The sequence below is a fragment of the Microbulbifer sp. MLAF003 genome, from assembly GCF_030012965.1.
GTDB lineage: Bacteria > Pseudomonadota > Gammaproteobacteria > Pseudomonadales > Cellvibrionaceae > Microbulbifer > Microbulbifer variabilis.
This window is the reverse complement of the sequence record NZ_CP120232.1, coordinates 4435343-4493013: the sequence shown is the minus strand read 5'-3', so window position 1 is coordinate 4493013 and position 57671 is coordinate 4435343. Positions and strand designations below refer to the sequence as shown.

Genomic DNA, 57671 nt, shown 5'->3' with positions numbered 1-57671 from the left:
GTGCTACGGTGCTGCGCAGCAGCCGCTCTTGGGTTGCCGCACTGCTCGCATTAACGGCAATCTCGGCTGTGGGCATATTGCTCACCTCCTACTTCAGCGGTGGTCTCCTGCAGGGATTCCTTCAGGTACTGGAGACAGCTGCGGAACAACCAAACACTGTTCCGCTCGATGAGCTGAAGAAGGTATTTCCAGGCGATTTACAATTCGCCGGTTACTGGAGCTGGGTGCTGGTAATTAGTGCCACGCTGGCCCTGGTACTGGGGCGCTACTGGCAGGCGCTGTTGTACAACCCCGGTGGTTTCCGCCAGGAGTTTCACCAGCTGCGCTTGCCGCTATGGTTGGCGGCAGTAAGTATGCTGTTGTGGGTGCTCTGCCTGGTAACACCGGGCTATGCCTTCTGGGGAGCAGTTATTGCCTTCCCGTTAGAGGTGGCGGGCATCGCGCTGATTCACTGGCTGGTCGCTAGCCGCAATTGGGGGATAGCTCCCCTGGTAGCGATGTATGTGATGCTGGTGATTGGTGGGCTGCCCCTGGCTGGATTCCTGTGTGGATTGGCCCTGGTAGATAGCTGGATAGATATTCGCGGACGCTCCTCAAAGTAGGCGCGCACCGCACAATACAGAAATTGAGGAAACCGAGATGGAAGTTATTCTGCTCGATAAAGTAGGCAAACTGGGCAACGTGGGTGACCGCGTTGATGTTAAAGCCGGTTTTGGCCGCAATTTCCTGCTGCCGACTGGTAAAGCAATTCCGGCTACTGCAGCTAACGTTGCTGAGTTCGAAGCTAAGCGCGCTGAACTGGAAGCCGCTGCTGCCGCTAAGCTGGCTGAAGCTGAGAGCCGTGCTACCAAACTGGCCGACCTGGTTGTTACCATCGCAGCTAACGCTGGCGACGAAGGTAAGCTGTTCGGTTCTATCGGCACCCGCGATATCGCTGAAGCGATCACCGCTGGTGGCGTTGAAGTAGCTAAAGCTGAAGTGAAGCTGCCGGAAGGCGCTCTGCGCGAAGTGGGTGAGTACGATGTAGACGTACAGCTGCACTCTGACGTAATTGCTGCAGTTAAAGTCGTTATCGAAGCCGAGTAAGGTTTTGCTGACGAGTGGTTGGTGCCTTGAGCGCCGGCCGCGCTACAATCGGGCGCTGCTCCCTGTCGGGTCAGCGCCTGTTTTGTTTCTGGAATACAGTAAAGTCCAATGATCGACGAATACGCCAATCCTGAAGAAGAGATCCACAGTGAGGAGAGTTCACCGCTACCGCATTCGGTAGAGGCGGAACAGTCAGTGCTGGGTGGTCTGATGCTGGACCCGGGCCGTATCGATGCCGTTGCCGAACAGCTGAGTGAAGAGGACTTTTTCAGTGCCAGCCACCGCAAGATTTTTGCGGTCATGCGCGAGCTGAGTGATGGCGAGCAGCCCCTGGATATCGTCACTCTCGCTGAAGGCCTCACCAGCCGCGATCTGCTCGGTGAAGTAGGTGGCCCTGTCTACCTGGCGGAATTGGCCGAGAATACTCCCTCCGCAGCAAACATCGTCGCCTACGCCAAGATAGTGCGAGAGCGCTCCATGCTGCGCCAGCTGATCGCCGCTGCCGGTGAGATCAGCCGCACCAGTTTTAACCCCGGTGGCCTCGCCTCTGCCGATCTGTTGCAGATGGCCGAGCGCCGGGTAGCGGAAATTGCCGAGGGGCGTGCCAAAGAGGGCGGCTTCGTCGGTGTGGATACCCTGCTGAAGAAGACTGTCGAGCGTATCGACGAGCTATTCAAGACCGAGGGCGATATCACCGGCCTCAGCACAGGTCTCACCGAACTGGACCAGCGCACCTCCGGCTGGCAACCGGGAGAACTGGTTATTCTCGCGGCGCGTCCTTCCATGGGCAAGACCGCGTTGGCGTTGAATTTTATTGAGAGCGCCATGTTACTGCAGGAGCGCCCGACGCTGATTTTCAGTATGGAGATGCCCTCGGATAGCCTGGTGATGCGGATGTTGTCCTCCATTGGCCGTATCGACCAAGGGAGAATCAGGAACGGCAAGCTGCAGGAAGAGGATTGGCCCAAGCTCTCCAGCGCTGTGCAGAAGATGAAGGGCAAGGCGCTGTATATTGACGATACCCCGGCGCTCAGTCCCAGTGAGGTACGCGCGCGCACCAAGCGCACCGTGCGCGATCACATCAATAAATTAATGCGTGAGAATCCCAAGCTGAGCCGTGAGGATGCAGAGGCCAAGAGTATGCCCGCCATGATTATGGTGGACTACCTGCAGCTGATGCAGGTGAAGGGCACTACCGAGGGGCGTACCCAGGAGATCTCTGAGATTTCCCGCTCTCTAAAGGCATTGGCAAAGGAATATGAATGCCCCGTGATTGCTCTGTCGCAGCTCAATCGGGGGGTGGAACAGCGCCCCAACAAGCGACCGATGAACTCAGACCTACGGGAATCTGGGGCGATTGAGCAGGACGCAGACGTAATCCTGTTTATCTACCGAGACGAGTACTACAACGAGGACAGCCCGGACAAAGGCATGGCTGAGCTGATTATCGGCAAGCAGCGTAACGGTGAGATTGGTACCTGCCGCGCGGCCTTTGTCGGTAAATATACTCGCTTCGATAACTTGGCGGCGGAATACTACCAGGGCGAGTAATCCCTTCCGCTAAGTTTGGGGCTGCCGAGCATCGGGATCCAAGGGGGTCATATATTGTTATCCGAGCAAAAGATTCGCGCCTTGGTGCTGCAGAAACAGTTTATCCACAGCCCCTGGAATGAGGGACTTTCACGGCTATTGCAACACCTGGGCGCTTTACAGCTTGATGCTATCCAGCGAATTACCAGGGCCCACCATCACCAGCTTTACATTCGCTTGCCCCGTTACCGCGAATCACACCTGGCTGAAGCGGAGCAGCGTCGCGAAATTTTCGAATACTGGTCCCACGCCGCCGCCTATCTGCCAATGGCCCACTACCCCTATGCGCGGGTGCGTATGGATCGTATTCGCGCGGGCCAGCGCCACTGGTTTGAGAAAAACGCCAAGTTATGTCGCTATGTGCTGGATCGAGTGCGTGATGAAGGCGCTTTGCGGGCCAGTGATTTTGTGCGCACCAAAAGCGGGTGGTGGGAGTGGTCCGATGAAAAGAAAGCCCTTGAGCAGCTGTTTCACGAAGGTGAATTGATGGTCAGCCACCGTGAGGGCTTTCAAAAAGTCTTCGATCTTTCGGAGCGGATACTGCCGGCAAATACACTGACCCAAGCCGCTTCGAAGCTGGAATATGGCAGCCATCTGGTGCGCACTTTTCTTGGCTGCCAAGGTATTGGCCGCATCGAGGAAATTGCCTACCTGCGCCGGGAAGATAAACCTCTTATTCAGCTGGCAGCAGATAGCATGTTGGCGACTGGAGAGCTGACCCCCCATGGTAAAGAGCTGGTACTGACCGAACAGTTGGAGCAGAGCCTGGGGCGACCATCGCGCAAGGTGCGGCTTTTATCGCCTTTTGACCCTTTGATATTGCAGCGCAAGCGCTTGCGCCGCCTGTTTGGTTTTGAATACCAGCTGGAGTGCTATGTACCGGCGGCTAAGCGTCGTTACGGCTATTTCTGCCTGCCGATTTTATACGGAGACAGATTTGTGGGGCTCGTTGATCTGAAGGCTGACCGGGACGCGGGGTTGTTGCGGGTAGAGAGTCAGCACTGGAAAGAAAAGCCCGGCGGGTCTCTCGAGGCGAGTTACCACCGGGCTCTGGGGCAGTTTGCCCGCTTTCACGGGCTGGAAAGCGAAACAGCGCTTACAGCTTGACCACTACGTAGACTTCGCGACCATCGCGCTGGGTAGGCATAAAATAGTTACCGCCATAGCGGTAGTACTGAATGCCATTGATGATCTCAGCTGCATAACCTGTAGGTAGAGTTTCCACTACCTGGCCAGGCTGAAAACCGTCGGGGCCTGGATTTGGGGTGGCGGGAACTGTGGCCGGAGCGGGAGCCGGAGCCACTGTTGGGACGGCTACTACTGGCGCTGGAACCGGTACTACAGCGACGGGAGCCGGTGGTGCTACCACCACATAAGTACGGCTGGCAGGAACCCACTGGTAATAGGCATCAGCATATCGGTAGTAGGTCGCCCCCCCACTTGAACCTGCACGGCTCTACTTGGCAGTGTTACAACTGAAGCACCCAGAGGCGCATTAACGACGACATAACCCCTTGGGCCATGGCGATAGAAGTGTCCACCGTGGTAGTAATAAGGGTGCCCGCCTACGGCAACGCGAACATGGCCCCTGGGCAATATGGGAGCGATAAACCCAACGGAAACACGGGGGCCGCGATAGTAGCCACCACCTCGGTGATGGTGGTGATCGCCCCCGCGCTCATAGCCGCGTGCATCTGCAGAGGGGCTAAATGCAAAAGCCGCCAGCGCAATGAAGGCACTGGCGCCAAGAACTAAATTCAACTTGTTCACAGTCTCTCCAGCGAAGTGATTACTCACATCGACATACTAACCCTTATTCTGACAGCAAAGACAGGATAATTGGTTAAGAATTGTCAAAGCGCCGGAGTGGAGCCTTGGTCAGCGGTTGCGCTGGATGATACCCATCAGTTTGTACATTAGCTGTGCAGCGGCGAAGTCGTAGGCATGAAAGCCCTCGATCGGCGCGAATTCAAGCAGATCGAAGCCAATTATCTCTCTTTGCTGTGCCACAGACTCGAACAAGTTGAGGGTTTGATACCAGCCGAGGCCGCCGGGGACCGGAGTGCCGGTGGATGGGAAGACCGATGGATCCATACCATCTACATCCAGAGTAAAGAAGACTTTTTTGGGGAAATTGTCCGGTAACTGGAATTCCTGTATGTTGCTGGGTACCAGCTGGTGAGCGTCCAGGTACCCCACATTGTAGTCCTTGCGCGCCTGCATCTCCTCTTCGCAATAGGCGCGAATTCCCAGCTGGAACAGGGGCACACCGGCCTCTACCACCAGGCGCATAACACTGGCATGGCTATGTTTATGGCCCTCATAGCGATCGCGCAAGTCGGCGTGGGCATCAATTTGCACTACGCCAAAGTCAGTTTCTCCGGCATCCAGCAGACCTTTGATAATGCCCCAGGTCACTGAATGCTCGCCGCCGATGCCTACCGGCATTTTTCCCAGTGCCAGCACCTCCTTGGTTACTGTGGCGATATTATCCATCACCTGCTCTGCAGGACCGGAAACCGATACGGGTGGGCGGGTGTAGATGCCCAGATCACATGGATTGGAGAAGTTATCGAAAGTCTCCAGCTGCCAGGAGGCCTCGAGGATGGAGGCTGGGCCCTTACCGGTACCACCGCCGTAAGAGACGGTTTCTTCATAGGGTATAGGGATGATATGAAAGAGCGCATCTTCCGGTTTCGGCTGCTCAATTTCGGAGCCGAGAAAAATGGGATAATTTTTTTCTGACATTAAATTTCGTTCCTCAGTGGGTCGGGTCTCTGTGAGACCCACCGCATCTTAATCTCGATCGGCAGACGCTTAAGAGAGCCGTCCCTTGAAATCGTCGTAGTCAAAGCTTTTGATCATTTTCAGCTCGTCGGTTTCCGAGTTCCACAGGGCTATGGCAGGTAGGGGAATACCATTGAATGTGTTGGTTTTCACCATGGTGTAGTAAGCCATTTCCTCGAACACCAGGCGCTCTCCGACCCGGAGTGGATCGTGAAAACTGTACTCACCGATACTGTCTCCGGCCAGGCAGCTCTGTCCACCCAGGCGATAGGTGTGGGGCAGCTCACCGGGGCGCGCAGCACCGGTAATTTCAGGGCGGTATGGCATTTCCAGGACATCCGGCATATGGCAGGTTGCGGAGGCATCAAGAATGGCCAGATTCTGGCCATTCCAGGCGGTATCCACCACTTCTGCTACCAGAATGCCGGCAAATAGTGAGATGGCCTCACCCGGCTCAAGGTAAACCTGCACATCGTACTTGTTGGAAAAGCTGCGCACGGCTTCAACCAACTCATCCACCTGATAATCGCGGCGGGTGATATGGTGGCCGCCGCCGAAATTAATCCACTCCATCTGTGGAAGCAGATCGCCAAACCTTTCCTCCACCGCGGCGATGGTGCGCTCCAGTGGTTTGAAATCCTGCTCGCATAAGGTGTGGAAGTGCAGACCGCTGATACCTTCCAGGGATTCGTCTTCGAACAGGGAGCGCACTATGCCCAGGCGTGAGCAGGGAGCACAGGGGTCGTAGAGATCGGTGTGGCCCTCCGAGTGCTCAGGGTTGATACGCAAACCGAAGCGCAATTCAGGGCGCTGCTTTTGCATTTCCAGGCACAGCTCCCGATAGCGCTTCCACTGGGAGAAGGAATTGAAGATTACATGGTGGGCAAACTGCAGTATTTCATGCAGCTCTTCATCTTTGTAGCCGGCACTGAATACATGTACTTCTTTGCCCTGGTCACGACCACCGTATTCTTCAAAGCCGAGCCTGGCCTCATACAAACCACTGGCGCAGGTGCCAGACAGGTACTCAGCCACGATCGGCCCTGTGCTGAACATGGAAAAGGCCTTGAGAGCGGCGAGTACCTTGGCTCCGCTGCGCTCCTGTACATCGGCGAGTACTGCCAGATTATCGCGCAAGGCAGTTTCATCGACGACAAAACAGGGGGAGGGTACGCGGTGGGGATCAAAGTGACCGAAATAATCTACGCGGGGAGTGAGGTCCATGGGTGGCGTTATATCCTGATGCGACGGGATGGGCACTGGCGCCCATCCCTAGGAGTATGCGGAAAAGTGCACAATTACTGGAAGGGTTTATCCAACCAGGTTTCCTGCCAGGGTAGGCCGTACTTATTCAAGTCGTCCATAAAGGGGTCTGGGTCCAACTGCTCCATATTCCATACACCCGGCTTCATCCACTTGCCCTCCATCATCATTTTGGCACCGATCATAGCGGGTACGCCGGTGGTGTAGGATATCGCCTGGGACTGCACTTCTTTGTAGCAATCCTGATGGTCGCAGGTGTTGTAGACGTAGTAGATCTTTTCTTTGCCGTCTTTGGTGCCCCGGATAATGTTGCCGATGCAGGTCTTGCCTTTGGTCAGCGGTCCCAGGCTGGCGGGATCAGGCAGCATGGCTTTGAGGAACTGGATAGGCACAATTTCCTGGCCCTGGAATTGCACAGGCTCGATGCTGGTCATGCCGACGTTTTGCAGTACTTCCAGGTGCTTCAGGTAGCTTTCCCCAAAGGTCATCCAGAAGCGCGCGCGCTCGATTTCGGGGAAGTGCTTGGACAGGGACTCAAGCTCTTCGTGATACAGCAGGTAGATGTCTTTGTCACCGATACCTTCTGGGAAGTTGAAGATACGTTTCTCTTCCATTGGTTTGGTGGTAACCCACTGGCCGTTCTCCCAGTAGCGACCGTTGGCGGTAATCTCGCGGATATTGATTTCCGGATTGAAATTAGTAGCGAACGGCAGGCCATGGTCGCCGGCATTACAGTCGAGAATATCCAGGGTTTGGATACGATCGAAATGGTGCTTCTTGGCGTAGGCGGTAAATACACTGGTTACACCGGGATCGAAACCGCTGCCCAGCAGTGCCATCAGGCCGGCCTTCTCGAACTTCTCCTGATAGGCCCACTGCCATTTGTATTCAAACTTGGCCTCTTCCGGCGGCTCGTAGTTGGCGGTGTCCAGGTAGTGCACGCCGGTTTCCAGGCAGGCATCCATGATGTGCAGATCCTGGTAAGGCAGGGCCACATTGATCACCATGTCCGGCTTCACTTTCTCGATCAATTTGACCAGCTCAGGTACGTTGTCTGCATCTACTTCGGCAGTATCGATTTTGCGCGGCAGCATGGCTGCAATCTTGTCACACTTGCTCTTGGTGCGACTGGCCAGGGTGATATTCTCAAATACATCCGCAACCTGGGCGCATTTGTGCGCAACAACCTGGCCGACGCCGCCGGCGCCGATGATCAGTACGTTGGCCATAAAGGTCTCCTCAATCTGCAGCTTTTCTTGCCGCTATCTTCTCAAAGGCGCAGGGCCTTATTTTTCAAAATAGGTGTAACCGCTCATGCTAGCGGTATAGGTCTGTAGGATCTGCTTGCGCTGCGCGGCGGTAATCAACCCCTGTTTTACCGCACGCTCCGCCAGGCGACGGAAGCGCTCGAACAGCACTTTGGGCTGGTATTCTACGTAACTCAGTACGTCTGAAATACTATCGCCGTGAATCTCGTGGCTGAAGTCGATACTGCCATCGTCCTGGATTCGCACGCTCACTACGTTAGTATCGCCAAACAGGTTGTGCAGGTCGCCAAGGGTTTCCTGATAGGCGCCGATCAGGAAGGTTCCGAGGATATAGTCCTCACCTTCTTTTAGCTCGTGCAGTGGCAGAGTTTTCTGTTCTTTTTCGCGGCCAATAAAACGGTCGATCTTGCCGTCGCAGTCACAAGTGATATCGGCAATGATGGCTGAACGTGTCGGTGCTTCGTTCAAGCGGTGGACCGGCAGAAGAGGGAACACCTGGTCGATGGCCCAGATATCCGGCACCGATTGAAATACGCTCATATTCGCGTAGTAAATATCCGACAGAACTTCTGGTAGGGCCTGTAGATCCGCTGGGATTTCCTCAGCCTCATCGAGCAGTTTGCGAATTTCCTGGGCGCCCTGCAGGAACAGGTTTTCCGCATTGGCGCGTTCGCGCAGGCTCACCTGGCCATGCAGGTAAAGGGAGCGCAATTCATCGCGGTAATAGAGGGCATCGTTGTAGCTTTCCTGCAGGTTTTTTGGAGTGATATTGCGCACCGCATCCTGCAGGTTGAGTAGCATCTGGTGATCGTCGTCACTGATCTTGGTATGTTCGAGCTCCACCGGTTCAAAACGGGTGGTATCGAGGATATCGAACAGCAACACTGAGGAGTATGCCACAGTGGCGCGACCGGACTCGGTAATAATCACCGGATGTGCCACGCCCTCACTGTCGAGGGTGCCCATAATGGCTTCCACAACATCCACACAGTACTCATCCAGGGAATAGTTCTTGGAGTGTGTGTAGTTGGTTTTCGTGCCGTCGTAGTCCACTGCCAGGCCGCCGCCCAGATCCAGGTAACCCATGGGGGCTCCTTCCTCCACAAGGTCGGCATAGTAGCGGCAGGCTTCCAGCACACCGGTGCGAATATCTCGGATATTCGGTACCTGTGAGCCCAGGTGGTAATGCAGTAGCTTGAGACAATCTAGCATATCGTGATTGCGCAATTGGTCGACCATGGCAATCAGGTCGTTACTGCCCAACCCGAAGATACTGCGGTCGCCGCTGGTGGCATTCCAATAGCCCCCCACTTTGGAGGCGAGTTTCACCCGCGCGCCGATATTGGGTCGTACCTGCTCGCGTTCCGCACAACGAATAATGGTCTCTACTTCGGAGGGGGTTTCCACTACAAAGAAAACCTGTATACCCAGGCGCTGTGCCTGCAGGCCGAGGTTAATAAATTCCTCGTCCTTGTAGCCGTTGCAGACAATCAGGGATTCGGTGTTATCCAGAATAGATAGCGCCGCAATTAGCTCCGCCTTGCTGCCGGCCTCCAGACCGTGGTTAAAGTGACTGCCAGCAGTGGCGATCTCCTCGATCACCTGACATTGCTGGTTCACTTTGATGGGGAAGACTCCACGGAATACGTTGCTGTAGCCACAGTTGTCGATAGCGCGAGCAAAGGATTCGTTGATGCGGGCGATCTGAGCATCGAGCAGGTTTTCGATACGCAATAACAGCGGCATGCCCAGGCCGCGTTCGGTGGCGCCGCGGGCAATCTCCATCAGGGAAACACTGTAGGACTCTCCGTTTTGGCCCTCTACCTGAACTGAAATTTCACCGTTTTCATTTAGATCGAAATAGCCGGCGCCCCAGTTGCGGATGCCGTAGAGTTCGGCCGAATCTTCGCAAGTCCAATCTTTTACTTGTTGCTGTTTCATGGCGCCTTTCTGTTGACCTTTGGCGGGCGCGAATCTTGGGCCCAGCAGGGCTGGAAAGCAATAACTATAGATAAAAAAACGCTAATTTTTGATACGGCAAAACCAAATGATTACTCAGTCAATTTGAGAGGTATTTGCGTGCTGTGACAATGCTGAATTTTTGATCGGATTTGAGGGGTATGGAAGTAGGGGGAATAAAAAAGCGGCCCGGGGGCCGCAGGAGTGGGGGTGGTATTGGGCTATAGCAGGCCGGGTCGTGGCACTACACGGTAACCGCGTCGTACATCGTCCCACAGATAGTAGGTATCGTAAGCGACGTAGTAGTTGTAGCCGCCGACAATCACGGTGAGTGCTGAGGCTGGCAAACTGTGTACTATGGCTCCATGGGGCGCATGGGTTACCACATAGCCGTGGGATGCCGGGCGGTAAAAAATACCCTCGCTGTAATAGAAGCCGGCTGCACCGATGCTAATACTGACGAAGTTGCGAGGCAGGTGGCGCCAGCGATAGCCATAACCATAGTGCGTCGGACGGTGGTGGGGGCGATGACCGCGATAACCGTGGCGGTAAAGGGGCCTATGAGCCGCGCGATGCCCATGCCGATGGCCTTTTCTGTGGCCTTTCTTGTAGCCTTTGTTGTAGCCATCATTGTAAGCATGGCGAATTTCGCGGCGATGTTTGCGTTCTTCCCTGCGCTGTTGTCTGCGCTGCTCTTTCTTGCGCTCCTGCCTGCGACGCTTTTTTTCCTGCTGGCGATCGTAGTGCTTATCGTGATGCTTTTTATGGCTGCGCTCAAAATGACGCTGCTCACGTTGAGCTCTCCCTTGCCCATGATGGTCGTGGTCTATTGCACGCTGGTATCCCTGGTTGACTTCGGACAGCGCTGGGGTTGCTATCAGCAGCAAGCCCGCAGTAGCGATGGCGGTAGCAAGGTGTCTCATGGCAGCACTCCCGAGCACGAGTGGCTCTGTTATGTCGTTTGAGGTCTTTTGTGTATCTTGGCGGGCAGTTTGCCTTGGCGGGTCTGAACACTTCCTGAACTGTAGGCAGACCTAGTCAAAAGAAAGGCAGCTGATGGGGGTGACTGACAATCCAATTGTCAATGTTTTCTCCAATCTGGGGAGTTGAGCGGTACACTCGTCGGAAACCTATAGATAGCGGCGATTTTTGCTCTGTTGAGACACCCGGTCGCAGCGAGTATTATGCCGCGCTGATTCACAGTGAGCGGTAGAGAGATGCAAGTCTTCCACCACGTAGCGAGCCTGCGCGAGACGCTGGCCAAAGCCCGCAGGGACGGCAAGACCGTTGGGTTCGTGCCTACGATGGGCAACCTTCACGATGCCCATATAGAACTGGTCAGGATTGCCCAGCAACATTGCGATCTGGTAGTGGTGTCTATCTTCGTTAACCGCCTGCAATTTGGCCTGAACGAGGATTGGGACAAGTATCCGCGTACCATGGAGCGGGATATGGCCAGGTTGCGCGAAGCCGGGTGTGATTTCCTGTTTCATCCTGATGAGAACGAAATCTACCCCAATGGCATGGATCAGCAGACCCGTGTGGTTTGCCCGGCTATGACCGATGTACTTTGTGGTGCCAGCCGTCCCGGCCACTTCGAAGGGGTGACGACGGTAGTGGCCAAGCTTTTCAATATTGTACAGCCGGATAAGGCCGTATTTGGCATCAAGGATTTCCAACAATTGGCGGTGATTCGCCGCATGGTGGAAGACCTGTGCATGCCAGTGGAAATTGTTGCGGCCCCGGTGCACCGGGAGGTGGATGGCCTGGCGATGAGTTCCCGCAATGGTTATATCACGGTGGATGAGAGGCCCAAGGTTTCTGTGTTGAACCAGTCGCTGAACTGGGCAAAAGACGAGATCATTGCGGGGCGTCGGGACTTTGCCGCCCTTGAAGAAGAGGCGCGCAAGCGTATAGAAGATAGCGGTTTTCGCGTAGATTATTTCTCCATCTGCTATAGCAAGGATTTACAGCCGGCGGCAGATGACGACAAACAAATTACGATTCTGGGAGCGATGTATACCAGCGCTGCACGCCTGATCGACAACGTTTCCCTGGAACTTTAAAGGGGCATCCAACTATGCAAATCGAAATGTTGAAGTGCAAACTGCATATGGCCGCGGTGACCCAGGCTGAACTCTGGTATGACGGCTCCTGCGCAATTGATGGAGAGCTGGTGGAGCTGGCCGGTCTGCGCGAATTCGAGAAAATCGATATTTATAATGTGAGTAATGGTGAGCGTTTTCATACCTATGTAATCCTGGCCGAGCGCGGCTCAGGAATCATCTCTATGAATGGGGCTGCAGCTCGCCGTGTCCAGGTGGGCGATCGTATTATTATCGCTTCCTATGCGCAGATGACCGAGGAACAGGCTGATAGCCATAAGCCCAAGCTGGTCTACCTGGATGAGAAAAACAAGGTTGAGCGCAGCACTAATACTATTCCGGTTCAGTTAGCGGAAGCCTGATTCTTCTCGCTACAGGGCGTTGTGCCCTGTAGCATCTCTGCCGCTTATTGACCAGACATTAATAACACTTCCTGTTTAAACCTCTTTTCCAGGTAGGACTCATCCAGGGTGTAATGCCAGAGGTTTTTCTTTTGTCCTTTAGCTAGAGCGATTTCGCCAATTCTGCCGGGGTTGTATTTAATTGGTTGACCGAGTTGGTAATCAGCGATGGGGTCCTGATAGGCCTCTTCCAAAGAAATTATTTCCCACCCCTCCAGCCTTAGTCGCTGAGCCAGATCGCCAATAAACAGTGCTGTGATATCCATTTCATGCAGCAATATTACGTGTTTGGGTGAGCGTCCGAGATATTTAATTGCCATATCATCGTAGTAATTAATACTTGCCATAAGGACGTCGACATAAAAGTTGGAGAGTCTCTCCAAATCAACCGGATTCCCATCTTTCACTGCCGTTTGGAAAAGCTCTTCGATATACCAGTCGTAATTATTTAAGGTGATATAGGCATTGAGATAATTATGTTCCTGCAACAGGTTTCGCATGCCATCCCGTTTTTCGACAGTCTCCCCTTCGCGCAGGTAGGGGAAGCGAAAATAAGGCTTAAAATTGTCAAATTGCTGGAGTAACTGGTGTGCCTGTAGAAACTCCTTCTGGTAGGTGGGTAGCTCTGTATTTAGAAAGTTTGGATGGCTGTGAGTGTGATTGCCAATAATATGTCCGGCTCTGTCGTATAGGCGCATTCGCTCCAAGCCTTCCTTGTCCAGGAACCGGGTATTGGAAAAAAAGGTCACTTTGCCAATCTGATGCTCTTTCAGGCTATCAATTAACGTTTTGGCTCGGGTTGGTCCGTCAAAGTAGCCATCGGCTTTACGAGGGGCATCATCGAATGTAATTGCCAGTTGCTTGGCGTTAGCCACAGGGGTTGTTAACAGGCAGATTATCAACAATAAGATTGAACGCTGCATGATTTCTGTCTCTAATGAGTTTATGTATGGGCAGTTCGCTAGGACCGGTTTGACCTGTCTTGCTAATCAGGCTTTCTGTCTCAATCTGCTTGCCAGGCAACTTATCCTCACCGTGTAATCTAAAGTACACTGACCATTGAACTGGATTCCCTATTGTGTCTTCTTTGGTCGCAGGTGTATATGACCCAAATACTAGTTAGTTCCTGCCTCCTGGGGTGTGCCGTGCGTTACAACGGTACTGATGTTGAGGTCTACAACAGTGATTTTGATTGGCTTGTGGAAACCCAGGAGATAGTTCCTCTGTGTCCGGAAGTTGCGGCCGGACTGCCTATTCCGAGAGCGCCGGCGGAGATCAGCGGTGGTAATGGAGCAGACATTTTAGCGGGTGCAGCCAGAGTTATAGGAAGCGAAAAAAAGATTTAACCGACCAGTTTTTGTTGGGGGCTAAACTGGCCCTCAAATTATGTCGTCGACATAATATTCGTTATGCAGTGCTTACTGAAAATAGCCCGTCTTGCGGCAGCGGTTATATTTACGATGGCAGTTTTTCAGGAAAGAAAATAGTCGGTGTTGGTGTCGTATCTGCGCTTCTTGAAAAATCGGGAATACAGGTATTTAGCCAGCATACTGTGGGTATTCTCAGAGAACTTATCGGTTCTTCTTGACCAAATTGAGTTTTGAGCATAAATAAATTTAGACCAATGATAACTACGCATCAAAAAGTGAGTTCTGAAGTTGTCAATTTTAAAGAAAAGCTGAGTCTTTTCTCGGAACACTGGTCCCCTAAGGTAATTGCCCAGATGAATGATTACCAGTTAAAACTGGTGAAAATCCAAGGGGAGTTTACCTGGCATGATCATCCCGATACCGATGAAGTATTTATTGTAATTTCGGGCAATATGGAGATTGAATTTCGTGATAGAGTCATTTCTCTGGGGCCCGGTGAGATGACAGTAGTGCCTAAAGGTGTGGAGCATAAACCTAAGGCTGAACAGGAATGTGAAGTCCTGCTGATTGAGCCCAAAGGGGTTGTTAATACCGGTGATGCCTGTGGAGAGTTAACTGCTGAAAATGATATCTGGATTTAATCGGTATCTGCATTTTCTGCAATAAACAGGCGATTTATTAACCAATTTTATTCCATTATCTTCTTTTTTGTTGTGGCTTTATCTTACAGGGCCTGCATAGAATTATCGCCTACCAATACACTGGGCTGTGAGATGTGGAGATTATTTCGCAGTGGCTATGTTATAAAGTGGCAAGAATAAAGCTCTAATAATTTCAGGTTTCTCTAAGCTGGCCTTGCTGCGCTAATAATAAAGGAGAGGATGATGTCTGAAGTGCATACCCGCCCGGTTCCCCCCAGTTTTGCTGCCAACGCGCTTATTAGCGCTGAAGACTACGAAAGAATGTACCGCCAATCGGTGGAGAGCCCAGAGGCATTTTGGGCGCAACAGGCCAAGGACTTTTTGCAGTGGGACAAGCCGTTTACGCAAGTTCTTGAGGAGGATCTGCACAAAGGCCACGCCGCCTGGTTTTCTGATGGTCAGTTAAACGTAACCGTGAACTGTATTGACCGACATCTGGCCAACCGTGGCGAGCAGACAGCGATTCTTTGGGAAGGGGATGATCCCGCGGACAGCAAGGCAATCAGCTACCAAAGCCTATACGAAAATGTGTGCCGGCTGGCCAACCTACTGAAGTCCCGAGGGGTTAAAAAAGGGGATCGGGTTTGTATCTATATGCCGATGATCCCCGAGGCAGCCTACGCTATGCTCGCCTGTGCCCGTATCGGTGCGGTGCACTCGGTCGTGTTTGGTGGCTTCTCCCCGGTATCCCTGAAAGATCGCATCCTCGATTCCGATTGTCGCCTGGTGATTACTGCTGATGAAGCGGTCCGCGGCGGTAAGCGAGTGCCCCTGAAAGCCAATGTGGATAAAGCATTGGCAGACTGCCCCAATGTGCATACGGCGATAGTGGTTAAACATACGGGCACAGCGGTGGACTGGGACAGTAAGCGGGATATCTGGTATGCCGAGTCCGTGGTCGAAATGGAAAGTGACTGTCCGCCAGAAGTTATCGGCGCAGAGGACCCCCTCTTTATTTTGTATACCTCCGGATCCACTGGAAAGCCCAAGGGAGTTTTACACAACACTGCTGGCTATCTATTGATGGCCACTATGACTTTCAAATATGTATTCGATTACAAAGAGGGCGAGGTTTTTTGGTGTACTGCTGATGTTGGTTGGATCACAGGACACAGCTATATCGTCTATGGACCCCTGTGCGCTGGCGCTACGAGTTTAATGTTTGAGGGAGTACCCACTTACCCCGATGCATCCCGGTTCTGGCAGGTTGTAGATAAACACAAAGTAAATAGCTTTTACACGGCGCCGACAGCAATTCGCGCGCTGATGGGAGCCGGTGATAAATTTGTAACAGGTACGGATCGAAGCTCATTACGTCTGCTGGGTACCGTTGGTGAGCCGATTAATCCGGAGGCCTGGGAGTGGTACTACAAGGTAGTTGGCGATGAGCGCTGCCCAATTGTGGACACCTGGTGGCAGACTGAAACTGGTGCCCATATGATCACCCCTCTGCCTGGAGCTCTGGCACTTAAACCCGGCTCCGCTAGCAAGCCATTCTTTGGTGTCCAGCCGGCGCTTTTAGATGGGAACGGCAGGGAAATTCATGGTGTAGGTGAGGGTTCTTTGGTGATCAAGAGAAGCTGGCCCTCAATAATTCGTGGAGTTTACGGAGATCGCCAGCGCATGATCGATACCTATTTCTCCATGTATCCCGGTTATTACTTCACCGGCGATGGGGCGCGCAGGGATGAGGATGGCTACTACTGGATTACAGGCCGCATAGATGATGTATTGAATGTGTCCGGCCACCGCCTGGGCACTGCGGAAATTGAGAGTGCCCTGGTATTGCACAATGATACGGCGGAAGCGGCAGTCGTTGGCTATCCCCACGATATTAAGGGGCAGGGCATTTATGCTTTTGTTACTTTGAAGTCAGGGTGCCTTCCCTCTGATGCGCTACATCAGGAGCTGATAGATCTCTGTTCCAAAGAAATAGGTCCTATTGCCAAGCCCGATTTCATCCAGTGGGCACCTGGATTACCAAAAACCCGCTCGGGCAAAATTATGCGTCGTATTTTGCGTAAGATTGCTTGTAATGAGCTGGATAACTTGGGAGATACCTCCACACTCGCGGACCCTTCAGTAGTTGACGAGCTGGTAGAGCATCGCGAAAATCGCTAATAGAGACTTACCACATCAATGCTTTGATTAGCCGCCATAGCGCGCTGAGACATAATGCAAAAGCCGGGTTTAGCCCGGCTTTTTTACTGGCAGTAAAAACAGCCATTTTATAGCTGACAAGGCTTGAACATAACGACAAGCTTTTAGCAGATTGGGGTAAGCCCAGTTGCTCAATGCAGTAAAGGAGAATCCGTTTGGAGCAGGGACAGTATCTTTGCGAGCACTACCGTTTTGCCGCAGATCAGCGACTCAAGGTATTTAATTTCTTTGTGGTATTAACCATGTTTGTCGAGGGGGGCATCTTCACCGCGGTAGAGAAAAACTTTCATCCCCTTATCCTGGCTCTGCTGGGCGGATTTGTGGTAATCCTGGTAACTGTATTCTGGCTAATGGATATCCGAAGCCGTCAACTACTTAAACTTGCTGTGCCGGCTCTTAAAACGTTGGAGCAGAATTTTCCAGAGGAAGCCAGGATCTTTTCCAATGACGCAATACGCAGGGGGATCTCGCTCGATATACGTTTGCATTTCGTGTGCTACTAGTTGGCCAGCTTATCTTTGGTTTTGGGGTGGCGGCCTATGGATTACATCATTGGTATGTCACCCCTTAGATGATGACGTGAATACTAAATTTTTCTGGCCAGTTTTCCTGGCCAAATTAGATATGTCATTTGAGATTTGTATACGCAATGGCATTCTCTACAGAGTTTTTTGTTCGCTTAAAGACAGTCTCATAGGCTGTAAAAGCCGACATGATTTTCCCTAAAAAGGGCACACTTCAATCCGCTGGACTATCTTGCAGGTTGTCGATATTGCCACTGCTTTACTTTGGAAGCTTATGCATGTTGGACCATATCAAAATTCCAGTTCAGGACCTTGCGCGTAGCAGTGACTTTTACCGCCAGTCCCTCACTCCTCTGGGATATGAGCTGGTGATGGAGTTTGATAATTCTGCCGGTTTTGGCTGGGCGGATAAACCTGAGTTCTGGATCTATAGTAGCGGACCTGCCAGCGGACAATTACATATCGCATTTCGCGCGGAAGAGCGCGAGGTGGTGCGTGATTTCTACCGGGCCGCGCTCCAGGCCGGAGGCACCGATAATGGTGTGCCCGACGTCTATGAGCAGTATCATCCAGACTACTATGCGGCCTACGTTTTAGATCCCGATGGCAATAACCTGGAAGTGGTCTGCCATCTTCCAGGCGACCTGCAGGGCTAGCTAAAGAGCTTAACTTTACTGATAACTGCTGGAGAGCTTTATGGATGATAATGCTCGCGCCAAGTATCTGTCTATTGCGCTGGTTGTTGTTGGCTTGATTTTTATTCTGGCTATTTTTCCAATGATGATGTGGATATGGCCTGCGGGATGGGGCTGGACTCCTCGACAACCGGAATATGAGCAGATGATAATGGGTGTATATGCCACCCTGGGAGTATTTCTAATTCGCGCGGCCAAAAACCCGGCGGCTGATGCCAGCTTAATTTGGTTTACTATTTGGTCGAGTCTGGTGCACGCAACCATTATGTTAATTCAGGCCCTTGTTGATGTTACAGAGCGAGAAAACCTGATGGGAGATATACCTGCGCTTTATTTGGTTGCTGTAATCCTTTGGTATCTGATGCCCAAGCATGTGAAAAAATAACAGGATAATTGAGGGCATTATCTCTGGAGTAATTCAACTTTCTCTCTCAATTAATCCCCGCTATAAGAACGATAATAAGGTCCAATTTCCAGCTTATTGTTCGCCCCTATAAGCTTTTCCCCTGTGATAGAAACAACTACAGGGGCAAACCCAGCGATGAAATACCTTCCCTTATTTGCATTAACTATTGGCCTCATAGGAGGCGCCAATGCTGAGACACTTACCCGCGATAATGGTGCGCCGGTGGGTGATAACCAGAACTCCCAGACTGCAGGAGAGAATGGCGGTAACCTATTACAGGATGTGCACTTAATTCAGAAATTGCAACGCTTCGCGCGAGAACGTATCCCTGAGAGAGTGGTGCATGCGCGAGGAACCGGAGTTCACGGTGAATTTGTGCCTATAGTGGATATCAGCCACTTAACGCGCGCTGCGGTCTTTGAGCCCGGTAGCAAAACTCCCGTGTTTGTGCGCTTTTCTACTGTAATTCACTCTAAGGGTTCACCGGAAACCCTGCGCGATCCGCGTGGATTTGCCACCAAATTTTATACAGAAGAAGGTAACTGGGATTTGGTAGGGAATAACCTGCCGGTATTTTTTATCCGTGATGCGATTAAATTCCCGGATATGGTTCATTCGCTGAAGCCCTCCCCGGTGACTAATCAGCAGGACCCCAATCGCTTCTTTGATTTTTTCAGCCACGTGCCGGAATCCACCCATATGTTGAGTTGGGTCTATTCCGATTACGGTACACCAGCCAATTTGCGTCAGATGGATGGCTGGGGCGTTCACGCCTATAAGCTTGTTAATGACAAGGGTGATGTGAATTATGTGAAATTTCATTGGAAAACCCGTCAGGGTATTAAAAACCTGACTGCGGAAGAGGCAGCGAAAATTCAGAGCAAGGACTTCAGTCATGCTACCCGCGATATGTATGCGGCGATTGAAAAGGGCGAATATCCCCAGTGGGACTTGTATATTAAAGTGCTGAAGCCCTCGCAGCTGAACAGCTTTAATTACAATCCGTTAGATGCCACCAAAATGTGGTTGGACGTGAAAGAAACCAAAGTCGGCACTATGACGCTCAACCGTGTGCCCACTAATTTCTTCCAGGAAACCGAACAATCCGCGTTTGCGCCAGCCAATATTGTTCCCGGTATTGAGCCATCTGAAGACCGCTTGTTACAGGGGCGTGTGTTTTCCTACTCTGATACTCAAATGTATCGCCTGGGCGCCAACCACCAGCAGTTGCCGATCAACCGCCCCCGCGTGGTGGTAACCAACTGGAATCAGGATGGAGCAGGCAATTACGGTCAACAGGCTTCTACTGTGAATTACCAGCCTAGCCGCATCGATGTGCGCAATGAGGACCCGAAAGGCCTTTACAGCAGTAAACCTCTAAGTGGTCGCACCCAGCAAAAGGCGATTGAGAAGAAGCTGCCTTTTGCTCAGGCGGGTGCCTTCTATCGCAGTCTGAGCCCGGAAGAACGCCAGAATCTGATCGAAAACCTGGCTGGCGATCTGGGTAAAGTGCGCGATGACAATACCAAGCACATTATGCTGAGCTACTTCTACCAAGCCGACAATGATTACGGACAACGCCTGACCAAAGCTGTTGGTGGAGATTTGGTTCGAGTCAGGAAACTGGTTCAGTAAATTTAGCTGGAGAGCGGGTGGCTTTGTCACCCGCAATATTTGAGAGATGCAACTATGAGATCAATATTATCCACGCTGCTCTTACTTGCCCTGGGTGTTCAGGCCGAAGAGCCAGGAAATGCCGGCTCTGGTTTTGCCGAACTCTCCCGGTATTATTTTGTTGCGGCCAGGGTCGGTGATACTGAAGTATTGCGTGAATTTTCCGAAGCAGGTTTTCCTCTGGACGTTCGCAATTCCAAAGGCTATACGGCCCTTATGATTGCTACTTATAACGGCAATGCGCAGGCGGTGAACTACCTATTGCGAAAGGGCGCTGACGCCTGTGTACAGGATCGGCGTGGGAATACTGCTCTGATGGCGGCGGTTTTCCGCGGTGAATTTGCCCTTGCCCGCACTTTACTTAAGCAGGATTGTGATCCACAGCAAGCCAATAAAGCTGGGCACTCTGCAGAGGATTTTGCCAAGGTGTTTGGCCGCGACCGCGTAGTTCAGCTATTGCAGCAGCAGCGGGAAAATGGCGGTTAAAATTGCATAGAGCACGGCTGGTACGTCAGAGTGCCGAACGGCAACACTGCACTTATTTTTCTACTGAGGCCACAGCCAGGCATAACAATCTAATTCAGTGTTTGTCCCCGCCCCTGCCACCGCGTTAGCATAGCCAGCTGCAATCCAGTTGGTACCCGCTATGGCCCAGAATCACCATCCCTACGAAGCCCTCACGCCGGACGTGGTGATTGACTGCGTTGAGAGTAGTGGGCTTGTCTCTGATGCGCGTATTTTCCCTTTAAACAGCTATGAAAATCGCGTTTACCAGGTGGGTATTGAGGGTACGGAACCACTGATCGCCAAGTTTTATCGCCCGGATCGCTGGAGCGATCAGCAGATATTGGAGGAGCACCAGTACACCCTGGAATTGGCAGAAGAGGAAATTCCCGTAGTGGCGCCCCTGCAATTTGACGGACGCACCTTGCTGGAATCCCAAGGTTTCCGCTTTGCGTTGTTTCCCCGTCGCGGTGGGCGCCAGTTGGAAATGGATAATTTTGATCACCTGGAGCAGGTGGGGACCATGCTTGGACGCATCCATGCTGTAGGTAGTGCTAAGCCGTTTAGCCATCGCCCGTCCCTGACCCTGCAGCACTTTGCCATCGACAGCCGCGAATTTATTCTCGGTGGTGATTTCCTGCCCTTGGAGAACCGGGAGGCCTATGCCTCCGTTACGGGTCATATCATTGAGCAGGTGGCCCCACTTTTTGAGCGTGACTGGGATTTGTTGCGCCTGCACGGTGACTGCCACAGCGGCAACTTCCTGTGGCGCGATGACACCCCCTGGTTTGTTGACTTGGATGATTGCCTGATGGGGCCGGCTATCCAGGATATTTGGATGTTGATCTCCGGCAACCGCGCTGAGCAAACTGCATACCTGGACACGGTTCTCGAAGGTTATGAAACCTTCTATCGTTTTGATCCCCAGCAGTTACAGCTGGTGGAACCGTTGCGTTGCCTTCGCCAGATGCATCACGCTGCCTGGCTGGCACGTCGCTGGCAGGACCCGGCATTTCCCCAGGCTTTCCCCTGGTTCAATACGGCCCGCTATTGGGCTGAACATATACTGGCATTACGCGAGCAGCAGTCAGCGCTGCTGGAACCTCCACTGACACTGGGAGCGGTCTAACATGGAAAAACCCGCAATGAATGTCACCTGCGCAGAGGCAAAGACGGACCTGTTATGGGAAAGAATTCGTACTGAAGTAGCGCAGCAAGTAGAGCAGGAGCCCATTCTCGCCAGCTTTCTGCATGCCACTATTCTCAATCACAGCTCTCTGGAGGCGGCGCTTAGCTTTCACCTGGCCAATAAACTGGATAACGCTGTAGCACCAGCATTGTTGATCCGCGAAGTGATCGATGAGGCCCTGGAGGCGGACCCAAGTATTGGTCACGCTGCCCGCGCAGACCTGAATGCTATTTACTTGCGTGACTCTGCCTGTAACTCCCTTTTTGAGCCCTTTTTATATTTCAAGGGCTTCCACGCGCTGCAGGTATACCGGGTGGCACATTGGTTGTGGAAACAGCAGCGCCGCTCACTGGCATTATTTCTACAACATCGGGTATCTGTAGTTTTCAGTGTGGATATTCACCCCGCAGCTAAGGTGGGAGAGGGGATATTATTGGATCACGCGACCGGTATTGTTATCGGTGAAACCGCAGTGGTGGAGAATAATGTCTCCATTATGCAGTCGGTGACCCTGGGTGGCACTGGTAAAGAGAGTGGCGATCGCCATCCGAAAATCCGCTGTGGCGTCCTGATTGGCGCTGGTAGCAAAGTACTTGGCAATATTGAAGTGGGTGAATGTGCCCAGGTGGCCTCCGGCAGTGTGGTACTAAAACCGGTCCCGGAAAAGACACTGGTGGCTGGGGTACCTGCCAAGGTTCAGGGGCCGGCAACTTGTGCCCAGCCGGCTATGTCCATGGATCAATGCGCCCTTTCACAAGTGGAAAAGTAGCGATTGTTACTCCGTTTGTATTGAAACAACGGGGTAACTTCTTCCCAAGGGAAACGGATAAATGGAACTATCCTTGTACCCATGAAATACAGTCTCAGCGCCAAAAACCTCGTCTGTCGAAACCTCGAGAACCACGCCAGCTATTGTGCGGGCTTACTCAATCCAAATCACACCAAGGAAATCACCGGAATAGTGCGCAGCGACAGTGGTCTACTGTCGGGTCGTCTCAACCAGGTGGTCTCAAATTCGGTAATGCCACCGCGTATACTGCAACGGTTTGCGCTGGATTATTTTGCTGAGCGCCACAGTCCTTTTACCCTTTGGCACAGTGCCTCCAAGCCTCAGGATGACAGTGCCTTGGCAGAAATGGGTTTGCAGCGCAGGCAGTCGCAAGTGGCTATGGCGGCAGAGATCCAGCGCCTCAGCCCGGATGCTGCGGCAGGGGCAGATGAAAATGAAAAATTGGTGATATCCCCCGTAAAAAAAGAGGATCTCGCCAGCTATGCAGAAGTACAGGCGGCTGGGTGTGGCAGCGTCCAGGAAGGGGCGCAGCTGAAAAAGTTTTATCGGGCGTTGGTAGATATACCTGAACAGAAACGTGCGCGGCTCAAGTTTGTTCTCGCGCGCTTGGAGGGTACCCCAGTGGCGGCGGGCTGCCTGTTTGCCTCCGCCGATGCATTGGGTCTTTATGACCTCGTTACGTTAGAGGCATACCGGAGCCGTGGAATCGGCCGTGCACTCTTTCGTCACTTGCTTCAGCAGGCCCAGGCCAGCCACCATCGCAGCCTGGTGGCACTTGCGCCGGCGAATAAACAGCAATTGCCTCTGGATTGTGGTTTTTTTGCTGTGGGCGAAGTAGCCCGCTATGTTTACTCTCCCTAACTTACTGTACACGTTAGTGAGTAGGTATCAGTAGAATTTAGGCGCGCTCTATGGGGAAGGCGATGACATCCTCGATAGAGTCATAGCCTCCTGCCAGCATCAACAGGCGGTCCACCCCTAAAGCCACACCTGCACATTCGGGCATGCCCTCTTGCATGGCAGAAACCAGGCGTTCTTCAAACGGGTTTGCAATGCGGTTATGGGCCCTTCGGTAGGCCAAGTCTGCCTCGAAACGACGTAGCTGTTCGGTGCTGTCGGTCAACTCCCAGTAGCCGTTTGCCAATTCCAGCCCTCCGACATAGGCCTCAAAGCGACGCGCGACCGGAATGCCCTGTTCGTCTGGAATCACTTTGGCGAGTGCGGCCTGGTCAGCGGGGAAGTCGAAGAGCAGGGTAATACCCTCGCCCATGGCGGGCTCCAGGCGATGACTCATCAGTAGATCGAGGCATTCGGCACGCTCGACAGGGGTAAAGGACAACTCCACTTCCCGTTCGACACAGGCGATCAACTCTCTGTCGCTGGCGCTGTGGGGGTCCAGTTGTAGTTCACGCTGAAAAAGCGCGCGATAACTGAGGGATTGCACCTGGGAAATACCCAGTACCTTGCGGAGTAAGTCTGCTACCTCATCCATCAGGCGGTGGTCATCCCAACCGCAGCGGTACCACTCCAGCATGGTAAATTCCGGATTGTGGCGGCTACCTGCCTCGCCCTGACGAAAGGCTTTGCCCAAGTAGTAGCAGTCGCCAATGCCTGCGGCCAGCAGCCGTTTTAAGCCGAACTCCGGGCTGGTGGCGAGGTAGGCGGGAGAGCCAATACACAGGGCACTGATAGATTCGATGTGTGGATCGCTGGTAGCGCGGCGTGATAGCACCGGTACGTCCGCCTCCAAAATCTGGCGTTGGGTAAAAAAGTGGCGGATCTTTGCTAGAAGCGAGGCGCGTTGGCGCAGGGCTTTAATGGTGGCGCTGGGGCGCCATAGGTCAGTAGTCATTGAAGTGGCTCAGGCAGTGGGCGGCCGGGTGGCCGCCCACAGGGAAGGAAAAATCAGTCTTCTTTGGCGCGGCCCAGATATTCGCCGGTGCGCGTGTCCACTTTGATGGTTTCGCCAATCTCCAGGAACAGGGGCACCTTAACTACGGCGCCGGTAGCCAGGGTAGCGGGCTTGGTGCCACCCTGGGCGGTATCACCGCGCAGGCCAGGGTCGGTGTCAGTGATTTCAAGGATCACATGATTGGGGGTTACTGCCAGCGGTACACCGTTGTAAAGGGTCACAGTGCAAATATCCTGTTCCTTGAGCCACTTAGCTGCATCCCCCACGGCATCTGTACTGGCCTGGTGCTGTTCGAAAGTTTCTGGCTCCATGAAATGGTAGAACTCTCCATCGTTGTAGAGGTATTCCATTTCGCGATCCATTACATCCGCGCTTTCCAGGCTCTCGCCGGAGCGGAAGGTACGTTCCCAAACTCGTCCGGTCTTCAGGTTGCGCAGTTTTACGCGGTTAAATGCCTGGCCCTTGCCAGGTTTTACGAACTCGTTTTCCACGATAGAGCAGGGGTCGCCGTCCAGCATTACCTTGAGGCCGCCCTTAAATTCGTTGGTGGAGTAACTAGCCATAGCAAATAGAGCCCTTATAAGTCGTTTATCTATATGATTTTTAACGAGTTTTTCTTCCCGTTCAGGACGGGTAGCTCTGTTGGCTGCCGCCAAATCTGATAGCTGCGAGCGACTCGTTCGGCCCCGGCGCAAAGAATTCACCGGCAGCCCTGAAAAGATGGGGCGAGATTATACAGGAGGGGGCGCCTTGAACGAAGCGCTACGGCTGGGCCTAGTGGTAGATTTGAAGCAGTCCGCGAACCGCAAGGCTTGCGGACTGAAGAGGGTGACAGGAGTGTGTATCAGCTCAGGGGGTTATCGCTGGTGTTATCAATGTACCGCAGCAGGCGCCTGGCGTAATAGGCAAAGGTTGCCTGGCTGCGCTTTTCCTGCAGTATCCAATCGTGAGCCTCGCGGCCCAACTCCGGCGCTATGTCCTGAATGGTACCTGCAGATTCCGCCAGCATCTGCAGCTGGGCGGCACGCTCGCATTGCAGGGCCATGGAGCAGGCTTCCTCCACCGAGCGACATGCGATGATCAGACCATGGTGGGCAAGGAGAATGGCACGTTTGTCCCCTATTGCCTCCGCAATAATTTCGCCTTCGTTGTTTCCTACCGGTACGCCGGGCCACTCTTTGAGGAAAGCGATATCCTCATACAACATGCAGGCGTCCATATGGGAAATTTTCAGTGGACGCTCCAGCATGGACAGTGCGGAAATATGAATTGGGTGGGAATGCACAATACACTTTACATCCGGCCTTGCTCGGTAAATCCAAGTATGAAAACGGTTAGCGGGGTTAGCCATCCCTTCACCGGACAGGACATCAAGGTCTTCGTTGACTTCGAGCAGGTTGGATGCGGTAATTTCATCAAAGCCTAAGCCAAGGCGCTGGGTATAGTAATTGCCCGGGGTTTCTGCGCGGGCTGTAATTTGCCCTGCCAAACCGGAATCGTGCCCATGAGTAAATAAAATGCGGCAGGTAAGTGCAAGCTTCTCCCGCAGGGACCATTGGGGCATGTCCAAGTGTAGTTTCATGGATTTGCTGGCGCGCTCAATAAGCTCGCGTTTTTGCATGGATAGTGTTTCAGCCATGTTGTACTCCAATGCTGATAGCATAGGATTTCGAGGGGCACTGTCTTGCAGAATGCCTCTAGAAAAATCCCATTTTGAATTTATCGCAACAGGTGTGGGGTTAGTGCTATTGCCTTCACATCCTTGTGCAGTGCCCAGCTACTTTTTAGTTGCTGGGCACACACGGCTTAGGCAGGGATTGCCTGGACTTGCTCTGGGGTCATGGCGTGGTAGGCAGTTTCGATCGAGTCAAAAAACTGCTGGCGGGCTTGTACCAGGCGGCGGCCTGCATCCAGCATAACGTCGAGTTGCGAGGCATCCTGACTGCCGATCTCGATCATAATGTCACGAATGGTTTCTGCATGACCATCATCACATTCAATGTGCAGCAAGAAGAAGGTGAGATGTTTGTCAGCGATACCACAGGAGCGGAAGCCGGCAACAATATCGCTGTACAGATCCGGTACCAAGGCTTCGGCTCCCAGACACAGTGCGCCTAGACCGGAGCTTGCACGCAGGTCGCGACAGTGCTGGAACATAGTGTCTATCAAATATTGAGTGCCCGGCAGCATTTCCGCATTTTCCAGGCTCAAGCCAAAATGCTCGAGGGTTTCACGGTAAATTTCTGCATGTGGCTTGGGGCTGTCCGGCTCCAGGCCAAGCTCCTCCATCAGGTTTTCTGCCAGTTCGTGAACCTCTTTATTACTGGGGAGATTTGCCATCATCGCACACAGGTAACGCACGAAGTAACTACTGTAAATTCCCTGTTGTACCAGGAAAATTTTCAGCTCTTCTATGGTTACAGAGCCATCGCGGCAGCGCTTGAGGAAAGGATGAGCGCGGGTCTGCTCAATCAGTAAATCTTTATTTGCCTCAAGTAATTCGAGCTGCATTTCCATCGAATTTTTCCTTTTTGTAATTCCATTTTTCTGCAGGGCTAGGTTATTACCCCGATTTAATTTTTATTGAAATTCGAGTGCACTGAATTCAAGAAAGACAAGGTTATTATTGCTTTGTCTTTGGTTAAATTAACACCGTATTAACCCTGTTGGGAATGGGGGAATTATGAAGAATTTCCTAAAGAAATTTGTACGAAAAGTAATATTTTCAATTTGATAGTTATTTTTTTACTAAGCGTGTTTCTTTATTCAAGGATAATTCTTTGTTCTCTCGGGCGGTGAAGTTGCCGCTTCGCTTCCAGGCCAAGCCCATAGGGACCTGCTGGGGCGAACCGTATTGCTACTACTGTTTTCACAAGCCGTTTGGCGCTAGTTTATTCTTCAATTTTTTTTTACTGTTTTTGTGATGAAGTTGAATAGACAATAGTTGGAAAATATACGGATAAACTCTTGCGTTGGGCTTGCTTCATAGGGTTCAGGTCGAGCTTTTCGGCCTGGATCGATATTTGTTGGTTTGCAGTGTGCGTGACTATATGGTTCTGATCCTCTTGCTTTGATGATATTTGGCTTCGAGCCAGGCTTATTCGGGCATGCATCGCAGAGTTGCCCGGACTGTAGTCCGCTTCTGGTACAATTGCCTCACCTCTAGTGTTTTCCCTAATGCCTGCGTAACCCTATGGCGAATCCATCACCTATCGACAGCAAACTGATCGGCACTCGTGAGTCCCGCCGCTGGCAGGATGATTTATCTGATGTGGTCACTGATCCTGCCGAGCTAATCCGGTTGTTGCAATTGGATCCAGCCCAATTACCCGAAGCCCTGAATGCTAGTAGCCAGTTTTCCTTGCGCGTGCCGCGTCCATTTATCAAGCGTATGCGACCTGCTGACCCGAAAGATCCATTACTTCTGCAGGTTTTACCCGGTGCTGCAGAGTTGGAAACAGTGGTGGGGTTTAGTGCAGACCCTCTTCAGGAGGCTGAGGCAAACCCTCTGCCCGGAGTGGTGCATAAGTATCACGGTCGCCTGCTGCTAATTACTGCGGGGCAATGTGCGGTGAATTGTCGTTACTGTTTTCGCCGCGAATTTCCCTACAGTGAGAACCACCTGAATCGAAAGCAGTGGTCGGCGGCTCTGGATTATGTGCGTGCACATACGGAGTTGCGAGAAGTGATTTTAAGCGGTGGTGATCCTTTGGTGATCAATGATCGCCAGCTCTCTTGGCTAAGTAATGAGCTGGTGCAGATAGCACATCTGGATAAACTGCGCATTCACACCCGCTTACCAATAGTGGCGCCGAGCCGTATCACCGACGAAATGCTGTCCTGGTTTACTGGCTCACGCCTGAAGCCGGTATTGGTTCTGCACTGTAATCACGCCAACGAAATTGATGATGAGGTACGTAACGCACTTTCTTGTCTTCGCGCTGCTGGAGTCACATTGCTGAATCAAGCGGTACTGTTGCGTGGTATCAATGATAGTTGTGCAGCCCTGGAAGGCCTTAGCGAAACACTGTTTGACGCGGGCGTGTTGCCTTATTACCTGCACCAGTTAGATAGGGTCAAGGGTGCGGCGCATTTTGAAGTGAGTGATAGCAGGGCGTTGCAAATAATTGAAGAACTACGTCATCGATTGCCTGGATACTTGGTACCGAAATTGGTGCGGGAAATCCCCGGTGTACCCTCCAAAACACCCATAGAATTATCTGAAAGCAACTAGAAAATACAGAAGGTTATTCCTCTATAAAGTACCAGGATTAAAGTGCTGTAAAAATAGCGTTAAATTGATCTAGGCTAAATGTACCGACTCGCCTATCTATATAGTTGCCGCCGGCCTCTGGGCTCGTCTTAGGCTGTAGGTTGAAAGAAATAAGGTTTCCAGAGCCAATTAGTGATTACTAATTAGCAGATGATAATTCTAAGGCGTGCATTTACGACAGGGAGATTTGTGTGACTTGAGTCACGCGTACCACCCCGATGTGGCCTTGTATGCCACTACAGGAGGCCCCTAAACTTACCGCATGCGGTAGCGGTACGCTGCCCTGAATAAATAGAGCAAAAAATGAGTAGCAACGACACTATCCGACTTCTCCTGATTCACGATATGCCCTCCGAGGCGCAGCGCTTGGTCAGCATGCTGCACAACGCGGGTCGACCCAACCGGGCTCAGCATGTTGCCAGTGAAGCGGTCTTTACTCGCTTGGTACAGGATAAAACCTGGGACCTTGTGATCGCCGCAGAGGGTAGCACCCAGATTCCGCCGGCAGTGGCGCTACGCACCATCAGTAAGCTGCAAAAAGATATACCGGTTATCCTGTTGACTGAACGCAGTGGTTCCCAGCCAATTGTGGAGGGGTTAAAACAGGGCGCACGGGATGTGGTGACAGTAGATGAGGACCAGCACCTTCTGCTGGTGATTCAGCGAGAGATGCTCGCCTTGGATAACCGTCGCCAGGCACGCCTGCATGATCGTCGTTACCACGCAACTCTCGGTCGTGCCAAAGAGCTTCTGGACAGTTCCAAGGATGCAATAGCCTATGTATCCGATGGGCTAATCGTTTATGCCAATGACTCTTTCGCCGAGCGCTTTGGCTATGAAAGTGGTGAGGATGTTGAGTACCAGCCACTGATCGACATGCTGGCTGAAAATGAGCAGGGAGGCGCACGGGATTTTCTCAAGCGCTGTGCGATCGATAACAATGAAGTGGAAGCTAAGGAGTGGAAGTTTACTGCTCGAACCGTTGCAGGTGATCCGTTACCCACTCGCGCGGAGGTACTCAGTACTACTTACGAAGAGGAGCGCTGCCTGCAAGTGCGCATCGCCATGCGCAAGGGCGACACTGAGCAATTGGAAGCCCAACTCAGTGATATTAAAAACCGCGACCCGCTAACTGGCCTGTTTAATCGACAGCACTTTTTATCGTTACTCGACTCCACGATTAAATCTGCAGCGGACTCCCATCGCACCGGTGGCCTGATGTTTATCCAGGTGGATCGTTTTGCCGAGGAGGTGCAAAAGACCGTAGGCGTTGCAGGTGCAGACGCACTGCAGAAAGCCATGGCTGAACTGCTACAGGGATGCCAGCGAAGCGGTGATACCCTGGCGCATTATAGTGATGACAGCTTCTGCCTGTTGAGCCCGGATACCACGCCGGACAGTATTGAGCAGCGCGCGCGCGATATCCTGAAGAAAATTTCCGATACCATTTTTGACGCTGCAGGCAAAACCCAGCAGGTTACTGCCTCTATTGGAATATCCCTGCTAAGCGAGGCCTCCAGTGGTTCACAGCAGGTGCTCGAGCAGGCGCAGGTGGCTCATAAGCAAGCTCTGGGAGAGGAGAGGCAGGGTGGCAATTTCGTCCTGTATGAGCCGGATACCGAAAGTGACGCTGATGCTGATACTTACCACCGCGCTCGGGTGGTACAGGCCCTGGAGGCGGGAAACCTAAAGCTTTTATTCCAGCCGATCCTGAGCCTGCAGGGCACCGGGGAGCAAATGTATGAAGTGCTGGTGCGTATGCTCGATGACAAGGAAGAACTGGCACCACTGGCGTTCCTACAGGAATTGGGCGACGCTGGTCTTTCCGCCAAGATGGACCGCTGGGTGATTCTTACCGCGATTAAGGCTGCCGCTGCGGCTCGCGCTAAGGGTAAGGATGTATCGCTGATGCTGCATATGACCACAGCTTCCCTGCTCGATACGAGTTTGCCTGCCTGGCTGGGGGTGGCTTTCAAGGCTGCCAAAGTTCCGCCAAGCACGGTGATTTTCCAGTTGCGCCAGGAGGACATCACCAGCAACCTGCACGCAGCGCGTGATTTCACTACCCAGGTACAGCAGCTCGGTTGCCGCGTGGCTGTGTGCCACTTCGGTACCGGCTTGAACCCCTTCAAAGCTCTGGAGCATGTAAAGGTGGATATGGCCAAGGTAGATCCGTCGTTTGTGCGTGAAGTTCAGGACGAGGGAGAGAGCAGCGAATCTTTAGCCGGGCTGGTACAGCGTTTGGGTGAGGCAGAGACCAAGGTGATTGTGCCTCATATCGAGCAGGCCAGCATGTTACCCACCCTGTGGCAAACCGGTACCGATTATATTCAGGGCTACTATGTGCAGGCTCCGGCGGAGGAAATGAGTTTCGACTTTAGTCTGGATTAATTTCCGCAAGCCTATATCTGTAAGAAAAGCGCGTTTCCCATCGGGTTACGCGCTTTTTTTACAGGACCTAGCTCTGTGAGGTCATACGTTGTAGCGGTTGCGCAGGGCAGCGATAGCATTGCGGGCCAGGGCGCCATACTCAGGCGCAGGCGCCGGTGCATTCTCCGGGGCTGTGCTCTCGCTCCAAGCGCGTTGTACGTGGTTTTGGCCGGCCTTCTGCTTGTACATCCTCGCCAGGCTAGCGTTGTAGCTCTTACTGGTGACGGTATCCACATGGTACCAGTGGGCCTTGGCACGGGAGTGGGAAACATCCATCAGCAAATAGCCGCGCTGGGTGACATTGACCCACTTTAAGTGCGGAATTAATCCGTCCATGGCGATCGCGGCTACGTCAGTTAGATGTGACTTATCGAGGAAGCTGGAGGTTACGCCGGGAGTTACAAACTCTCCCCCGAGAGCACCGCGACCGGTAAGGCGTCCGTATTCGAGAATGCTGAATGGGTTGCTGGCCAAGTCCCAGGCCCAGGAACTGTGAATATCTCCGGTGAGCACAAAGAAGTTTTCGATGTTGTTGTTGGCAATGTGATCGAATAATCGAGTACGGGAGGCGGTATAACCATCCCACTGATCCATGTTAATGGAGAAATCCTTGGCCAGGGTGAGCTGCGCCATCATCACCTGTTGTCCGAGTACCCGCCAGCGTACACCGTCCGATTGAGATTGGGTGAGGCCGCGGTACAACCATTCTTCCTGCTGTCGGCCGAGTAAGCTGCGCTCTGGATTGTCGGCTGTTTTCTGGTCAAACCAGTTGGCCTGTTCATCCCTTGCGGCGATGCGGGTATCCAGCATCATCAGGTCCATCAGGTTTCCGTAACGGAAACTGCGATAAATGGCTCTATCCCCAAATACGTCCAGAATGCCGTTGTCGCGGATGGGCATCCACTCGAAGTAGGCCTTATTTGCCACTGAGCGACGCACATACCAGTCACCTTCGCCATCTTGGGGATCGTGGTTTTCTGCCCCACCGGCCCAGGCATTGTTTGTGGTTTCGTGATCGTCCCAAACACAAATAAACGGGTGTTGGCGATGGGCTTCCTGCAAGTCGGGGTCGGAACGATACTGGGCGTAGCGCAGGCGATAATCCTGGATATCCACCATTTCCTTCGCGGGGATAGGTTCGCGTCCAAGCCCGGTGCCGGTGCCAAAGCCGCCGGGGCCGTATTCATAGATGTAGTCACCCAGGTGCAGTACCACATCCAAATCGGGACGTTGAGCGATTTCACGGTAGACGTTGAAAAAGCCCATTGGATAGTTGGAGCAGCTGGTTACTGCAAAACGCAGGCGGTCCACATGACCTACAGGCAGGGTCCTGGTTCGCCCTACAGGAGAGTCCATGCTGTTGGAATAAAAACGGTAGTAGTAAGTTGTCCCAGGCTGCAGGCCACTGGCATCCACCTTGATGGTGTAGTCCACTTCGGGGCCGGTCATGCCGTTGCCGCTGTTCACTACCAGCGCCATTTCCGGGTCCAGGGCGATTTGCCAGCTATAGGGCACCATGGACTGGAATAAAGGGTCTTCCGATGGGGTAATCCTGGTCCAGAGAATCACGCGATCGGCCAGGGGATCACCGCTGGCAACGCCGTGCTGGAAAGGCTGCTGGCCGGAGCCGTAGGCCTTAAGAAGTGGCAGGGATGCCAGGCTGGCGCTGGAAAATTGCAGAAATCGCCTCCGGGACAAAGACATAGTGCTCTCCTTTTTATGTGCTTGTTATAAAGGACACGCAGTCTGTCTTCGAAAGGTGAACGCTTTGTTAATTTCCAGTCAGATTTTTTCTGAAGCAGCTCAATTAGTCGGTAAATTCGTCCGCAGCGAGCTAAAGTGAGACTTTTGTCTATTTTGAAGGCATTAAAAAGTATGACTGTCGGCTTGAGGATGCTTTGGGGGATGATCTTAGGGCTGTTACCGCCGTCGATTAACTCCCTATCATTCCGCATCTGTGCACTCTCGGGTATGCTGTGTCGCGATTAAAAACAGAATACCCTGGGAGTAGATCCATGTTGCCCCGCTTACTTTGCACCAGCCTGATTGTCGGCGGCCTCGCCGTAGCCGGCGGGTGCTCAAAGACCGAGCCGTCTAAAGTCGAAGCTGAGAGTGCAAGCGCGTCGGTAAAAGCAGCCGCCGTGATTGAAAAGAAAAGTGCCGCTGAGAAGGCGCCTGAATCCGGTGTGGATTACCACTCCTTTGCCAACAGTAATGACTACCAGGTACAGCACCTGGATCTGGACCTGACTGTAGACTTCTCCCGCAAGGTTCTCGAGGGCGAAGCCCAGCTGGACTTCAAGCGCCTCAACGACAAGAACCTGCCGATGGTGCTCGACACCCGCGAGCTGGAAGTGGTTTCTGTAGCAGCCAATGGTGCGCCGGTGAAATTCTCCATGGGCGAGAAAGACGGTCACCTGGGCACCCCGCTGAATATTGAGTTGCCGGAAGATGCCAACAGCATCACCATCCGCTATCGCACAGTCCCTGGCGCCTCTGGCGTACAGTGGCTTGAGCCTCAACAGACGGCGGGCAAGAAGCACCCGTTCTTGTTCACTCAGGCCCAGGCGATCCATGCGCGTAGCTTTATTCCGCTGCAGGACTCCCCGAAAGTTCGTATCACTTACAAGGCGACCGTTCGTACCCCGAAAGAACTGCGCGCGGTGATGAGTGCGAACAATGACCCGCAGGCGGCCAAAGATGGCGTTTACGAGTTCGAAATGCCCCAGCGCATTCCCTCCTACCTGATCGCCCTGGCGGTTGGCGACCTGCAATTCAAACCCATGGGCAAGCGCACTGGTGTCTACGCCGAACCCTCCATGTTGGAATCTGCAGCGGCGGAGTTCGCCGATACCGAATCCATGCTGGAGGTGACCGAGAAGGTTTACGGCCCCTATCATTGGGACCGCTATGACCTGCTGATCCTGCCGCCCAGCTTCCCCTTTGGCGGTATGGAAAACCCGCGTCTGAGCTTTATCACTCCAACCGTAATCGCCGGTGACAAAAGCCTGGTGGCCCTGATCGCCCACGAATTGGCCCATTCCTGGTCCGGCAATCTGGTGACCAATGCCAGCTGGCGCGACTTATGGCTGAACGAGGGCTTCACTACTTACCTGACCAACCGCATCATGCAGTTTGTCTATGGTGACGAGCGTTACCAGATGGAAATGGCCCTGGGTTATGACGATCTGCAAGCGGACCTCGCGGACAAAGAGCCCCGCGATGAGATTATGGCGATCGACCTGCGCGGCCGTGATCCCGATGAAGTGTTCTCCAATATTCCCTACGAGAAAGGTTCACTGTTCCTGTATGAGCTGGAGCAGAAAGTAGGCCGCGAAGCGTTTGACCGCTTCCTGATGGAGTACTTCAACCACTTCTCCTTCCAGAGCATCACCACTGAGGACTTCGTTAAGTACCTCGACAAGACCCTGCTGGTTGAGCACGCCGATAAACTGGATCGCGAGCGGATTCACCAGTGGATCTTCGAGCCGGGTATTCCCGAAGGTGCACCGCACCCGCAGTCCGATGCCTTCAGCAAGTTGGACCCGGTGCGTCAGCAATGGTTGGACGGCAAATTGGCGGCGAAGGATATCGATACCAAAGGCTGGACCTTCCATCAGTGGAAGTATTTCCTCGACGGTATGCCTGAGAAGCTGACGGAAGCGCAGTTGAAAGAACTGGACAGCGCCTTTGGCCTGACCAAATCCCGCAATAACGAAGTGGCCTTCAGCTGGCTGATGATTGCTGTGCGCAATGACTATGAGCCGGCCTTCGATCGTTTGGAGAGCTTCCTCACCAGCATCGGCCGCAACAAGTTCCTGCGCCCGCTGTATCGCAATATGGTTGAGTCTGGTAAACAGGATGTGGCTGCACGCATTTTCGAGCGCGCCAAGGTGGGGTATCACCCGCTGACGGTGAAAGTGAACAGCCTGGTAATTTACGGTAAGAAAGAGGGCTAGATCGACCTTCGTCGCTTGTGCGATTTTGGTGCTGTGCACCGAAATCGCCGCCCTTTATACCGATTGGGGCCAGCGCAACACTGGCTACCACCAAGTTTTCCCTGGTTTTTTATCTGCATCTTCCCGTTTTTACTCTTCCCAAAGATTAACCAAATAAATCCGCTAAAAAGGCTTTTGGGTACCGTTTGAGCGGCGGGCAATACTAAAAAATGCCTGTGTAATCTCTTGTGTAGCAAAGCTGAACGAATTGGTACAAAAAGAAGATTTTCACGTCAATTTTCTGGCATAAAAATCATTAAACTGCTGTTCAAAGTGGAACCCTTTGCGTACCCTGCTGCTCGAATAAAAATCCATTAAGGCAAAGGGAGGTACCTATGTACAGACGGATTTTAATGCTGGCTTTTCTCAGTTTTTTGGCCGTTGGCTGTGAGTATGAGCCGAGCGCCTGTTCTGATAACAGGCCGAATTCATTTCCCTTCCCACATGCAATGACCTGACTTTTCCTGGGGCAGCTTCAGGGTTGCCCCAACTCGGCAATCTGGCGGTCGTTAAGGCCGAATAGGTATAGCGCCGCATCAAGGCCGAATAGGGTGATCGCCTGTGGTGCCTCCAGGCGTACCTTAGGCTTTGGGTGAATCGCGATACCCAGGGCACCCAGGTTCAACATGGGGATATCATTGGCCCCGTCCCCGACTGCAATCACTTGTTCCAGCGACAGCCCCATATTCCTTGCTGTTTCCTCCAGCAACAACCGCTTGCGCGTGCCGTCCACGATAGGTTCTATCACTTCACCGGTGAGTGCACCCTCGGCAAATTCCAAATCATTGGCGTATATCAAATCTACGGCAAGTCGTTCCCTCTGCAGGAAGTTGGCGAAGTAAGTAAAGCCCCCGGACAGAATGACGGTTTTGCACTCAAGCTCACGCAGGCAGTACAACAGTTTCTGTGCCCCTTTCTTTAGGGGCAATTGTTGGGCAATTTCTGCCAGGCGCTGTTCGGAGAAGCCCTTGAGTAGCGCCATACGTTTTTTGAAACTATCCCGGAAATCCAGCTCGCCACGCATCGCGGCTGCGGTGATGGCTGCTACCTGATCGCCGATACCGGTAACCTTGGCCAGCTCGTCGATCACCTCCGCATCAATTAGAGTGGAATCCATGTCGAAGCCTGCCAGTGTCGGTACTCTCTGGCTGGCCCCATCCTGTAAAACCAGGTCGGCTCCGATTTCCTCGGCCAGTTGCAGGCAAGCGAAACGCGCAGGGGAAAATTCCAACTCAGCACTGAGCTGGAGGCGAATTACCGTGCACTCATGCCGGTGGGCGAGAGTGTCGATAGTGTTGATTTGCCATTGTTGTTCGGTACAAAGCTTTAGTACGCGTTGTAGCTGTGTCAGGGTGGCGGCTGGGCTCAGAAGGGTTAAACACCAAGGGGACTGTACGACTGAAGGCTTAGCACTGGGCAAGCTCAGCTCACAACTGGTGGCGTCCGGAAAAGGGTCTGCACCTCTGTATTCAAGCCCCAGTCGCGCATAGTTGCCGCTATAGGTGAGGTAGCGCACAGGGCTGTCCAGGGGCGACTGGATAACTTGTGCCAGGGGCAGATGAAATTCTTGTGCTTTTGTCTCGTCGCCCATGGCGCAGCTCCCCAATTTAATCAATAAGCGACGCATTATAGCTCTAGCGGGAATCTTCGTTAAAATCAGCGCCGCAGCCTGGGCCCGCTTATTTGTTACAAAATAAAAAAACCCGTGGAACTATTTTGTTGCCGGATCGACCAACGGCACAGGAAATTACACTGGGCCTTATTGGCTTTTTGTGAGGATAAAATACGCCGCGGCCGTAGGCCGTCGTGAGCCTAAAAACACCAGTGGGTCCATGCACCTTTGCCAGTGTTTTTTGGGCGACGTCTTTATCAGTCAGGATGATTTATAAAGACGAAAGGAAAAAGAAACGCAAGGTAATAAAAAAACAAGGCAAGGTATTTCAGCCGCTTAATATGTCTGTATCGATTATTTCTCTGTTGCGCAAGTTGCCCGAACAATTTGCACGCCTATCTAAACGTATTCGCCAGCGCCTGCTGGCCGTAGCGATTTGGGTGATTCTGGCCGTATTCTGCAGCGCTGCTCTTGGCCATTACTATGGGCAGCGACATGCTGATGCTGTGGAAAAAGACCGGGCCTCGGCGCAGGCTGCCGCCAGTTTTCTCGCAGGGCAGAGCCTGGAGCGTATCGTTGCTGATGATCGAATCAGCATGCAGCTACTGGCCCGGCAATTACTAGAGTTGCCTGCCGTCGTTGGTATCTCTATTGAAGATGTGGAGTCCAATAGTCTGGCAGAAGTGGGCGATTTAAAAAATGGTGAGACCATCAGTGTGCCAGTTGTGTTACACGATAGTATCGCTGGCAATGTTACCGTGGCCCTGGCTCCCGGTGCGGGTGTTACTTTTCCTTGGGCCAGTTTGTTACTGACCCTGGTCTTTGCTTTGCCTTTTAGTGCAGTGGCGGCACTGATGGCAGGAGGCTTCTCCGCACCGCGCAGTCTGCCTTCTGAAGAGTCTCACGCATCGGTGAATATTCCTGAAGAAAAAGGGGACTCTATAGGCCTTTACCTGCGCCCCCTGAATTGGGCTCAGTTGACCAACCAACTGAGCCGCAGTGCGCTTGAGGGAATACAGCGGGAACTGGATGGGCGCATGCAGCTACTGCGCCGAATTTACGGTGCCCACCCTCTGAGTAGCGCCGGGCCTCAGGTTGGCCTGGGGTTTTCCGGCACTGATGCAGCCTTTCGCGCGGTCTGCTGTGGTCTATTGTTGCGGGAGATGCAGAGTGTCAGCCGAGCCACTGGTCTGAAGCTGGCCCTGGCTGTGGTGCCCTGCGAGCCTGGCTCGCCGGACTTCTCCGCCGAGCAGCTGCTAAATCAATCTCGTGGATTGTTCCTGCATCCGGAGCTGCTGGAGGAAACCTCCCTGGCTGGACGCATCGAGCACCATGGCGCTGGCTGGAACCTGGAAGTTACGGGGCTGACGCCCTCGTATCAAAAGTTGCTTAACAACCAGTTGCAACAGCTATTGGGCGCCTGAATACCTACCGCTGGTCACAGCGGCGAGTAAATGACCCGTTTGCTCTCCGTAGTTATTTTTTGGCACCTGCCTTACGTTTACGTTAACGTAAACTCTTGTTAGGCTTGGTTGCGTCTCGAGGAAGTACTTATGAAAGCCAAAGCCAGTATCGTAGAGCCCCATAGTTACAGTATTTCGGAGTTGGCCCGTGAATTTGATATCACTACCCGCGCCATCCGTTTCTATGAGGACAAGGGACTGCTCAAACCTGAGCGGCGCGGCCAGACCCGTGTTTATAGCCCTGAGGAGCGGGTACGGCTGAAGCTGATTTTGCGCGGTAAGCGCTTGGGGTTCTCCCTGGATGAGAGCCGCGAGATTATCGATATGTACGATCCCGCTCATGGCAATGTGGAGCAGTTGCAGCGCCTGCTGGAGCGCATTGCCCAGAAGCGTGCACTGTTGCAGCAGCAGCTGAGAGATATAGAAAGCCTGATGGGGGAGCTGGACGAAGCCGAGGTCCGTGCACAAGCGGCCCTGGTGAAGAGCCGCAGAGAGGACAACCCCTAAACCAAAATCCTGAAAATTTCGGCAAGTGTGCGATTGCCGGTGACCTCCAGAGGTTTTACGGGGGCGCCTGATGTAACGGCAGTCGCAGGCGCGGCCAATTTAATTAAAACTCGCAAATTTAACGTGGAGTCATTATGAATACCTCCTACCCAACTCTGAATTTCGGTCTCGGTGAAGACATCGATATGCTCCGTGACATGGTTTACAAGTTCTGCCAGGCGGAGCTGGCCCCACGCGCGGCGCAGATCGATGAAGACAACCTGTTCCCAGCGGATATGTGGAAGAAGTTTGGCGAGCTGGGTCTGCTGGGCATGACCGTGGAAGAGGAGTTCGGCGGTTCCAATATGGGTTACCTGGCACACGCTGTGGCCATGGAAGAGATTTCCCGCGCCTCTGCTTCTGTGGGCTTGTCCTACGGTGCCCACTCCAACCTGTGCGTAAACCAGATCCGTAAAAATGGTACCCGCGAGCAGAAGCTCAAATACCTGCCCAAGCTGTGTTCCGGTGAACATGTAGGCGCCTTGGCCATGAGTGAACCCAACTCCGGTTCCGACGTGGTAAGTCTGCAACTGCGCGCCGAGAAGCGCGGTGATCGCTTTATTTTGAACGGCAATAAAATGTGGATCACCAACGGTCCCGATGCCGATACCTATGTGATCTACGCTCGCACTGAGCCGGGCATCAGCTCCGGTGGTATCACTGCATTTATCGTTGAGCGCGGTTTTGCCGGCTTCTCCCAGGCGCAAAAGCTCGACAAGCTGGGCATGCGCGGTTCCAACACCTGTGAGCTGGTGTTCGAAGACTGTGAAGTGCCGGAAGAAAATATCCTCGGTGAACTGAATGGCGGTGTACGCGTATTGATGAGCGGTCTCGACTACGAGCGCACCATTCTCTCCGGAGGCCCTGTCGGCATTATGCAGGCCTGCCTGGATGTGGTGGTTCCCTATATTCACGAGCGCAAGCAGTTCGGCAAGGCCATCGGTGAATTCCAGTTGATGCAGGGCAAGATCGCCGATATGTACGCTGACCTGAATGCCAGCCGCTCTTACCTGTACGCTGTGGCCCGGGCTTGTGATCGCGGTGAGGACTCGCGCAAGGACGCCGCCGCTGTAATCCTGTTTACTGCGGAGCGCGCAACACAGATGGCCCTGCAGGCTATCCAGACACTGGGTGGCAATGGCTACATCAACGAGTACGCCACTGGTCGTCTGCTGCGCGATGCCAAGCTCTACGAAATCGGCGCGGGCACTTCTGAAGTGCGCCGTATGCTGATTGGTCGCGAGCTGTTTAAAGAGACCCGCTAAGGCTGGGCATTTCTTCTCGCCGCCGGCGCCTGCCGGCGGCAGCTGTCTCCAGCCGGGCACTGCGGCAATAAGCTGCGCCCTGTGGAGGTCTTTTCTCCGGGAAAGTGAATCGGACTTTATGAATCAGTTGCAGAGCAAAATAAACACGCGCGATACCGCCTTTGGCGAAAACCGCGAGCAGATGCAGGCGCTGGTGGCAGACCTGCGCGAGAAAGTGGAAGCCATCGCCCAGGGCGGCGGCGAGCGCGCAAGGGAAAAACATCTGGCGCGAGGAAAATTATTGCCACGGGACCGTATCGATGCGCTGCTCGATCCGGGTAGCCCTTTTATGGAATTTTCCCAGCTGGCCGCTCACGAGGTTTACGGTGAGGATGTTCCGGCTGCGGGTATTATTACCGGCATCGGCACCGTCTCCGGTCAGCCCTGTGTGATAGTGGCTAACGATGCCACTGTAAAAGGTGGAACCTATTATCCCCTCACAGTAAAAAAACACCTGCGCGCGCAGACCATCGCCGAGCAGAACAATCTGCCGTGCATTTACCTGGTGGATTCCGGTGGTGCTAATTTGCCGCGCCAGGACGACGTTTTCCCAGACCGTGAGCACTTCGGTCGCATCTTCTTTAACCAAGCCAATCTCTCTGCACAGAATATTCCGCAGATCGCGGTGGTTATGGGTAGCTGCACCGCCGGTGGAGCCTATGTGCCGGCCATGGCAGACGAATCCATTATGGTGAAAGAGCAGGCCACCATCTTCCTGGCGGGCCCGCCCCTGGTGAAAGCGGCCACCGGTGAAGAAGTTTCCGCTGAGGAGCTCGGCGGTGCCGAGGTGCACTGTCGCACTTCCGGGGTTTCCGATCACTACGCCAATAACGACGTACATGCGTTGCAGTTGGCGCGCCGCTCTGTAGCGCGCCTGAACCGCATCAAAAATCCCGGCCTGGATATCCAAAAGCCAGTGGAGCCGATTTATCCACCGGAAGATATTTACGGTGTGGTGCCCAAGGATTCGCGCCAGCCTTTTGACGTGCGCGAGATTATCGCGCGGGTTGTGGACGGATCTGAGTTCGATGAATTTAAAGCGTTGTACGGCACCACTCTGGTAACTGGTTTTGCCCGTATCCAGGGCTATCCGGTGGGAATTGTTGCCAACAACGGCATCCTGTTTGCGGAGAGTGCACAGAAGGGCGCGCACTTTATTGAGCTGTGTGCGCAGCGCAAGATTCCATTGGTTTTTCTGCAAAATATCACTGGTTTCATGGTGGGCAAACAGTACGAGGCGGGCGGCATCGCCAAACACGGCGCCAAGATGGTGACCGCTGTCGCTACCGCCAAGGTGCCCAAAATTACCATCCTCATCGGCGGCTCTTTCGGCGCCGGTAACTACGGTATGTGTGGCCGCGCCTACGATCCCAACTTCCTGTTTATGTGGCCCAATGCGCGCATCTCGGTTATGGGGGGTGAACAGGCTGCTGGCGTATTGGCCCAGGTGAAGCGCGACCAGATGGCCGCTCGTGGTGAATCCTGGAGCGAAGAGGAAGAGCGCCAGTTTAAACAGCCGATTGTGGATAACTACGAACACCAGGGGCACCCCTACTACGCCTCCGCGCGCTTGTGGGATGACGGCGTTATCGATCCGGCGGATACCCGCCGCGTGCTCGGTCTGTGCCTGGCGGCGGCGAGCCACAAGGAGCCGGAAGAGACCAGGTTCGGCGTGTTCCGTATGTAAGGAACCGTGGTTGCGGCGCCAATGAAATGTTCCGGTGCCGCTTTTGAGAGACGCCCCAATCGAGGAATAACAATGAGCGATAAATTGCTGTGCGAAGTGGATAGCGAGGGCGTGGCCACGGTCACCCTGAACCGGCCGGAAATCCACAACGCTTTTGATGATGAACTGATCCACGAGCTGGCCACCACCTTTGACACCCTGGCGCAAAACCCCGCTGTACGTGTGTTGGTACTGGCTTCCAATGGCAAGAGCTTTTCTGCCGGAGCCGACCTCAACTGGATGAAGCGCATGGCGACCTACTCAGAAGAGGAAAACCGCCGAGACGCCGCTGCGCTTGCCGCCATGCTGTACAAGCTTGATACCTTCCCTGCGCCTACTATCGCGCGGGTACAGGGCGCTGCATTTGGCGGTGCTGTGGGCCTGGTGAGCTGCTGCGATATGGCCGTGGCCTCTGAGCGCGCCAGCTTCTGTTTGTCTGAAGTCAAAATCGGGCTGCTGCCCGCCACCATCAGCCCCTATGTCATCAATGCGATCGGCACCCGCCACGCGCGCCGTTACTTTGTTACGGCGGAGCGCTTCTCCGCCGAGCGCGCGGAACAAATGGGCTTGGTATCCGAAGTCTGCGCCGAGGGCGACCTGGACCTGCATGTGCAGAAATTAGTGAATGCCATCGCCGATAATGGCCCCAAAGCGGTCGCCATGGCCAAGCAACTGGCCATGTCCATGTCCAACCGGGTTATCAACGATGAATTGCAGGGCCAGACCAGCGCGCTGATCGCTGCCGTGCGTGTATCGCCGGAAGGACAGGAAGGGTTGAGTGCGTTTTTGGAAAAGCGCGCACCCAAGTGGATGAATGGTGGCGAAGGATAATTTTATGATTCGCAAACTGTTAATAGCTAATCGCGGCGAAATCGCCTGCCGTATTATAAAGACCGCCCGCCGCCTGGGGGTGGCCACCGTTGCCGTCTATTCCGATGCGGATGCCGACGCCCTGCATGTGCAGATGGCGGACGAAGCGGTACACCTGGGTCCGGCGCCGGCCAGGGATTCCTACCTGGATATTGACAAGGTATTGGGTGCTGCGAAGCAGACAGGCGCGGATGCCATCCATCCGGGTTACGGCTTCCTGTCGGAAAATGCCGAGTTTTGCCGCGCCTGCGATAGCGCCGGCATTATTTTTGTCGGCCCGCCCACCGGCGCGATTGAGGCGATGGGCTCCAAGTCCGCCGCCAAACGTATTATGGAAGAGGCCAATGTGCCCCTGGTGCCCGGTTACCACGGCACCAACCAAAATGAAGAGCTGCTGGAAGGTCACGCCAACCGCATCGGTTACCCGGTATTGCTGAAAGCCGCTGCCGGCGGTGGTGGTAAGGGCATGCGCCGTGTCGACAGTGCCGGTGAATTCCACGAAGCACTGGGCGCTGCCAAGCGTGAGGCCATGAATGCCTTTGGCGACGACATCATGCTGCTGGAGCGCTATGTGGTGAGTCCCCGCCATGTGGAAATTCAGGTGTTCTGCGATCAGCAGGGCAACGGTGTCTATCTGTTTGAGCGGGATTGCTCGGTGCAGCGCCGCCACCAAAAAGTAGTGGAGGAAGCTCCCGCACCGGGCATGACTCCGGAGCTGCGCGCCCGCATGGGTGAAGCGGCTCTGCGTGCGGCCCACGCGATTGGTTACGTGGGTGCCGGCACGGTGGAATTCCTGCTGGATGCCAGCGGTGCCTTCTACTTTATGGAAATGAATACCCGCCTGCAGGTGGAGCACCCGGTGACGGAAATGATCACTGCCCAGGACCTGGTGGCCTGGCAGCTGTCAGTTGCCGCTGGCGATACCCTGCCCATGGGCCAGGATGAGCTGCAGATCAATGGCCACGCCATGGAAGTGCGCATCTACGCCGAAGACCCGGATAATGATTTCCTGCCGGCAACTGGCGTGTTGGTGCGCCACCAGCCCCCGGCGGAAGGCGAGGGCGTGCGGGTGGACACCGGCGTGCAGACCGGCGATGAAATCAGTGTGCATTACGACCCGATGATCGCCAAATTGATCTGCCACGGCCGCACCCGCAAAGAAGCCTTGGCCAAACTGGATCGCGCATTGCGTGATTATCAGATTGCCGGTGTGCGCCACAATATCGAATTCCTGCGCAGAGTGATCAATCACCAGGCATTTGCCAGCGGTTGTATTTCGACCCATTTTATCGAGGATTACGAAGCGGAAGTACTGCACCAGGAGCAGACACTGACGCCGCTGAAATGCGCTGCTATTGCCGGTTATTTGCAGCAGCGTGAAGAGCGCGATCTGCGCAACAGCGCACCCCAGCGGGATCCTTTCTCTCCCTGGCATAATGGCGATAACTGGCGCAATGCTCTGGCTGGCAGTCGCACCCAGACGGTGGACTACCGTGGCCAGCACGCTCAAATTCGCTTTGTTGCAGAGGGCGATAGCCTGCGCTGGACTTGCGATGCCTTGCCTGAGGAACAGAACAGCGGTGACATTCGCCTGCTGCCGGGACGCGACTTGATGCTGGTGGATGGCCGTCGCATGAGTTTCTCCGCCGTGGATACCCGCGATGGTGGTGCTGTATTTATCGATGGCACCCAGGTGGAATTTAAGTTGCTGCCACCAGATATCGGTGAGAGCAATGACCAGGCCCACGGCCTCGATGCCCCCATGAACGGCACCATAATTTCGCTGCTGGTTGAGCCCGGCTCTACAGTAGAAAAAGACCAGCCGCTACTGGTCATGGAAGCCATGAAAATGGAACACACCCTGCGGGCTCCAGCAGCCGGCACTGTGCAGCAGTTCTTCTGCGCCGAAGGTGAATTAGTGGATGGCGGTAGCCTGCTGGTGGATTTTGCCGGGGAGGAGCAGTAATGACTTTGCCCAAGCAAGTCAAAATCGTCGAAGTGGGCCCCCGCGATGGGTTGCAAAATGAAAAGCAGCCTATCTCTGTGGAGACCCGTATCGCGCTGGTGGACAAGCTCAGTGCCAGCGGGCTGTCGGTTATTGAAGCCGGCAGCTTTGTCAGCCCCAAGTGGGTACCGCAAATGGCCGCCAGCGAGGAAGTGCTGGCGGGTATCCAGCGCAAAGACGGTGTTATCTACAGCGCCCTCACGCCAAACTTAAAAGGCTATGAGCGCGCAGTGGAAGCCAAAGCGGATGAGGTCGCTGTATTCGGCGCGGCCTCAGAAGCCTTCACCCAGAAAAATATTAATTGCAGTATTGCTGAGAGTCTTGAGCGCTTCCGTCCACTGGTGGAAAAAGCCAAGCAAGGCGGTATACCCGTGCGCGGATACGTATCCTGCGTACTTGGTTGCCCCTATGAAGGCGATATTGATCCGGCCAAAGTGGCAGAAGTCAGTGCCGCTCTATTGGAAATGGGTTGCTACGAAATTTCCTTGGGCGACACCATCGGTGTCGGCACCCCGGAAGCCGCCAAGCGTATGCTGAAACAGGTGATGGCCCGTGTACCTGTGGAAAAACTTGCGGTGCATTTCCACGATACCTACGGCCAGGCCTTGGCCAATATCTACGCGGCCTTACAAATGGGTGTCGCAGTAGTAGATTCCGCCGTAGCTGGCTTGGGCGGCTGCCCCTATGCCCGCGGCGCTTCCGGTAATGTTGCCAGTGAGGATGTACTCTATATGCTCAATGGCATGGGTATTGAAACCGGCGTGGATTTACAGTTGCTGGCAGAGGCTGGGAACTTTATTTCTGAACAGCTGGGGCGGGAGACCAACTCCCGTGTGGCCAAGGCTTTGGTGCCTTGCTGAGAAATTTCTAGGGCGGTTGGAACACCGCCCAGATACTATGGATTCACTTATTAGCGAAGATCAGATATTTACCCGATAAATTAGTGGGTAATTATTTCCGTTACCTTCCCTGCAATCCTCTACTCCAAAACCTACAGTATTAGATTTTGCAAAATATGCAGACAAAAGTGATGAGAATTGCTCTTTCGTGTCATTATTATCTGTTCCATCATTGTGGTCGAATTCTATGACTACATGGTTGCTGGAACCTGATGGGCAGCCTTCCCCTAATTCGTTGCCGCTAGCATTTGGTGAGAATTTAATAACTGCATAGTATTTATAGGTAGTAATGCCTTCGATAGTTTTATTAGGCTCAATGGTGCTTGATGCAAAACTGGTGCTGGCTAGTAGCGCTAGAAGTAGTCCGGAGAATAAATTTTTCATTTTCATAATATAATTAAAAACTCTTAACTCACTTAAAGTATAATGAAAATCACCTGTCAATTTTTAGTCCGACTATTTTATGGTTAATTAAGAAAGATTGAAATCGATTTATTATTATTTTGTACCCCTCGTTTAATTGGAATTAACCGCCATATTTGCAAGTGATAGTTATTACTAGAAGCTCTCGTGCTGCGCCTAAAAAAGGAAAGAGTATGTCTGGATAATAATTTTTAACCTGGGTTTTTTGGTTTTCTATATAGGGTTAATTGTCGCAGGTGGTAAGCTTTTTTGTTTCTATTTCAGTAAGTTTTGGTTGGTTGTTTTAGGCCTATAGTTAGAAATTGCTGTATTTGCTTCTTGTTTTCTTATTGTCTTATTAAATTTGAGTTGTTGAATAATTATAGCCAATCAATACTCCGGTCTTGAGGTCAGATTAAAGGTTATCTGTTTAGTGATTATTTTCCGGTTTAGGCGCCAATACCTTAAATGGTCGCATCATATCGTAATCTTCATGAGAGAGTAGATGACAGTGCCACACATAGAGGCCCTCACGGTCAAAGCGAGCTATTACCCGTGTTACTTGGCCGGGAAGTGCAATGACCGTATCTTTAGGGCCGCTTTCTTCTGGTTGTGGTGGAAGGGGTTTCCCCTGTAGAGATGTTACTTCCAGTCGTGCCCCCTGAAATACCTTATCGGTATGCATCAATTTCTGCGGCTTGGGGATAAGTTTGCCTTTAAAAGGCTGACGATCCAGCACTTGGAATTCCACCAGATGAATATGGATTGGATGAGCCGATACTGTAGGGTTGTATATCTCCCAGATCTCTACGGCGTTGTGCTGGATAATTTCCGTGGTAGGGTCCTCGAAAAATAGGGAGCCTTCTTTTACTGGACCTAACATCAGCAGATTACGGCCATAGGGGTCGTCCAGGCGGTAGGTGGCAAGCTGTCGTGTGTAGTTCGCTTGACTAAGCCTATTAAGTGGAGGGCGCAGGGGAGTATTCAAGGTTAGCTTTAAATCTCCAATCATATCTTTGACCGCTGCTTTCTGTTTATCGGGAGAGGCTTTTGCAGGTGCCGAAGCAATATGGAATTGCAAAACTTGGCCAGTGGTATCGGGGTCGGTAGCTGGTGTGGTGCCACCGCGCCCATCACTTAATACACGTTTACCATCAGGGTTGTATACCAGTGGAATTGAACTCTTTGGATTACTGGCCTTCACAAATCCCTTAAAAGGGATATCTGGTCCAAAATTTCGCAGTGTCAGTTTATGTCCTTCATAACCACTGAAATCCACTAAAACATCTGCTCGCTCTGCGGGCGCCAATACCAGCTCGTTCAGTTGCACAGGGAGATCGAGAAACCCACCGTCGCTGCCGACCTGCACAAAGGGGGTACCTTCGTCGGTCCTGAGTATCAGTGTGCGTGTATCGGACGCATTGAGTAATCGCAGTCGATAAACGTGTGGTGTGACGTTGACTTTGGGCCAAGCCATGCCGTTTACCAACATAAAATTGCCAAAAAATTCGTCCAGGTGAGAAGGGTTGGGCCAATTGGCCTTCACTGCCTCGTGGGAAACCGGTGATGGAGGCTGGTCCCTCCAACCAGGAAAATAGAGCTGTCCATCGGAGCTAAACAGGCTGTCTGTAATAGCGGCAACCAAGGTACGCTCTTCTGTGGGAAGTAGTTTTTCCTGTATCAGGCGATCTTCATTCTCGTCGCCGACCAAGTAAAAACCGAATAATCCTGCATAAACATTAAGTCGGGTCATTCCCAGGGTGTGATCGTGATACCAGATAGTGGTGGCATCCTGGGAGTTGTCGTATTCGTAAATCTTTTTTTCAAATAACGGGCCCGTCTCGTGATAATTTCGGGTGTACCAAGCGAGGGGGTTGCCGTCACTTTTCCATTCTGTATGCCCGCCGTGAAGGTGGATAACCATAGGTACAGCTTTGGGATCTTTTACGTCGGCGAGGTGAATGGATCGATCCACCGGAAATAGATGCGGCCCCGGTAGCTCATTGGCCCAGTGTACAAATACCGGTTGGCCTTCCCGGGCGCGAATAGTAGGGCCGGGAGAGTGGATGCGACCTGCATACTCAAAACCCCAGGCCTTTGTCATTAAACGTTTGCCTTCCTTATCCCGTAGCCCCATCCAAACCTGGGTGGGCCTTGCTGGCAGTTTGAGTGGAGCTGAGCTCTTGGGTCGGATCTCTACAGGTATTGGCAGCTCGTTAACGAACTTATCCACAGTTGTTGGATCCAGGAGGGTCAGGGGAGGTGCCTTGACGACGGAAATTTTTTCCTCGCTAGCAATTAGGGAAACAGGAAGTGATAACAATAGGCTGAAGAATATCCGAAGCATTGGCTGCTCATGGTGGTTCGTATTTAACAGCCAAGTATAGGTAAGGGAGTACTGTCAGATCGGAGAGACCTTAAGTGCAGACAAAGGCGCACAGGGCCCTTACCTGATGCGACCCTTCACTAGATAAAGCGATTGATCGCCGTTTTGGCATTGTCCTGATAGGTAGGGTTGTCCAGGTCCGGGAAAAGCTTCCGCTGTTCACCTAGAGGTCCTGTCAATCCGCGTTCACTGCCGTAAAAAATACCTGTGCGGAAGGATGTTGTATCCAGCAGGGCATCGATATAGCGCTTGGCGCCTATTTCGACTTTGTGGACTTTGCCCAATAGCAGCATAATCCGCATCATGCCCTTCATCATATATTGCTTGAATAACGACAGTGTATTGAAGCCCTCTGTGCCTACAGTAGCCCCCGGACTCATGGTTACGAAGCGGATATGGGGGAATTCCCGTGCCATGGAAGATATCCATAGGGCGCCCATATACTTTATCGGACCATAGGGCACCGTAGCGTCTTTGGTGCTGGCATAGAGCTCTCCTTCACAGATCTGCATAAATTCCTCCACAGAGGCGCTTTTCAGGTCTGGTTGCTTCATACCCATCTCTTTTACGCCGCGAGCGGCCTCGGAGCCGGCGTAGATAGCAGCCTGGGTTAATTTATTGGCTTTCAGCAACTCGTTAGTCAGTAGTGCATGCCCGAGCAGGTTGACGGCGAAAATTTGTGTGACTCCCTCAGGGGTTTTCTTATAAAACTCTTTACCTCCAGTGCCGCCAGCATTCATAACCAGTGCATCAATTGGGGAGTCTAAGGTTTGAACCGCCTCTTTCACGGATTGTTGATCTGCGACATCGATCAGCAATACTTCGAAGATATTCCTGCCTGTTTCCGACATCAGCTCGGCCTGGGCTTTTTTGGCTCTCTGCAGATTGCGGCACCCGAGATAGATCTTGTTAATCTGCTGGTACTCCGCCAGTTGCTTGGCGCACTCCCTGCCTAAGCCTGCATTCGCTCCGGTAATCAATACACTCTTAATCATCTTTCTGTCTCTGTGGATATTGGGAACTGGTGCCCGGATATGGATATACCCGGCTGTTGGAGGGAAAGATAAGCGGTTAAGCGCCTCGGGTTTTGATATTTCTTGCTGTCCTCATGGGATACCAAGACCGCAAGAAATATCAAAAATTGGGCCTTACCGACCAATATGATTAGGTCATCTCTTCAAATACGGCAAACTAAGGTGACACTATGAATCAGGCGAGTTCTATAGAAAGAAAAATTTTCCAATTGTTAGTGGTAGCACTGGCAGTGATCTGTTTTGTTTCTGGCGGGATCAGTGCATTTGGGGGGCTGAATGGCAGTGCTGCCCTGAGTGGTGGTGCTATGCTTTTTGGCCCAGATAGCCCCTTGAGAGGATTTGGGGATAATCAATATCGATTTGCCTTTGGTGTTTTCTTTGCCCAGGGGTTGGTTCTACTGTATTTCCTGAGCAATATCGAAAAACATAAAGCATTGTTTTACTTCGTGGCTTTATCCCTCTTCATTGGCGGTCTGGGTCGCTTAAGCAATATTCTGGAATTTGGATTGGTGGATGACCAGGTTTTACCGCCTACGATTATTGAGCTTGCGATAGTTCCACTTCTGGTTTTTTGGCATAGGCGAGTGGCCTCTCAAAGTTAGTCATTAGAAGCTCTTAGTCAAGCAACTTAAAATTTTTTATGCTTAAGAGGTTATTGCTTTGTTACCAGTATTTTTACATATAGAGTCTTCACCAAACCTACAGGAATCGCAGGCTCTTCAGCAGTATATAGGTTTGGCTCCGCAATTAATGCAACAGTATGGGGGGTGCCTATCGCCTCTTATGATGTGGAAGAAGCCCTGGACGGAGGTCGGTCACCAAAGGCATTTGTTGTGGTATCTTTTCCGGATCGGGAGGCGATCTATGCATTCTTCAATGATCCAGCCTACCAGGCGATTATTCCTTTGAGGGACAAGGCATTTGCCCATTTACGCTTTTTTATCACTAGTGAACGAATTTGATTTAAAGGCATGCTAAACCGGGAAGGTATTCCTCAAAAATCTCACCATCCCAACGTAAATAGGCAGTAAAGGAGCCTCTCATGCAGCGATTTTTTAAAAGTATCAACTTCGTAGAGCAGCATCTATACGACAAAATTTCTGTTCACGAAATTGCCGCTGCCTCTCATTACTCCACCTACCACTTCAGCCGTATTTTTAAGGCATTAGTGGGGGACTCACCGAAAGAGTATTTGCGTAAGCGCCGATTGACCGTCGCTGCAAAGAGGTTGTTGAGTGAAGATATTGGTATTCTTGAGCTTGCCATGGAGTGCCAATTTGATTCCCAAGAAGCGTTTACTCGCGCGTTTAAAGCTTTATTTAATGTAACCCCGGCGCAGTATCGAAAGCAGCAGGACCCTTTCCGGTTGCTATATAAAGATCAATTTAGCCCCCATATGCTGCACTTCTTGAAAAATGAGCTGTCCATGGAGCCACAAATTATTTCGCGCCCAGCGATGCAATTGGTGGGGATAGCGCAGGAATACGATCATGAAAATCTCAGCTTGCCAAAGCTCTGGTCTGCATTTCGACCTTACAGGGATAAAATCCCCAATCGTATCAACGATGAATCGTTTGGCATCTATGAGTGTTATGAGGAAGCGGGTGATGAAATTCAGTTTAAGTATGTCTGCTGTGCGCCGGTTGCCGACCTGACTCAGGTACCCGAGGGAATGGTGGCGCGGGAACTACCGGAGCAGCTATATGCAAAATTTGTTCACCGCGGATCTATTACCACCCTGGAGCAGACATTGAAGTATATCTGGGGGAGCTGGCTGCCAAAGTCTAATTATGACTATATCGAGAAACCAGACTTTGAGCTCTATCCGCCCAGGTATCAGGTTGCCAGCCCGACAGCCGAAATGTACCTCCATATCCCCGTTAAAGAGAGACAATGATCGTTTAACAATAACGCAGATTTATCACTATTCAACATTTTTGGCTACTTGATCTGTGCCATACCGATTTTGCAGATTGCTTCTTCGATCGAAATTTTTATGTAATAAATTTTATATTGGAGGGAAGTACTCCCTGCAGGTGTTCGCGAAAGAAGGCAAGCTTATTGGGTGGAAAGATAAATTCTGGAATTTTTCCTGGTGAAATCTGGTTGTAGGATAGGGAAAAAATAGCCACGCTCCTCAACTGAGTCAATGGCTATCTTTCTTATTTCGGATTTTTTGATTGATAAATTGCCAATAAAGGAAAACGTTTCATCGAGTCGTACATGGGAAACGGCAAAGCTGATCACTATGGTGCTATAGGAGAATGGCCTCTTTTACTTTAAATTGTGAGAATTGTTCTGCCCTTCAAAAAGAAGAATAATTTTTAATTTCTTAAGCAGAACTCCCTTACTCTATATCTTGGTTTTCTTGGCTTCTCTAGATAATGGTTGCCAAAGTGGATAAGGCGCTATGCCCAGTGGTTTATTTTTAGAGTGGTTCTAAAGAGTAGCAACTATAAACCTTGCTGGTTTCTATCTTGGTATTTCGATCGTACTAGTTTCTGCATAATCTGCTAACATCGGCGTAAATCCTGTTGTTAGATCAATCCCTATGAAACTATTACGTTGGCTCCTGCTTATTGTGCTTGTCTTATTGGTGATTTCCGCCCTTGCGGCGCCGGGTTTCATTGGCCCCAAGGTGGAGGAGGTCTGGAAACAGCAGGTCGGTAGGTTACAAGGGGGTAATTCCACGAGTTACCAGCGTGGCTGGTTTGGTGCTGAGACTAATACTGAGGTTGGACTGCAAAATGGTACTACCGAGCTGCATACTGAAATTCACCATGGCCCTGTACTGTTTACTTCCCAAGGGCCGAGATTAGGGGTTATCTATAGTGAAACACGCTTGGAATTGGAGCAGTTAACCCCTGAATTACGCGCACGGCTTGAGGGCATATATGGCCGTTTACAGGATAGCCCATTGGTACTGGAAACTCTTGTAACAGCTGATAACCGCGTACTGAACACACTGCGTTTTGAGCCCTTCAAAAATACCGGTACCTATGGCCAGCTGGAATTTGATGGCGGTGAAATCACAGTAAAAACGGATTATAGCGGAGCCATGTTAGATGGCGTTATTGATTTGGGTAGCCTGCGACAGATACGGGACGGGGTGGAGGTATTATTTACTGAGCCCCTCAAGGGTGAGTTTCAAGTAGAGCCCGGGCGCGGTGGTAAGGCGCAGCTGCAATTATCGTTGTTACGTGCTGAGTCTGATTCGGGACCTGTACAACTGCGAAATATTACTCTCGACCTGGATTTGGAAATGCTTGCTGCACAGACTTTAAAAATTGTAAGTGATTTGCAGTTGCCCAATGTAGAGTCTGCAACTCCGATCATCTCCGCTCGTCAACAGATGACCTTGCCCGAAATCACCGCTGCAGACTTGGGCCACTACCTGCGTGTGTTGTTGCCCAATCCTGAGCGCAACTGGGCCCGTGAGATGCGCCCACCTTTGCGTCTTCAACAGCAACTGGTAGTGGAGTCACATAATGGTCCGGTGTTAGTGGATGCGGATATTGACTGGAAAGGGTTACAACGTCCACCTCGTCACCGTGGGGGCAGCCCACTGAATCAATGGTTGAAACCACTGGTGGGCACCATGACATTGAGCGCGGCGGAGTCAGCCCTATTGCAGTCACCATTAGTAGCTCAAGCAATGATGTTACGAGAATATGGGCTGCTACTGGAAAAAGATGGTGAGTTGCAAATGCACCTTGAAGTAAAACGGGGACGGTTGGAAGTGAATGGCCAGGATTTGCCACCGGACCTATTTATCATGGCGCTTACCGGGCGGTTTTGATCGGAACTAAATAGGGGAGCGGCCCGTCCGCTCCCCGCATACTATCGAGTGGCCTCGATTTGATCACACAGCTGTGCTGCACTATCTTGGAACGGGTTTCTTACCACCCTCAACCAGTATTGCGCATACCGGCTGCAATTCCGGCGATGGTAACCATTAAGGCACTTTCCAATACCGTGTCGGCCTCCCTCTCCCGCAAACGCGCCATCAGCTCTGCCTGGAGCAAGTGAAGTGGATCTGTATAGGGGTCACGTACGCGTATCGACCAACGCATTACCGGATTATTATCCAACAGACTTTCCCGCCCGGTGAGCCGCTGCAGTGCACTCACTGTGTGGCTGAGGCGCTCTCGGAGGTTCTCACCAAGGGCAATCAATTCTTGATCGTCGGTCAGTCGCTCCTCATACCAGGAGGCGACCCGTGTATCGGACTTGGCCAATACCATTTCCAGCATATCCACCACGCCTTGGAAGAAGGGCCACTGGTGGTTCATATCGCGCAGAGTATCGGCCTCGTCAGCGTGCTTTAAGGCCTGCTCCAAGGCGGTACCGGTACCCAGCCAAGCGGGTAACATTAAGCGAATCTGGGTCCATGCGAATACCCAGGGAATGGCACGCAATGTTTCCACGCCGCCACCGGGCTTTCGTCTTGCAGGACGGCTTCCCAGAGCGAGCCGGCTCAACTCCGTTTCGGGAGTGACGGTGCGTAAGTAAGCGACCAGCGCGGGGTCGTCGCGAACAACCTCCCGGTAGCTATCGATAGAGATATCCGTAAGGCGCTCCATTTGGTTGCGCCACTCAGGTCGTGGTTGCGCGGGTGGCATTAGGGTGGCCTCAAGTGTTGCAGCCACGTACTGCTCCAGGTTATAGGCAGCAACTGCCGGACGGCCGTATTTAAAGCGGATCATTTCTCCCTGCTCGGTAACCCGGATGCGGCCGGCAACAGAACCTGGCGGCTGAGAGAGCAGAGCCATCCGCGTGGGGGAACCGCCACGGGAAATGGAGCCTCCGCGACCATGGAATAAAGTCAGTGGAATACCGTGGTTGCGAAAGATATCGGTGAGTGCTTCCTGGGTGCGAAATTGCGCCCAGGCGGCACCGAGGAAGCCGGCATCCTTGGCGGAATCTGAATAACCAATCATTACCTCCTGGCCATCCAGCACACGTTGCTTGTATTGGGAAATATTGAGCAAGGTGCTCATGGTGGTGGCAGCATTGTTCAGATCGTCGAGGGTTTCAAACAGTGGTACTACGCGCATTGGTTGTTGAACGCCGGCAATTTTTTGCAGCAGCATTACCGCCAGGACATCGGAGGATTTTTTCGCCATGGAAATCACATAGGCACCGAGACCTTCGGTGCCCTGCTCAGCGACTACCTTGCAAGTTTCCAGCACTTCGCGCACATCTTCATCGCAGAAATCTGTTTGGTAAAAATCTGCGTTGATCAATGGCCGGCGGTTGTCCAGCTCTGCCAGTAGGAACTCCAGTTTGCGCTTCTCATCCCAGGTGGCGTAGTTGCCAATACCGAGATAGCGAGTGATGGCATCGAGAGCATCTGCATGGCGAGTGGATTCCTGGCGAATGTCGAGACGTAGCAAGGTAATGCCGAAACAATTGAGACGGCGCAGGGTATCTTTAAGCTGGGCATCGGCAATTGCGGAGAGGCCCATCGAGCGGAGGGAGCGGTCGATTAGGCGCAGTTGTTCGGACAGTTGGGCGCTGGTGAAGGTTTCGCCCTTGGGCTTCGGTTGGTTATTGATGCACGCTTCTATCTGCGCGCGAGTGTTGCGCAAACGGTTGCGGATCTGGCGCAGCACCAGGCGATAAGGCTCGTGGCTGGGTCCAGTATGCGCTAATAACTCTTCGCTGGCTTTGTGCATCGATAAGTCTGCAAGCAGATTTTCCACATCCCGCAAGTAGAGATCGGCAGCCATCCAGCGCGCAAGTAGCAACACCCTACGGGTTACCGAGGCAGTGACATTGGGGTTGCCATCGCGATCGCCCCCCATCCAAGAGGCAAAGCGGATAGGCACCCAGTCTTCCGGCAGAGGCGGTAACTCCGCCAGATCAAGCTCTTTCTCAATGGCGCGCATGCTTTGGGGAACTGCCTGCCACAGGGATTGTTCGATAGTGGCAAAGCCCCACCTGGCCTCGTCGACCGGTGTCGGCCTTTCGCGCCGAATTTCATCGGTGCTCCAGGCAGAGAGAATCTGTTCATGTAAATGTCGCCGTAGCTCCTGGCTTTCCTCTACAGTGAGGTCTGGCCGGTCCAGCTTAGCGAGCAGGTCAGCAACTCGGTCGTACTTGCGGATCAAGGTGCGGCGGGTAACCTCTGTAGGGTGGGCGGTAAGGACCAGCTCTACTGACAGGTTCTGCAAAACCTTGTGAATTTCATCCGAGGGTATCTTGGCCCGTTTCAGCTCCTCCAGCACCTGGCGTAGGCCGCGATCGGTGTCTGGGTCGCCGGAGAAGCGCTGGTGCTGCCGGTGCAGGCGTTCGCGATGGCGTTGCTCAGCAATATTCGCCAAGTTCAGGAATTGGCTAAAGGCGCGCGCTACCTCGAGCAGGGTCTCATCATCGAGGGGATCAAGTAGATGACGCAGGCGATCTACCTGCATCTCTCCAGTGCTGCGGCTCTCTACAGCGGCCTGGCGTATCGTTTCGACGGTATCGAATAGCTGCTCGCCAGCCTGCTCACGCAATACCGAACCCAGCTCCTCGCCAAGCAGACGCACATCTTCCCTCAGTGGGGTATTTTGATCCTGACTCACGAATCCTATTCTCCCTAGCAAAGGCAACGAGGCGATTATCTTCGCATAATTTCACCTGCTGGGGGATTGGACTTCTAGCCATATTGAAATTCAGGGCGAATAATCCGAACAATAAGAAATTTAAATTAGTAAGTATTCAACTAATTAATAGCTGGTTGGTAGTTATTTGTCATAAATTTACACAAATTAGGGGAGGAGGCTTTTTCTAGTGGAATTAGTGAATTTAGAGAGGCAAAAACATTTTACTTCGAATAATCGAGCAGAATCTTTGTTTCTTTTGTCACTGGGTGTGTGTTCTTAGCAGTAGTGATTAAAAGGAAAATATTGGCTTTAGGAAGGCTTACAAAAATTAAAGAGAATGTAAAACCTGCGCAATATGTTGCGCAGGTAAAACGCATATTTTGAATTTATTAACTTTTGCAAAGTCAGTAGGCTGGGCGACGATCTACGAGTACCAGCCAGCCGCGGATGACACGGTAGAAAACCCAGATCCAGTTAATGGCGAGAACGATATAGCCAAGGCCAAAAATCCATACGGTGCAGATGCCTACGATGGTCCACAGCAGCCAGAACCAGAAGGTACGAATCTGCCAGCGAAAATGGGATTCTGCCAGGGTGCCGCGCACATCGCTGCGTTTAAAGTAGTTGATCAGCACACCAATAAACATTGGAACAGCAGTAAACAGGCTGATGGCCTGGATTAAATAAACCATGATGGCCAGGTCGCGTCCGCTTTGCTCTCGGGCTTCCTGGGACCGCACGGGGTACTGCTCAGACATAACTTTATTCTCTTAAGGGTTCAGTAAAATATAGTGTGGCCTGAGCGATTCAATTCAACTTAGGTGAGTTGGAATGGCAGTTATTTGCGACAATCGGATGTGGTCGCCGCCTTTGACGATATGGAGCTACCCCTTTTATTTCAAGGCCCACTCTGTGTGTACATTGCGTTCACGCCAGGCTTTTAGTTGGCGAACGGATTCACGCATAAGTTGCAGCAGCTCCGTGCGCTGTTGCCTGCAGTGCTCCCGCTCGCTGTCGATCGATAGATTGGCTGCGAGGCTGCGCAGGCGTGCGGCGACACTGTCGAGCCCAACCTCTGATGCAGCTCTGGATATATTTTGTGCCTGTTTTTCCGCATCCCGCCAGTGGCGTCCAGTCAGGGCACTGGTCAGGGTGGTTATCCGTTTGGGCAAGGTGGCACTGCGATCACTGAGGAGTTCGGCGAAAGTCAGGTGATCGAGAGTGTCCCGCTGGCGAAACAAAGTGTTGGTATTGAGAAGTTTTGCTGGCCGCGGTTTTTGTTGGATATTGGCGTCCTGGCTGCGTCGCCCGGCCCAGCTCATTAATTGCATTATTTGGCGGTCGGCGACAGGGTGAGTAAGCACCCCGGTAAAACCGCGGGCCTGGTAGCGCTCTTTGTCTCCAGTATTAGTATTTTGCAGCAGGGCAAAAATTGGGAGTTCAGCGCCGCGTTCACGGCGAATTTCACGTACTGCTTCAACACCATCCATTAGTGGTAGATGAGTGTCCGTGAGAATCAAATCAAATGTTTTTTGCAGCGCGGCACTACTGCCGTCAATACCATTACATTCCCGTTGCACATGGTGTCCCATGGATTCCAGGACTGACTGGAGGGATTCGTGTTTATTATTTTCTACTAATAACACTGAAAGGCGAGTACCGTTATTTCCAATAACTTCCTTTGGCAACTTCAGTTCCACCATTTCCACTTTTCCAACCTGGCGAAGGTCATCCAGGGATTTAAGTACC

General features: G+C 52.6%; 50 protein-coding genes and 1 pseudogene (2 of these 51 running past the window's edge). 32 read left to right on the top strand and 19 right to left on the bottom strand.

The window, feature by feature from the left end:
* From P3339_RS21520 to P3339_RS21505, 4 genes are all read left to right on the top strand, one after another.
* A protein-coding gene (locus P3339_RS21520) for a hypothetical protein (RefSeq protein ID WP_282951845.1) crosses the window boundary here: on the top strand, nucleotides 1-602 show its 3' portion. 217 nt of this gene lie to the left of the window's left edge; 602 of the gene's 819 nt are visible here — the last part of the coding sequence; the start codon falls outside the window, past its left edge; the stop codon is at nucleotides 600-602.
* Between the two features lie 37 nt (nucleotides 603-639).
* Complete coding sequence (rplI, locus tag P3339_RS21515; protein ID WP_020411624.1) at nucleotides 640-1086, top strand: 50S ribosomal protein L9; 447 nt, start codon at nucleotides 640-642, stop codon at nucleotides 1084-1086.
* Nucleotides 1087-1194: 108 nt separating this feature from the next.
* Nucleotides 1195-2637 (top strand): replicative DNA helicase, encoded by a 1443-nt coding sequence (dnaB, locus tag P3339_RS21510; RefSeq protein WP_020411623.1) that lies wholly within the window; start codon nucleotides 1195-1197, stop codon nucleotides 2635-2637.
* A gap of 54 nt (nucleotides 2638-2691) precedes the next feature.
* Entirely contained in the window at nucleotides 2692-3783 is a 1092-nt protein-coding gene (locus tag P3339_RS21505; RefSeq protein WP_282951844.1) for a winged helix-turn-helix domain-containing protein, read from the top strand.
* Here the strand turns inward: P3339_RS21505 and P3339_RS23675 are convergent.
* From P3339_RS23675 to P3339_RS21470, 6 genes and pseudogenes are all read right to left on the bottom strand, one after another.
* Nucleotides 3773-4446, bottom strand: a pseudogene (locus P3339_RS23675) (DUF6515 family protein). The gene P3339_RS21505 and the pseudogene P3339_RS23675 sit on opposite strands and share 11 nt — an antisense overlap.
* A gap of 108 nt (nucleotides 4447-4554) precedes the next feature.
* Nucleotides 4555-5424 (bottom strand): agmatinase, encoded by an 870-nt coding sequence (gene speB / locus P3339_RS21490; protein WP_282951841.1) that lies wholly within the window; start codon nucleotides 5422-5424, stop codon nucleotides 4555-4557.
* A 69-nt stretch (nucleotides 5425-5493) separates the two neighbouring features.
* Nucleotides 5494-6687 carry a carboxynorspermidine decarboxylase gene (gene nspC / locus P3339_RS21485; protein ID WP_282953635.1) on the bottom strand — a complete coding sequence of 398 codons (1194 nt, stop codon included), beginning with the start codon at nucleotides 6685-6687 and terminating at the stop codon, nucleotides 5494-5496.
* A 74-nt stretch (nucleotides 6688-6761) separates the two neighbouring features.
* Nucleotides 6762-7955, bottom strand: coding sequence for a saccharopine dehydrogenase family protein (locus P3339_RS21480; RefSeq protein WP_020411618.1), 1194 nt, complete (start codon nucleotides 7953-7955; stop codon nucleotides 6762-6764).
* A 57-nt stretch (nucleotides 7956-8012) separates the two neighbouring features.
* Nucleotides 8013-9935: a biosynthetic arginine decarboxylase gene (gene speA / locus P3339_RS21475; RefSeq protein WP_020411617.1), complete on the bottom strand. Its 1923-nt coding sequence runs from the start codon at nucleotides 9933-9935 to the stop codon at nucleotides 8013-8015.
* 239 nt (nucleotides 9936-10174) lie between these two features.
* Nucleotides 10175-10876 carry a DUF6515 family protein gene (locus P3339_RS21470; RefSeq protein ID WP_020411616.1) on the bottom strand — a complete coding sequence of 234 codons (702 nt, stop codon included), beginning with the start codon at nucleotides 10874-10876 and terminating at the stop codon, nucleotides 10175-10177.
* 294 nt (nucleotides 10877-11170) lie between these two features.
* Here P3339_RS21470 and panC point away from each other — a divergent pair, with 294 nt between their 5' ends.
* On the top strand, nucleotides 11171-12019 hold the full coding sequence (gene panC, locus P3339_RS21465; RefSeq protein WP_020411615.1) for a pantoate--beta-alanine ligase: 849 nt from the start codon (nucleotides 11171-11173) through the stop codon (nucleotides 12017-12019).
* Between the two features lie 14 nt (nucleotides 12020-12033).
* Nucleotides 12034-12420: an aspartate 1-decarboxylase gene (gene panD, locus P3339_RS21460; RefSeq protein ID WP_020411614.1), complete on the top strand. Its 387-nt coding sequence runs from the start codon at nucleotides 12034-12036 to the stop codon at nucleotides 12418-12420.
* Between the two features lie 44 nt (nucleotides 12421-12464).
* Here the strand turns inward: panD and P3339_RS21455 are convergent, their stop codons facing one another.
* On the bottom strand, nucleotides 12465-13382 hold the full coding sequence (locus P3339_RS21455) for a polysaccharide deacetylase family protein (RefSeq protein WP_020411613.1): 918 nt from the start codon (nucleotides 13380-13382) through the stop codon (nucleotides 12465-12467).
* A gap of 180 nt (nucleotides 13383-13562) precedes the next feature.
* Between P3339_RS21455 and P3339_RS21450 the strand changes: the two genes are divergently transcribed.
* The 12 genes from P3339_RS21450 to P3339_RS21395 all read left to right on the top strand — a co-directional run bounded on the left by P3339_RS21450 (nucleotide 13563) and on the right by P3339_RS21395 (nucleotide 23333).
* Nucleotides 13563-13805 (top strand): 2-thiouracil desulfurase family protein, encoded by a 243-nt coding sequence (locus tag P3339_RS21450; RefSeq protein WP_282951840.1) that lies wholly within the window; start codon nucleotides 13563-13565, stop codon nucleotides 13803-13805.
* 14 nt (nucleotides 13806-13819) lie between these two features.
* Nucleotides 13820-14047, top strand: a complete 228-nt coding sequence (locus tag P3339_RS21445; protein WP_282951839.1) for a 2-thiouracil desulfurase family protein — start codon at nucleotides 13820-13822, stop codon at nucleotides 14045-14047.
* Nucleotides 14048-14104: 57 nt separating this feature from the next.
* Complete coding sequence (locus P3339_RS21440; protein ID WP_282951838.1) at nucleotides 14105-14470, top strand: cupin domain-containing protein; 366 nt, start codon at nucleotides 14105-14107, stop codon at nucleotides 14468-14470.
* A gap of 243 nt (nucleotides 14471-14713) precedes the next feature.
* Nucleotides 14714-16651 carry an acetate--CoA ligase gene (gene acs / locus P3339_RS21435; RefSeq protein WP_282953634.1) on the top strand — a complete coding sequence of 646 codons (1938 nt, stop codon included), beginning with the start codon at nucleotides 14714-14716 and terminating at the stop codon, nucleotides 16649-16651.
* Between the two features lie 194 nt (nucleotides 16652-16845).
* Nucleotides 16846-17193 carry a hypothetical protein gene (locus P3339_RS21430; RefSeq protein ID WP_282951837.1) on the top strand — a complete coding sequence of 116 codons (348 nt, stop codon included), beginning with the start codon at nucleotides 16846-16848 and terminating at the stop codon, nucleotides 17191-17193.
* Between the two features lie 299 nt (nucleotides 17194-17492).
* Complete coding sequence (locus tag P3339_RS21425) at nucleotides 17493-17870, top strand: VOC family protein (RefSeq protein WP_020411608.1); 378 nt, start codon at nucleotides 17493-17495, stop codon at nucleotides 17868-17870.
* 40 nt (nucleotides 17871-17910) lie between these two features.
* Entirely contained in the window at nucleotides 17911-18294 is a 384-nt protein-coding gene (locus tag P3339_RS21420) for a DUF6632 domain-containing protein (protein ID WP_282951836.1), read from the top strand.
* 156 nt (nucleotides 18295-18450) lie between these two features.
* Nucleotides 18451-19950: a catalase gene (locus tag P3339_RS21415; protein WP_282951835.1), complete on the top strand. Its 1500-nt coding sequence runs from the start codon at nucleotides 18451-18453 to the stop codon at nucleotides 19948-19950.
* A 54-nt stretch (nucleotides 19951-20004) separates the two neighbouring features.
* On the top strand, nucleotides 20005-20475 hold the full coding sequence (locus tag P3339_RS21410; RefSeq protein WP_282951834.1) for an ankyrin repeat domain-containing protein: 471 nt from the start codon (nucleotides 20005-20007) through the stop codon (nucleotides 20473-20475).
* 160 nt (nucleotides 20476-20635) lie between these two features.
* Nucleotides 20636-21622: a serine/threonine protein kinase gene (locus P3339_RS21405; RefSeq protein WP_282951833.1), complete on the top strand. Its 987-nt coding sequence runs from the start codon at nucleotides 20636-20638 to the stop codon at nucleotides 21620-21622.
* A gap of 1 nt (nucleotide 21623) precedes the next feature.
* Nucleotides 21624-22451, top strand: coding sequence for a serine O-acetyltransferase (gene cysE / locus P3339_RS21400; protein ID WP_245556646.1), 828 nt, complete (start codon nucleotides 21624-21626; stop codon nucleotides 22449-22451).
* A gap of 81 nt (nucleotides 22452-22532) precedes the next feature.
* Nucleotides 22533-23333, top strand: a complete 801-nt coding sequence (locus P3339_RS21395) for a GNAT family N-acetyltransferase (protein WP_020411602.1) — start codon at nucleotides 22533-22535, stop codon at nucleotides 23331-23333.
* A 37-nt stretch (nucleotides 23334-23370) separates the two neighbouring features.
* Here P3339_RS21395 and epmA read toward each other — a convergent pair whose 3' ends face one another.
* The 4 genes from epmA to P3339_RS21375 all read right to left on the bottom strand — a co-directional run bounded on the left by epmA (nucleotide 23371) and on the right by P3339_RS21375 (nucleotide 26901).
* Nucleotides 23371-24324 (bottom strand): EF-P lysine aminoacylase EpmA, encoded by a 954-nt coding sequence (epmA, locus tag P3339_RS21390; RefSeq protein ID WP_020411601.1) that lies wholly within the window; start codon nucleotides 24322-24324, stop codon nucleotides 23371-23373.
* Between the two features lie 53 nt (nucleotides 24325-24377).
* Nucleotides 24378-24947: an elongation factor P gene (efp, locus tag P3339_RS21385; RefSeq protein ID WP_282951832.1), complete on the bottom strand. Its 570-nt coding sequence runs from the start codon at nucleotides 24945-24947 to the stop codon at nucleotides 24378-24380.
* A 281-nt stretch (nucleotides 24948-25228) separates the two neighbouring features.
* Complete coding sequence (locus P3339_RS21380) at nucleotides 25229-26023, bottom strand: aldolase (protein WP_282951831.1); 795 nt, start codon at nucleotides 26021-26023, stop codon at nucleotides 25229-25231.
* 167 nt (nucleotides 26024-26190) lie between these two features.
* Entirely contained in the window at nucleotides 26191-26901 is a 711-nt protein-coding gene (locus P3339_RS21375; protein WP_020411598.1) for an iron-containing redox enzyme family protein, read from the bottom strand.
* Between the two features lie 676 nt (nucleotides 26902-27577).
* Here P3339_RS21375 and epmB point away from each other — a divergent pair.
* Nucleotides 27578-28618: an EF-P beta-lysylation protein EpmB gene (gene epmB, locus P3339_RS21370; RefSeq protein WP_020411596.1), complete on the top strand. Its 1041-nt coding sequence runs from the start codon at nucleotides 27578-27580 to the stop codon at nucleotides 28616-28618.
* Nucleotides 28619-28960: 342 nt separating this feature from the next.
* On the top strand, nucleotides 28961-31048 hold the full coding sequence (locus P3339_RS21365; protein WP_282951830.1) for an EAL domain-containing response regulator: 2088 nt from the start codon (nucleotides 28961-28963) through the stop codon (nucleotides 31046-31048).
* 81 nt (nucleotides 31049-31129) lie between these two features.
* Here the strand turns inward: P3339_RS21365 and P3339_RS21360 are convergent, their stop codons facing one another.
* Nucleotides 31130-32791: an alkaline phosphatase D family protein gene (locus P3339_RS21360; protein WP_282951829.1), complete on the bottom strand. Its 1662-nt coding sequence runs from the start codon at nucleotides 32789-32791 to the stop codon at nucleotides 31130-31132.
* A gap of 311 nt (nucleotides 32792-33102) precedes the next feature.
* Between P3339_RS21360 and P3339_RS21355 the strand changes: the two genes are divergently transcribed.
* Entirely contained in the window at nucleotides 33103-35046 is a 1944-nt protein-coding gene (locus P3339_RS21355) for a M1 family metallopeptidase (protein WP_020411593.1), read from the top strand.
* Between the two features lie 514 nt (nucleotides 35047-35560).
* On the opposite strand, the gene serB is transcribed toward P3339_RS21355, so the two are convergent.
* Entirely contained in the window at nucleotides 35561-36676 is a 1116-nt protein-coding gene (gene serB, locus P3339_RS21350; RefSeq protein ID WP_282951828.1) for a phosphoserine phosphatase SerB, read from the bottom strand.
* 362 nt (nucleotides 36677-37038) lie between these two features.
* Between serB and P3339_RS21345 the strand changes: the two genes are divergently transcribed.
* The 7 genes from P3339_RS21345 (at nucleotide 37039) to P3339_RS21315 (ending at nucleotide 45471) form a co-directional block, all read left to right on the top strand.
* The gene (locus P3339_RS21345) at nucleotides 37039-38121 is read left to right on the top strand and encodes a hypothetical protein (RefSeq protein WP_282951827.1); all 1083 of its coding nucleotides are present in this window, start codon (nucleotides 37039-37041) and stop codon (nucleotides 38119-38121) included.
* 129 nt (nucleotides 38122-38250) lie between these two features.
* Entirely contained in the window at nucleotides 38251-38667 is a 417-nt protein-coding gene (locus P3339_RS21340; RefSeq protein ID WP_020411590.1) for a MerR family transcriptional regulator, read from the top strand.
* 134 nt (nucleotides 38668-38801) lie between these two features.
* Nucleotides 38802-39971 (top strand): isovaleryl-CoA dehydrogenase, encoded by a 1170-nt coding sequence (locus P3339_RS21335; RefSeq protein ID WP_108731530.1) that lies wholly within the window; start codon nucleotides 38802-38804, stop codon nucleotides 39969-39971.
* A 118-nt stretch (nucleotides 39972-40089) separates the two neighbouring features.
* Nucleotides 40090-41697 (top strand): carboxyl transferase domain-containing protein, encoded by a 1608-nt coding sequence (locus P3339_RS21330; RefSeq protein ID WP_282951826.1) that lies wholly within the window; start codon nucleotides 40090-40092, stop codon nucleotides 41695-41697.
* Nucleotides 41698-41769: 72 nt separating this feature from the next.
* Nucleotides 41770-42567, top strand: a complete 798-nt coding sequence (locus P3339_RS21325; protein ID WP_282953633.1) for an enoyl-CoA hydratase/isomerase family protein — start codon at nucleotides 41770-41772, stop codon at nucleotides 42565-42567.
* Nucleotides 42568-42571: 4 nt separating this feature from the next.
* Nucleotides 42572-44572: an acetyl/propionyl/methylcrotonyl-CoA carboxylase subunit alpha gene (locus tag P3339_RS21320; protein WP_282951825.1), complete on the top strand. Its 2001-nt coding sequence runs from the start codon at nucleotides 42572-42574 to the stop codon at nucleotides 44570-44572.
* Nucleotides 44572-45471 carry a hydroxymethylglutaryl-CoA lyase gene (locus tag P3339_RS21315; protein WP_020411585.1) on the top strand — a complete coding sequence of 300 codons (900 nt, stop codon included), beginning with the start codon at nucleotides 44572-44574 and terminating at the stop codon, nucleotides 45469-45471. The genes P3339_RS21320 and P3339_RS21315 overlap by 1 nt, the downstream gene beginning before the upstream one ends.
* 60 nt (nucleotides 45472-45531) lie before the next feature.
* On the opposite strand, the gene P3339_RS21310 is transcribed toward P3339_RS21315, so the two are convergent.
* The 3 genes from P3339_RS21310 to P3339_RS21300 all read right to left on the bottom strand — a co-directional run bounded on the left by P3339_RS21310 (nucleotide 45532) and on the right by P3339_RS21300 (nucleotide 49293).
* Nucleotides 45532-45954: a hypothetical protein gene (locus P3339_RS21310; protein WP_282951824.1), complete on the bottom strand. Its 423-nt coding sequence runs from the start codon at nucleotides 45952-45954 to the stop codon at nucleotides 45532-45534.
* A 388-nt stretch (nucleotides 45955-46342) separates the two neighbouring features.
* Nucleotides 46343-48259 carry a multicopper oxidase family protein gene (locus P3339_RS21305; RefSeq protein WP_282951823.1) on the bottom strand — a complete coding sequence of 639 codons (1917 nt, stop codon included), beginning with the start codon at nucleotides 48257-48259 and terminating at the stop codon, nucleotides 46343-46345.
* Nucleotides 48260-48378: 119 nt separating this feature from the next.
* Nucleotides 48379-49293 carry an SDR family NAD(P)-dependent oxidoreductase gene (locus P3339_RS21300; protein ID WP_282951822.1) on the bottom strand — a complete coding sequence of 305 codons (915 nt, stop codon included), beginning with the start codon at nucleotides 49291-49293 and terminating at the stop codon, nucleotides 48379-48381.
* A 209-nt stretch (nucleotides 49294-49502) separates the two neighbouring features.
* Here P3339_RS21300 and P3339_RS21295 point away from each other — a divergent pair, with 209 nt between their 5' ends.
* The 4 genes from P3339_RS21295 to P3339_RS21280 all read left to right on the top strand — a co-directional run bounded on the left by P3339_RS21295 (nucleotide 49503) and on the right by P3339_RS21280 (nucleotide 53131).
* Nucleotides 49503-49934, top strand: a complete 432-nt coding sequence (locus tag P3339_RS21295; protein ID WP_282951821.1) for a DUF4345 domain-containing protein — start codon at nucleotides 49503-49505, stop codon at nucleotides 49932-49934.
* 165 nt (nucleotides 49935-50099) lie between these two features.
* Nucleotides 50100-50294 carry a DUF1330 domain-containing protein gene (locus tag P3339_RS21290; RefSeq protein WP_282951820.1) on the top strand — a complete coding sequence of 65 codons (195 nt, stop codon included), beginning with the start codon at nucleotides 50100-50102 and terminating at the stop codon, nucleotides 50292-50294.
* Nucleotides 50295-50374: 80 nt separating this feature from the next.
* Complete coding sequence (locus P3339_RS21285) at nucleotides 50375-51229, top strand: AraC family transcriptional regulator (protein ID WP_020411579.1); 855 nt, start codon at nucleotides 50375-50377, stop codon at nucleotides 51227-51229.
* A 654-nt stretch (nucleotides 51230-51883) separates the two neighbouring features.
* Complete coding sequence (locus P3339_RS21280; RefSeq protein WP_282951819.1) at nucleotides 51884-53131, top strand: DUF945 family protein; 1248 nt, start codon at nucleotides 51884-51886, stop codon at nucleotides 53129-53131.
* 109 nt (nucleotides 53132-53240) lie between these two features.
* Here the strand turns inward: P3339_RS21280 and ppc are convergent, their stop codons facing one another.
* From ppc to P3339_RS21265, 3 genes are all read right to left on the bottom strand, one after another.
* A complete protein-coding gene (ppc, locus tag P3339_RS21275) occupies nucleotides 53241-55901 on the bottom strand; it encodes a phosphoenolpyruvate carboxylase (protein ID WP_282951818.1) in 2661 nt (886 codons plus the stop codon).
* 425 nt (nucleotides 55902-56326) lie between these two features.
* Complete coding sequence (locus P3339_RS21270) at nucleotides 56327-56680, bottom strand: DUF4870 family protein (protein WP_282951817.1); 354 nt, start codon at nucleotides 56678-56680, stop codon at nucleotides 56327-56329.
* Between the two features lie 135 nt (nucleotides 56681-56815).
* A protein-coding gene (locus tag P3339_RS21265) for a response regulator (RefSeq protein WP_282951816.1) crosses the window boundary here: on the bottom strand, nucleotides 56816-57671 show its 3' portion. It continues 518 nt past the right edge of the window; the window shows 856 of its 1374 coding nt (coding positions 519-1374); the start codon falls outside the window, past its right edge — the gene reads right to left on this strand; it ends in the stop codon at nucleotides 56816-56818.

Excerpts from the sequence above, each read along its gene's own strand:
- epmB (WP_020411596.1), top strand. The coding sequence starts at position 27,578 with ATGGCGAATCCATCACCTATCGACAGCAAACTGATCGGCACTCGTGAG.
- epmA (WP_020411601.1), bottom strand. The coding sequence starts at position 24,324 with ATGACTACTGACCTATGGCGCCCCAGCGCCACCATTAAAGCCCTGCGC.
- panC (WP_020411615.1), top strand. The coding sequence starts at position 11,171 with ATGCAAGTCTTCCACCACGTAGCGAGCCTGCGCGAGACGCTGGCCAAA.
- speA (WP_020411617.1), bottom strand. The coding sequence starts at position 9,935 with ATGAAACAGCAACAAGTAAAAGATTGGACTTGCGAAGATTCGGCCGAA.
- rplI (WP_020411624.1), top strand. The coding sequence starts at position 640 with ATGGAAGTTATTCTGCTCGATAAAGTAGGCAAACTGGGCAACGTGGGT.
- P3339_RS21340 (WP_020411590.1), top strand. The coding sequence starts at position 38,251 with ATGAAAGCCAAAGCCAGTATCGTAGAGCCCCATAGTTACAGTATTTCG.
- P3339_RS21450 (WP_282951840.1), top strand. The coding sequence starts at position 13,563 with ATGACCCAAATACTAGTTAGTTCCTGCCTCCTGGGGTGTGCCGTGCGT.
- nspC (WP_282953635.1), bottom strand. The coding sequence starts at position 6,687 with ATGGACCTCACTCCCCGCGTAGATTATTTCGGTCACTTTGATCCCCAC.
- panD (WP_020411614.1), top strand. The coding sequence starts at position 12,034 with ATGCAAATCGAAATGTTGAAGTGCAAACTGCATATGGCCGCGGTGACC.
- P3339_RS21320 (WP_282951825.1), top strand. The coding sequence starts at position 42,572 with ATGATTCGCAAACTGTTAATAGCTAATCGCGGCGAAATCGCCTGCCGT.
- cysE (WP_245556646.1), top strand. The coding sequence starts at position 21,624 with ATGGAAAAACCCGCAATGAATGTCACCTGCGCAGAGGCAAAGACGGAC.
- P3339_RS21410 (WP_282951834.1), top strand. The coding sequence starts at position 20,005 with ATGAGATCAATATTATCCACGCTGCTCTTACTTGCCCTGGGTGTTCAG.
- acs (WP_282953634.1), top strand. The coding sequence starts at position 14,714 with ATGTCTGAAGTGCATACCCGCCCGGTTCCCCCCAGTTTTGCTGCCAAC.
- efp (WP_282951832.1), bottom strand. The coding sequence starts at position 24,947 with ATGGCTAGTTACTCCACCAACGAATTTAAGGGCGGCCTCAAGGTAATG.
- dnaB (WP_020411623.1), top strand. The coding sequence starts at position 1,195 with ATGATCGACGAATACGCCAATCCTGAAGAAGAGATCCACAGTGAGGAG.
- P3339_RS21470 (WP_020411616.1), bottom strand. The coding sequence starts at position 10,876 with ATGAGACACCTTGCTACCGCCATCGCTACTGCGGGCTTGCTGCTGATA.
- P3339_RS21345 (WP_282951827.1), top strand. The coding sequence starts at position 37,039 with ATGTCTGTATCGATTATTTCTCTGTTGCGCAAGTTGCCCGAACAATTT.
- P3339_RS21365 (WP_282951830.1), top strand. The coding sequence starts at position 28,961 with ATGAGTAGCAACGACACTATCCGACTTCTCCTGATTCACGATATGCCC.
- P3339_RS21335 (WP_108731530.1), top strand. The coding sequence starts at position 38,802 with ATGAATACCTCCTACCCAACTCTGAATTTCGGTCTCGGTGAAGACATC.
- P3339_RS21480 (WP_020411618.1), bottom strand. The coding sequence starts at position 7,955 with ATGGCCAACGTACTGATCATCGGCGCCGGCGGCGTCGGCCAGGTTGTT.
- P3339_RS21395 (WP_020411602.1), top strand. The coding sequence starts at position 22,533 with ATGAAATACAGTCTCAGCGCCAAAAACCTCGTCTGTCGAAACCTCGAG.
- P3339_RS21455 (WP_020411613.1), bottom strand. The coding sequence starts at position 13,382 with ATGCAGCGTTCAATCTTATTGTTGATAATCTGCCTGTTAACAACCCCT.
- P3339_RS21285 (WP_020411579.1), top strand. The coding sequence starts at position 50,375 with ATGCAGCGATTTTTTAAAAGTATCAACTTCGTAGAGCAGCATCTATAC.
- P3339_RS21305 (WP_282951823.1), bottom strand. The coding sequence starts at position 48,259 with ATGCTTCGGATATTCTTCAGCCTATTGTTATCACTTCCTGTTTCCCTA.
- P3339_RS21375 (WP_020411598.1), bottom strand. The coding sequence starts at position 26,901 with ATGGAAATGCAGCTCGAATTACTTGAGGCAAATAAAGATTTACTGATT.
- P3339_RS21360 (WP_282951829.1), bottom strand. The coding sequence starts at position 32,791 with ATGTCTTTGTCCCGGAGGCGATTTCTGCAATTTTCCAGCGCCAGCCTG.
- P3339_RS21425 (WP_020411608.1), top strand. The coding sequence starts at position 17,493 with ATGTTGGACCATATCAAAATTCCAGTTCAGGACCTTGCGCGTAGCAGT.
- P3339_RS21405 (WP_282951833.1), top strand. The coding sequence starts at position 20,636 with ATGGCCCAGAATCACCATCCCTACGAAGCCCTCACGCCGGACGTGGTG.
- P3339_RS21295 (WP_282951821.1), top strand. The coding sequence starts at position 49,503 with ATGAATCAGGCGAGTTCTATAGAAAGAAAAATTTTCCAATTGTTAGTG.
- P3339_RS21300 (WP_282951822.1), bottom strand. The coding sequence starts at position 49,293 with ATGATTAAGAGTGTATTGATTACCGGAGCGAATGCAGGCTTAGGCAGG.
- P3339_RS21420 (WP_282951836.1), top strand. The coding sequence starts at position 17,911 with ATGGATGATAATGCTCGCGCCAAGTATCTGTCTATTGCGCTGGTTGTT.
- speB (WP_282951841.1), bottom strand. The coding sequence starts at position 5,424 with ATGTCAGAAAAAAATTATCCCATTTTTCTCGGCTCCGAAATTGAGCAG.
- P3339_RS21415 (WP_282951835.1), top strand. The coding sequence starts at position 18,451 with ATGAAATACCTTCCCTTATTTGCATTAACTATTGGCCTCATAGGAGGC.
- P3339_RS21280 (WP_282951819.1), top strand. The coding sequence starts at position 51,884 with ATGAAACTATTACGTTGGCTCCTGCTTATTGTGCTTGTCTTATTGGTG.
- P3339_RS21325 (WP_282953633.1), top strand. The coding sequence starts at position 41,770 with ATGAGCGATAAATTGCTGTGCGAAGTGGATAGCGAGGGCGTGGCCACG.
- P3339_RS21355 (WP_020411593.1), top strand. The coding sequence starts at position 33,103 with ATGTTGCCCCGCTTACTTTGCACCAGCCTGATTGTCGGCGGCCTCGCC.
- P3339_RS21270 (WP_282951817.1), bottom strand. The coding sequence starts at position 56,680 with ATGTCTGAGCAGTACCCCGTGCGGTCCCAGGAAGCCCGAGAGCAAAGC.
- P3339_RS21380 (WP_282951831.1), bottom strand. The coding sequence starts at position 26,023 with ATGGCTGAAACACTATCCATGCAAAAACGCGAGCTTATTGAGCGCGCC.
- P3339_RS21315 (WP_020411585.1), top strand. The coding sequence starts at position 44,572 with ATGACTTTGCCCAAGCAAGTCAAAATCGTCGAAGTGGGCCCCCGCGAT.
- P3339_RS21330 (WP_282951826.1), top strand. The coding sequence starts at position 40,090 with ATGAATCAGTTGCAGAGCAAAATAAACACGCGCGATACCGCCTTTGGC.
- serB (WP_282951828.1), bottom strand. The coding sequence starts at position 36,676 with ATGGGCGACGAGACAAAAGCACAAGAATTTCATCTGCCCCTGGCACAA.